This is a genomic window from Ancylobacter sonchi (assembly GCF_018390695.1).
GTDB classification, from domain to species: Bacteria; Pseudomonadota; Alphaproteobacteria; order Rhizobiales; family Xanthobacteraceae; genus Ancylobacter; species Ancylobacter sonchi.
Genome location: NZ_JAHBGF010000015.1, coordinates 1 through 56836, shown reverse-complemented (window position 1 = coordinate 56836; position 56836 = coordinate 1). Strand labels below are relative to the sequence as shown.

Below are 56836 nucleotides of genomic sequence, written 5' to 3'. Positions count from 1 at the left end.
GTCCTTCATGCCGGTGGCGCGCCAGAGGCCGCGCGCACCGGCCATGTTGCGGCCGTGGGTGGTGGTACGGGAACGGTAGGCGGGCATGGAATTTCTCCAAACTGTCGTGCCGCGCTTATGCGCTTCGCGCCGGGACGGCGCAACCGTTTCGCGGTCCGGGAGGCAGGATTGGAATCCCTGTAGGAAGCACGGGAATGAACGCTCGGCCGATGCTGCGCGGTCAGTGACGGCCACCCGTCCGCGCGGGCTGACGGAGCGGGTCCCGCTCCTGTCGGACGCTCGTTTCTTGATGCCGAGGGCCATCTGTTGTCGGAACGGCACGGCACCCGGCTGCGTATATTTCAGGATGATTTTGGGAATCGTTTCGCAGGCAAGGTGGCGACGGCCGGTGATAGTGCCATTGATCGCGGTGGGGAGACGTTTGTCGACAATGTCACGCAGATGACTTTCGACGATTGTCAGGAACGCCCCTCCGATCGATGCCGCCATGGTGGAACTGGACATGCCGCGCGTGTAATCGTGGCGGCAGATACTTCAACGTATTCACCAGACCATTCTGGAGAATGGCGGCAACATCCTCGACCTTCAGGGCGAAGGAAGGCGGCTTCTCCACAGCTAGGGCGCACTAGAGCCAGAGCGCAGTCTGCGCGGGACTTGCCTTGCCGCGCCGTTTTGCCGATCCGAAGGCAGACAGCCATGATCCTTGAATTCAGCGGGTGAGATCGAGGCTCGCTGTCCTGCCGTGGTGATGGACGACATCGAATGCTCGTGCGCACCGGAATGCGATCGCTCGAACGATGGGCGCAGCGGGACGTCTCCTTGGAACGCAACCGAAAAACGCCATCGCTATCAGCGATATCGGAAGGTAACGTTCCCCCCGACTCCATGTCGGGGTCATGGGGCGTGGCATGAAAATTCGGTCGGTTTCACACGGCGTGTCGCGGGCACGCGCGCAGGGGCTCGTTGCGTTCAGTCTGGGGGTTGGCGGCCTCGCGCAGGCGGCGCAGGCAGATATTCTCCTCCCCCCGACACCGACCACCTACCAGACGCTGAATTTTGGATCGTACGGCACCTTCCTCACCGGCATTCGCGGCGACAACATCGTCGGCAACTACACCATTCCCGGTGCCGGCGAGACCGGTGGCCTCTATTACAACATCGCGACGCAGACTTGGTCGGCGATGCCGGAGGCCAGCGCCAACGGCGCGAATTTTCCGGGCGCCATCGGCTCCTCGCCCTATGGCCCGAATTTCGGCAATCCGGGCGGCATCCTGCGCGTGGTCGGCAGCTACCAGACCGCCGCCTCGGCCCCCTATGACCTGAGCTATCTCTACGATGCCGCGCAGGCGCCGGGGCAGCAGATCACCACCTTGATCTATCCGGGTGAGGACACGCTCTACACCATCGCGCACAGCACCTTCGGCAACAGGGTGATCGGCAATTATGACACCAGGCTCGCGACCGGCAACGCCTTCATCTACGACATCGATACCGGCACCTACACCACCAACAATATTCCCGGCGCCATCAGCACCACCGCCTATGGCATCTATGGCGACAAGATCGCCGGCGGCTACGGGCAGATAAAAGTCGGCGACGGTATCCATGCCGAGCACGGCTACATCTACGATCTGGCCACCGGCACTTACACCACCTACGACCATCCCGGTGCGGTGGCGACGCATTTCGAGGGCATCACCAGCGGTGGCCGGTCCGGGGAATACAACCTCGTCGCCAACTGGGTGACCGCCGACGGCACGGTGCATCCGGCGGTGATGCATGTCGACGCGCTGGGCATCGCCACCTGGTACGAGATCGAGATCCCCGGCGCGGTGGTGTCTTCGAACTCCGCCTATGGCGATAATGTCGTCGGCATCTATGTCGACGAGAACGGCATCAACGGCTATCTCGCCACCATTCCCGGCATCTACAACCCGATCCGCAACACCGGCACGCTGACATCCAGCGCCGAGAACGACGCGGTGCTCTCCGGCCGCAAGGGCGACGACATCATCAACAGCGGCACCGTCGCGGTCACCGGCAATGGCGGCGTCGGCATGCGCGGCGAGACTTATGGCGTGCTGACCAACACCAGCACCGGCACGATCACCGCCAGCGGCATTGCCGGCGCGGCGGTGGAACTGCACGGGCTCTACGGCACCTTCGTCAATTACGGCACGCTGCACACCGCCTTCGTCGCCGACGCCCTGCGCACCGGGCTCGACGCCTACGGCACGCAGATCGTCAATATGGGCATCATCGACGGCCGTCTGGCCATGACAGGGGGTGCGGCCAAGCGGTTCGAGAACAGCGGTTGGCTCGGCGTCAGTGGCACCGGGCCGTCGATCACCCACCTGTTCAGCGGCACCTTCGTGCAGACATCGGCCGGCACCTATGCGGCGCGCGTGACCGACACCGGCACCGACGTGTTCGAGGTGACCGGCACGGCTCGGCTCGCCGGCACGCTGCAGGCCTCCTTCCAGACTACGAGCTTCGCGCCGACCACCACGCTGATCGCCGCGACGCAGGGCATCACCGGCACGTTCGACAACTTCGTTACCGACGGCCTGCCGGCGCTGTTCGACGTCAGCCTGAACTATCAGCCGAACACCGTGACGATGAGCGCGGCCGCCGATCTCGCCGGGCTGGCGAACATCACGCCGAACCAGCAGGCGGTGGGCTCTGCCATCGACGGCATCATCAACGCCACCACCAACGGCCTGCTGACCAGCCTGCCGGGTGCGCTGGCGCCGCTCTACGACCTCACCTCCGACCAACTGCCGGCGGCGCTGAGCGCCTTGTCCGGCGAGGCCTATGCCAGCGAAAGCTCGGTTCTGGTCGGCGACAGCCTCTACAGCCGGCAGGCCGTGCTCGGCCGTCTGCGACAGGGCGCCTATGCCGGCCAGTCCGGGCCGACTTCTGCGCTGGGCTATGGCGGGCCGGCTCTCGCCTACGCCGCGCCGACCGCCTCCGGCGTGCCGTTCCCGACCAAGGCGCCGGCGGCGATCCAGCCGAGCTTCAACGGCACCATCTGGGCGCAGGGCTTCGGCGGCTGGGCCGAATATGATGGCGGCGCCTCGACCTCCAATGTCGACGAGACTATCGGCGGCATCCTGTCCGGCGCCGACGTCAAGGTCGGCGACTGGTTGCTCGGCGCCGCGCTGGGCTACACGCATTCCAGCGCCGACGTCGATGCGCTCGCCAGCTCGTCGGACGCCGACAGCCTGGTGCTGGCGCTCTATGCCGGTACCCGCTCCGGCCCGTGGAACCTGCGCGTCGGGGCCAGCTACGCCTTCAACTGGATCGATACCGAGCGCACCATCGCCTATCCCGGCTATAGCGAGCAGGCGACGGCCGATTATGACGGCGGCACCACGCAGATCTTCGGCGAGATCGGCTACGGCTTCGCCGTCCAGAAGCTGGCGATCGAGCCGTTTGCCGGCCTCGCCTATGTCCATGTCTCGACCGACGACTTCATCGAGACCGGTGCGTCCGCCGGCCTGACGGGCTCCGCCGGCTCGATGGGCGTTGGCTATTCCTCGCTCGGCCTGCGGGTCGCGACGGCGATGGAGCTTTCCGCCGGCAAGGTGCTGGAGCCCCATGCCTCGGTCGCCTGGCAGTATGCCTTTGGCGATATCACGCCGGAGGCGCAGATGGCTTTCCTCAGCGCGCCCGGTGCCAATTTCACCGTGGCCGGCGTGCCGCTCGCCGAAAACACCGCGTTGGTCGAGATCGGTGCGGATCTGAGCCTCAGCGAACAGGCGCGGATCGGCCTGTCCTATGTCGGCCAGTTCGCCGACAACGTCACCGTCAACGCCGTGCAGGCGAACCTGACGTGGCGCTTCTGACCGGTCGAGGGCGACACTCGGGAACTGGCTTCCCGGTTGGTGACGATGTCGGCTTCCGGGACGACCCGGCACAGGCGATGCCGCCCACATTATGGGTTGATGTCGCGAGGTGGGTATTGATGGGCATGGCCTCTTTCCCGCGAGAGAAGCGATTCATGTCAGGCGGTCTCCAGGGGCTCCAGTCATGAGCGGCCGGGCAAAATCTGCTCGGCCCAGATCGCCTGCGTGAGCAGTCGGTCGTCGGCTCCCGACACCGCGCAGAGCTGGGTCGATAGTGGCAGTCCGTCCGGCGTCCATCCGGTCGGAAGAGCCACGCTTGGCATGTCCAGGAAGCTTGCGATCATCGTCAGCGCCAGGGTCGCCACATTCACCTCGGCGAAGCGCGCGGGATCGGCCTCCAACGGCGCCAGCGGCGGCGGTAGGTGCTTGACGGTCGGCAGGATCAGCACAGCGTCGCCGAGTTCCGTGCGCAGGCGCTGCATCTCCCGCGCGCGGATCGCGACGAGTTCGGCGGCCACCTCCGCGGATATGCGGGCAGCGCCGTCGAGACGGCTTGCCACCCGCGTGTCGATCAGTGCCCGCTGCGGGCCGGTCAGCACGTCGAGGTGCAGTTGCCGCGCCTCATAGGCGCCGAGCCAGCCAAGGGCAGCGATGGCGTCGCGGGCACGATGCCAGGCGTCGATCCGCTGGCGACGGATCGGAACATGGCGGGACAATCGCGCGAGCACTTCGTCAAAATGGGTGCGGACCGGCGCGGTGACGGCAGGGCCGTCCAGCAGGGCGTCGTCGACAATGAGTTCTGCCGGAGCGGGACGCGGCGTGGGTGCCGCAAGGCCGCGCATCGCGGCGTCCATCGTCATGCAATCGGCCATGGAGCCGGCGAGCGGACCGAGGCTGTCGAGGCTCCTCGCCAGAGGAAACACGCCCGCCATGTCATAGCGCGCCTGCGAGGACTTGTAGCCGACGCAGCCGGTGAAGGCGGCGGGCACCCGCACCGAGCCGGCCGTGTCGGTACCGATCGCCACGGGGACGATCCCGCGCTGGACCGCGACGGCCGAGCCGCAGGACGAACCACCCGGCATGCGTGGCTCGACCCCCGGAAAACCCGCTGTCGGCGTGCCGAAATGCGGATTGGCGCCGAGGCCGGAAAAGGCGAACTCGCTGAGATTGGTCTTGCCAATCGGAATGAAGCCGAGGCGCCGTGTCGCCGCGACCACCGGTGCGTCCACCTTCGCGGGCTCGGCCGCGTCGCGGGTACGCGAGCCGGCGCTGGTCCGGGTGCCGGCGATGTCGAACAGGTCCTTCCACGCGATCGGAATGCCGTCATGGCGACTGAGCGGTCGCCCGTCCGCCCATCGCCGGCGAGCGGCATGGGCTTCCGCGAGCGCCGATTCCGGCATGAGCATGATGAAAACGGCCTCGGAGGCCCGCGCCCGCTCGAGCGCGCCCTCGACCAGTCGGACGGAATCGGTCCGGCCGGCGGCCAGATCGGCGGCGAGGTCATCGAGGGTCTCGGGCATGGACGGCTCCGGTGGCTGGGAGGCGCTCGGCCGACGTCGTGCGCGCCGACCGAGGGCGGTCTTCTGTGTGTCAGACGTGACCGTACTTCGCCAGCGCATCGGCGAGCGAGAGGCCATTGGCCAGTTCGGCGCGGATGGCGACCTCGGTGCGGGTGAGACGCTCGGCCTCGACGAGCACGGCCTCGACCACACCGGCGGGGATGACGATCACGCCGTCCTCGTCGCCGAGCAGGAAGTCACCCGGTGTCACCTCGACGGTGCGGCTGGTGGCGCCGCGCATGACAACCGGCACCTGCCAGGCATTGACCTTCCAGCGGCCGATCGACTGGGTCGGCGTGCGGTAGCGCGCGAAGACCGGGAAACCATGCTCGCCGATCCAGCGAATGTCGCGGATGCCGCCATCGATCACCGCACCGACGCAGCCGCGTTCCTTCATGCCGAGCGCGATGAGCTCGCCGAAATAGCAGACGCCCTCGCCGTCGCCGCTCCACACGGTGATCTCGTCCGGGCCGACGCCGTGACAGGCCTTCATCTTCTCGGCGTCGCCGCCGAGCGGGTAGGGGGTCTTCTGGCCGCGGATCGTGTAGGCCCAGCCGGCGATGCGGTTCTTGTCGGCAGGATAGGGCACGAAGTCGGCGGCGAGGCTCTGGTTCATGAAGCCGAGCGTGTCGAGCACGTCGGCGACGTTCGATGTGTCGACGGCGAGATAGCGGCGGCGGATGTCGGCCTTCTGCTCCGGCGTGAAGGCCGGCGCGCTGTCCGTGGCGGTCATGAGGGTGTCTCCCTGAATCAGATGTTGGGCAGGTAGCCGCCGTCCACGCGGATCACCGAGCCGGTGATGTAGCTGGCACGGGCGCTGGCGAGAAAAGCGACGGCGTCGGCATATTCCTCGGGCGTGCCATAGCGCCCTGCGGGGATGGAGCTCGTGCTTTCGGCGATGACGGTCTCGACGGTCCGTCCCTCCCGCTTCGCCTTCTGCTCGTCGAGGAAAGCGATGCGGGCGGTGGCGATGCGCCCGGGCAGGATGACGTTGGCGGTGACGCCGTCGGCCGCCACTTCCCGCGCCAGCGTCTTGGACCAGCCGACCAGGGTGGAGCGCAGCGCGTTGGAAACGCCGAGATTGGGAATCGGCGCTACCACACCCGAGGAGGTGGAGGTGACGATCCGTCCCCATTTGCGCGCCCGCATGGCCGGCAGCACGCGATCGGTGAGATGGATCACCGACAGCACCATGGCGCGGAACTGCGCTTCCCAGATCGCCGGCGCAACGCCGTGGCCGGTGCTCGGCGGCGGCCCACCGGTATTGTTGACGAGGATATCTACCGGTCCCAGCGCCGCCTCGATCGCCGCGACGTGACCCTCGCATGCGTCTAGGTCGGCGAGGTTCCAGGTAAGCGGCAGTGTCGCCGCTCCCAGCGCGTCGAGTTCGGCCTGCGTGATCTTCAGCGCCTCAGCGTCGATGTCGGCAAGGGCGACCCTCGCACCTTCCGCCGCCAGCGTGCGGGCGATGGCGCGGCCGAGCCCGCCGCCGGCGCCGAGCACCAGCGCCGTGCGTCCGTTCAGTTCCAGATCCATGGGAGCGACTTTCTACGATCCGACCCGCAGCGGCGCGTTCAGCTTGCGCAGGTAGGAAATGACCGAGAGGGCGGTGATGCGCCCGGTCTTGGGGTTGTCGGTGGGGATGTTGGCTATCGACATCGAGAAGCTCGCCGAATCCGCGTCGACCTCGATGGTGTGGGTGTTGCGGGTGAGCGCGGGATCGGCCCAGATCTCCAGCCGGGTGCGGTCTGGCCCGATGCCGGCCAGCGCCAGCGCCACCGCGACATTGAGGTTGGCGGGAAAGCCGATGGCCGCCTCACGCGGGGTGCCGTCGAAGACGCGCAGCGGCTCGGTGATGTCGTCGATGGCGATGTCGCGCTCGACCAGATAGGGCGCGCCCACCAGCCCCTTGACCGGCTTGCGGGTGACCATGCGCACCGAGCGGATGTCTCCCTCCGCGGCCGCTGTCACGGCATCGAGCCCCAGCAGAGCACCCGTCGGCACCACGATCTGCCCGCCATGGATGCGGGCCAGCTCGACGAGTTCGTGATGCGCAAGGATCGCTCCGGAGGAGAGCACGATCACCGTCTTGCCGGCCCTGAGGAAAGGTTCGGCGATGGCGGGTAGCAATGCCGCTGGCGCGCATTCGACGACGATGTCGGCAAGGGCCTCCAGTTCCTCAACCGCGACCACGGGCACCGGGCGCCGCATATCCGCGAGGCGTTCGGCCGCGCGGGCGCGGTCATTGGCGGAGACAGCGACGAGCTCGCAGCCGGGCAGACCCTTGTCGAGGGCCCGCGCCACGCGCAGGCCGACGGCGCCGAGCCCGGCGATAGCGACGCGAAAGACGCCCCTGTGATGGGCCGGCGAGACCGGCGCGGGCGCCGGCTTGGAGGAGGGGGAACTCATGACTGCGTGCCTTGCGTGGAAAGATCGTCGGGTGCCGGGAACAGCGACGTGTAGTGCTGCGCACAGGCCCCGGCGGTGGTGAACCAGATGCGGTCGCGATGGCGGGCAAGCGCTTCCATCACCCGGCGGAACTGCCGGAGGCGGAAGGGCTGGCCGACGATGAAAGTGTGGATGGTGATGCCGTAGACGAGGGACTGGCCCTCGGACTGGGTCAACATCTCCTCCAGATTGTCGATCGCCATGTCGGCGAAGGCCGAGGCGGTGCCGTCGTGCAGCACCACCATCGGCACGTCGTTGACCTCGTGCGGATAGGGCATGGCGAGCAGCGGGCCGCCAGCGGTCTTCATCCATACCGGCTGGTCGTCGATCGGCCAGTCCAGCGTGTAGCCGTAGCCGGCCTGCGCCAGCAGGTCCTCGGTGCGCGCGCTGGGATGGGCGCCTGGGCTCATCCAGCCGGCGGGGGGCGTGCCTTCCTCCTTGCCGATGCGGGCCGTCACCTCGGCGATAAGTGCGCGCTCGGTCGCCTCGTCCATGCCGTTTTGATGCTCGGAATTCGTGCGGCCATGGGCGACGATCTCGTCGCCGCGTCGGCGATGAGCGGCGACGAGTTCCGGACAGTGATCGTAGCAGGCGCTGTTGAGCAACACGGTCAGCGGCAGGCCGTACTCCTCGAACAGCTCGATAAGCCGCCAGCCCCCGACGCGGTTGCCATATTCACGCCAGCCCCAATTGTAGGAATTGGGATGGCTGAGGCCCGGTGAATAGGCGAGACCGAGCCCGGAGCCGTAGGAAAAATGCTCCACGCACAGCGCGACATAGACGGCGAGGCGCTTGCCGCCCGGCCAGGAGAAGTCGGGCCGGGCAGTGATGGGCGAATAGGCGAAGCGGTTATGAGACGGCAGCATGGAGTTCTCCCGGGGGCGTCAGGGCCGGTAATCGGCCGGGGCGACGACAAGGCTGAGATCGATGCTGCCGACATTGTCCGGCGTGACAAGCACGGCGGGCGTCACCACCTTCGCTTCCACCTTGCCCTTCGTCGCGGCCGCCATCGCCTGGTCGAGTGCCGCCTTGCCCTGCGCGACGATCTGCTGGATCGAGGTGCAGGCGAGATCGCCGTCCTTGAGCATCTGCTGGGCCGTCGGCGACAGGTTGGACGCCGACACCTTCACGGATGTCTTGCCGGCGCTCTTGAGCGCCGAAGCCACGCCCGCCGCCATGTCGTCGGTGGCGCTGTAGACGCCGGCGAGGCCCGGGAAGCGCTGGATCCAGTCATCGGTCGTGGTCAGCGCCGCGTTGCGGTTGTCGGCGAGGCGCGACTCCGCGACGATCGTCACGCCGGGAGCCACCTTGGCGAGGGTGTCCCTGAAGCCCTGCGCGCGCAGGTCCGACCAGGCCTGGCCGCTGGGGCCGGCCATCATCGCCACTTCGCCCTTACCGCCGATGGCCTTCGCCAGGCACTCGGCCTGGAGTTTGCCCATGTCGTAATGGTCGGCGCTGACCACGGCGGCGAGCTTGCCGGTATTGGGCGGCGATGAGATGCCGACCACCGGAATGCCGGCGGCCACAGCCCGCTCGACGATCGCCTTCACCGCGTCGCCATTGGTGGCGCCGACGATTATGGCATCGACCTTGCGCTGAATCAGGTCCTGGATCTGCGAAATCTGCTGGCTCGAATTGGCATCGCCGCCGGCGCTGAGCGTGACGAGCTTCGCCTTGTCGGCCTTGGCGGCGGTGTCGACGCCGTACAGCACGGAAATCCAGAAGGACGAGCCGAGGTTCGGGACGGAGACCCCGATGACCGGTTCGGCGGCGACGGCCGGCGCGACGGTCGTGGAGAGGAGGAGGGTGGCGAAGGAGGCGGCACGGAACAGGTTCATCGGAACGTCCCTTTCGGTTGGCAGGTCCTGGAAAACCGGGAAAGCAGGAAGCGCAGGCCCGTATCCATCAGCCCGGAAGCGATGATCACGGCGCCGACGGCGATCTGGGCGAAGAAGGGCGAAACGCCGGACAGGTTGAGCCCGGTGAGCACCACCTGGACGAAGGCCGCGCCGGCCAGCACTGCCCACGCATTGGCGCGAGCGCCGGCCAGGGCGGTGCCGCCGATGACCGCCGCGGCGATGGACTGCAGCTCCATGCCCGCGCCTTCGGTCGGCAGGCCGGCGCCGGCGCGGGCTGCCATCAGCGCACCGGCAAGTCCGGCAAAGGCGCCGCAGAGCTGGTAGGCGCTCATCTCGATGCGCCAGGAGGCCCCACCCAGCAGCGCCAGCGCCTCGGGGTTCGAGCCGAGCATCAGGAGGCGTCGGCCAAGGGCCAGATGGCGCAGCACGACATGGGCGCCGCCGATGCAGGCGAGCGCGACCCAGCCCAGCAGCGGCAGGCCGAGCACCGCATCGAAGGCGAGACCCGCCGTCTCCGCCGCCTCGATGGGCACCGCCTGTCCGTCGCCGGTGACGAGAAGCGCGAGGCCCTTCACTGCCAGCAGCGTGCCCAGCGTGGCAATGATGGGTTGGAAACGGGCGTGGCCCACCAGCCATCCATTCACCGTTCCGCAGGCAAGGCCGACAGGCACGGCGAGAAGCAGCGCCGGCAGTCCGAAGGCGTTCGCCGCCATCGCCCCCACCGTCCCCGACAGCGCGGCGACCGCTCCGACCGAGATGTCGAAGCCGCGCACGGTGATGGCGAACATCTGTCCGACCGCCAGCAAGGCAAGGATCCAGATCTGGCCGGCGATGCTGAGCGCGTTGTCGAACGTCAGGAAGCCGGGCGTCGCGAGGCCGAACAGCACCACGGCCGCCAGGATCGAGGCCGGCGCAACGAGGAAGCGGGCGCCGCCTTCCGTGAGATGCCTCATCGCGCGGCCCTCCGGGCGAGGCGCTTCAGCACGGTCCAGTCCTTCTGCAGGCCGACGGCGACCAGCACGGCAAGGCCGAGCAGCACCAGTTGCCACGCCACTGGCAGGTTGAGCAGCACCACCGCATTGTTGAGCATGGCCACGGTGAGTACGCCGGACACGACCTGCAGGACGTGTCCACGCCCCCCCGACAGCGGCAGGCCGCCGATGGCGCAAGCCGCGATGGTCTCGAAGGGCAGGTTCGGTGCGAGAGCCGGCTGGCCGGAGGCCACGCGGCTGGTCAGGATGATGGCCCCGACGGCGCAGAAGGCACCGGCCGCCGCATAGCCGAGAAGGGTGACGCGGGCGACATCGATCCCCGCGAGCCGCGCGGCCAGCGGATTGGCGCCGACATGGTACCAGAGCCGGCCGATCCGCCCGTAGGCCAGCAGCACATGCAGCACGCCGCAGGCGAGCAGGGCTGCGAGGATCGGGACGGGGATGCCGAGGACGCGCCCGCGCGCCGGCCAGGAGAAGGCGGCGGAGGGCGGCGCATCCAGGGGCAGGCCGCCGACCAGCCAGGCGGCGATGCCGGAGGCCATCATCAGCGTGCCGAGGGTCACGATGACCGGCGGCAGCCCCATGCGTCCAACCAGCCAGCCATTCACCATGCCGATGCCGATGACGGTGGCGCCTCCCACCGCCAGACCGGCGACCGGCCCGGTGGCGGGCAGCACCATCACCGTCACCACGCTGGCCAGTGCGGCGGAGGCGCCAAACGAGAATTCGATGCCGCCGAGAATGATGACGATCGCCTGCCCGCAGGCGACGATGCAGAGGATCGCCGCGACGCGCAGGACGTTCTCCAGATTGCCGAAGCTGGCGAAACGCGGCACCAGCAGGCAGCACATCAGGAACAGGCCGAGGCAGACCACCGCCACCGTCGGCGGGCGAGACAGCCGCAGGGATGAGGGGAGGTCGAATAGACGCTTGGTCATCATGCCGCGAGGCTCCCGGACAGTGCCGACAGCAGCGCCGCGCGCGGGGCGTCGCCCGGCAGTTCTGCGGCGAGGAGATGGTCGCGCATCACCAGATAGCGATGGGCGAGCACCATGAGCTCGTCGAGGTCGCTGGTGGCGACCAGGACCGCCACGCCCGCCGCCGCGGCTTCGCGGATGGCATCGTGGATGATGCCGCGTGCGGCTAGATCGACGCCGCGCGTCGGCTCCAGGAGGACCATCGCCTTCAGGCCCGGCAGGGCGAGGCCGCGGCCGATGAGCAGTTTCTGCTGGTTGCCGCCGCTGAACGTCGCGGCTTCCGCGTCGGGCTGCGATGGATGCAGCTTGAGCCGGCGTATCAGAGGATCGATCCGTTCCGCCTCTTCGGATCTGCGCAGCCAGCCGAGACGCGCGAGCGTGCCGAGCGCGGAGACGGAGACGTTGCGGCGCGCCGACAGCGGGGCGAACAGGCCCTCGACGTGACGATCGGCCGGCACGTAGGCGATGCCGAGTGCGGCCGCGCGCTTGCGATCGCCGGACGCGAAGGCTTGCCCCGCCACGGAAAGCCCTCCAGCCCCGGACTGTGCGCCGGCCAGCCATGCGGCAAGGGCGAGCGCGCCGGAGCCGATCAGGCCGGCAAGCCCGACGACCTCGCCAGCGTGGACGGTGACGCTGATGTCGCTTCGTGCGTCGCGCCGGGCGGCGAAGCCGCGACCGACCAATACCGGATCAGTCCGTACGCACCTGCGCTCCGGCGGCGCCTCGACACCCGCGCCGAGCATGGCGTGGGTCAGTTCCTCACGGCTGTGACGGCCGATCGGCGCGGCGTCGATCACTGTGCGGCCGTCGCGCAAGACGGTGACATCGTCAGCGAGCGCCTCGATCTCGTCGAAGCGATGGGAGATGAACAAGGCCGCCGTACCCGTGGCGCAAAGCCGGCGAACCACGGTGAACAGCCGGTCGGCCTCGCTGGCGTTGAGGGTGGCGGTCGGCTCATCGAGTACCAGCACGCGGCAATCGAGGCTGAGCGCGCGCGCCACCTCGACCAGCTGGCGCTCGCCAAGCGACAGCGCCGCAAGCGGGGTTGTGAGGTCGACATTGAGGCCGACCTCGTCGAGCCAGGCCCGCGCCCGGGGGGGATCGACCAGACGCTTACGTGCCAGGAACCCGCCGCTGCCGGCAAGGGCGAAAGCCGAGAGGTTTTCGTGGACGCTAAGTTCCGGAAACAGGCTGAGATGCTGATGGATCGGCACGATGCCCGAGCGGAGCGCCTGCGTCACCGAGCCGAAGGTCGTCGGAACTCCGGCGAGCTCGACATGGCCGGCATCGGGCGTCACCGCGCCGACGAGGATCTTGACGAGCGTCGACTTGCCCGCGCCGTTCTCGCCGAGCAGGGCATGCACCCGGCCCTGTCTTAGGACGAGCCGTGCATCGCGCAACGCACAGGTCGCCCCATAGGTCTTGGCGATGCCGGTGGCGACGAGCGCTTCATCGGATAAAGGCATGGGAATCCTCGCCCGGACGCTGACGTTCGGGATGAGTGGACGACGGTGTTGAGCGGTGGAAATCAGATGCCGCTACGATGCCGAGCGGCAGGACCTGTCACAAACGATTTGTTCGGCACGCATGCATGATCTAGGCTCATGCATGACGGAGGTGGTGTATGAGAAAGAGGCGACTGCCACCTTTGAATGCGCTGAAGGGGTTCGAGGCCGCGGCGCGCCATCTCTCCTTCACCCGGGCGGCGGACGAGCTTCACCTCACTCAGGGGGCGGTCAGCCGGCAGGTGAAGGAACTCGAGATCGAGCTGGGCCAGGACCTGTTCGTCCGCCACACGCGGCGTATCGAGCTCACCGCCGAGGGCGAGCAGTTCTATCGCGTGGTCGAGGGAATCTTCGACGAGTTGGAGCGCGCCGCATTGCGGCTGACGCGCCGGCGCAGCGATCCCGCCATCACCATCAGCGCGCTGCCGACGATCGCCACGGTCTGGCTCATGCCCCGGCTGCATCTGCTGGTCGCCCGCCATCCCGAGATCGAGGCGCGTATCGTTTCCTCGATCGAAGCGGCGGATCTCCTTGCCCACGACGCCGATGTCGCTATCCGGGTCGGCCGCCTGCCGGGCCGGCGCTACGAGCGCTCCCAGCCGCGCATCGAGTTGCCGATGGTCACTCGCTGGGACGGCGTACACGCCGACGAATTGTTTCCTGACCGGCTCGTGCCGGTATGTGCGCCAGCGTTGCTGACGAATGAGGTGCGAGCGGCGGCCGACCTCCTCGCCTATCCGCTGATACACACCACCACGCGGCGCTATGCTTGGCCGGACTGGCTGCGGGCCAATGGTGTGCGCTACGAGGCGGAGGCCGATCCGCACCTGCAGTTCGGGCATTTCTTCATGGCGCTCGACGCGGCCCGGCAGGGGCGTGGGGTCGCGCTGGTGCCGGATATCCTGCTGGCGCAGGACGAGAGCGCGCGGGGGCTCTGCATTCCCTATTTGAGCGAGATCACGAGCGCGGGCGAATACTACCTGCTCATCCATGAGTCGCGGATGGACGATCCGCGTGTGCAGCTTGCTCGGTCATGGCTTCTCGACGAGGCGATAGCCTTGCGCAGGTACAACTTCATCGCCTCCGCCGAATGAGATGCTTAGCCGTCTTGCTTGCGCCCGCCGCAGCCGCGATCACGACCTGCGGCTTCCCGTCAAACAGCGGGCGCGGGAAAAACATGCGGGTTTTGCCAAGCGCCATAGTTCCATCTGCATATGGATCAATGCGTTGTGCGTCCGTTGCCTAAGCGCCTAAGCGCCTAAGCGCCTAGGGGCCGAGGTCGGGTAGCGTCAGTCGTGACGGATGACGTTTCGCATTCGGCTCACCCGTCACGTTCCTCTACGCATAAAATCTAGAGAAGCGCAGCTCCATCACGAGCCGGCCGTTTTCGTGGACAGCTGTACTCGATTGGGCTGGCCATAGGTTTGCGATCCCCGCTGGGCTTCGAGCAGTTCACGGGCCGTGGCGACGAGCACCAGCCAGGCGCCGGCGAGCAGGGCGACATCCTTTAGCACCAATCGTCCGGCCCCCGACAGATAGGGGAATCCATGCTCGGCATCGCCAAGGGCGGGGACCCAGGCTTCCGGCGTCGTCACCAGGAACGATAGCGTGATGAAGGGAGTACCGAAGGCGAGAAAAGTACCGACGAGGCCGATCTTCCGGTTCCAGAGGCCGATCAGCGTCATGCCGCCGATGAGCAGTTCGAGCGTGCCGAGCCCTCGCGCAAAGCCATAGCTATTGTTCGACACCTGCCAGGCCCGCTTCGCCGGATCGAGCTCGCCTTCGCGGGTGAGGTGCGACTTGTAGTCCTTCGGGTCGTCGTAGAAGAACGACATGAAGGGACTGTTCGCGACGAAGGGGGTGATGCTGTCCGCTTCGTAGGGCACGAATTTGAGCGCTCCTATCCAGAGGAAGATGATCGCGATCGCGATCTTCATGCCGGCGATACCGATCCTGAACGACAGGGGCGCCGCAACGATCCTGAGGCCGCGCAGATAGAGCTGTTCCATGTCCGCCTCTCAGATGTCGACGAGCGCCGCGAGGGCGTCGAGGGTGCGGGTGGAATAGACGAGCGCGGCGCCGGCATTCAGCGCGATGGCGACGCCAAGCGCTTCGGCGATCTCTTCGCGCGTCGCGCCGAGCTTGTGGGCCTGTTCGCTATGGACGGTTATGCAGCCGTCGCAGCGAAGGGTGACGGCGCACGCCAGCGCGATGAGTTCGCGCGTCTTGGCGTCCAGGTGGCCGGTCTTGCCGCCGGCGCCGCCGAGCTGGACATAGCCTCTCACCGTGTCGGGGCTCAGCTTTCCCATGTCGCCGACGCCCGCCAGCACCTGCTGACGGTAGTCGTTCCAGTCCATCATGCTCATGTCTCGTCTCCGGATTGCACTCATGACATGCGCGCAGCGCATCGAATATATTGTCGATGTTGCTTGTCGCGCGGCGAATGGCTTGTTGATGAAATAATTTTTCGGCGGTCTCTATAGAAAATTCGTCATCGAATATTCTCGATGTTGGAGAATTTCTATGTGACGAGATTGTGCGCGATCTATTCCTGCCGGAACAGTCATCCGGCGTGGCGAGATAACCTATACGATTGTATGGGTAGTGGATGGGCGCTACTCGCCGATGCCTTACGGTAACGCACGGCAGGAGGGGCGCGCGGCGGAGATCGCGTGGGGCGCTCTGTCGCGCTGGCGACCTATTCGGCCGCCAGCCCCTCCGCGTCATGCGCCTGCGCGGTCGGCAGCCGGACCTCGAAGACCGCGCCCCCCTTCTCGCCGTTTCGGCCCAGCAGCGAGCCCCCGCAGGCCTCGACGATGGTGCGGCAGATGGCGAGGCCGATGCCCATTCCTTCGCGCTTGGTCGTGAAGAAGGGATTGAACAGCTTCGAAAGATTTTCCGGGACGATGCCGCTGCCGTGGTCGCGCACCGACAGAAGCAGCAGGTCCTGCCCCTCGGCGCGGAGGCTTATCTCGAGCTGGCGCGCGTCTTCCGCGGTCTCGCCCATTGCGTGCATGCCATTGGTCATCAGATTGATGATCACCTGCTGCAGCTCCACGCGATCGGCAACGACCGCCGCATCGTCCGATCCGAGGTCGAGCCGCACCCGCGTGCCGGTCGCGAGCAGTTCGCGGTCGAGCAGGCTGACCGCTTCTTCGGCCACTTTCCGCAGATCGACCGGCTCGGGTTGCCGACGCGCTTGCCTCAGTTGCTCGCGGGTGCGCTGTATGATGTCGCTGGCCCGCACGCCGTCCTTCACCGCTCGTTCGGCGGCGCGGGTCGCGGCGTCCAGGTCGGGTGGGTCGCGCTGAAGCCAGCGGACACAGGCCTGCACGCTCATCACCATGGCGCCGATCGGCTGGTTCAGCTCATGCGCGATGGAGGCGGAGATCGCCCCGACGGTGGAGATGCGCCCGACCCGCGCCAGTTCCTGCTGGGCGGCGGCCAATGCCTCGCGCGCCGCCTCGCGTTCGGTGATGTCGAGCATGGCGCCGCTCACCCGGCGGAACGACGCATCGTCGTCCGGCAAGGTCATCACCAGCATGACCGTGAGTTCGCGCCCGTCGAGTGCGCGCAACCGGATCTGGGTCTCCACATGGCCCGATCGATTGCGGATCGCCGCCACGAGCGGCTCCAGCAGCATGTCGGAGTTGATCAGGAAGCGCTCGATGGGCCCGAGCACCGAAGCGCGGGTTGGGCTGGCCAGAAGCCGCGCCGTCGCTTCGTTCACATCGACAAGGTGCACGAGCTCGGCGAGTTTATCGAGGGACGTTCTCTCGCGAGGCATATCGCGCCCGCTGCCTGTGCGGCCGCTCGGCGCCTCCAGCGCCTCCTTCAGATCGGTGAGATCCATTTCGCAGAGCGAAACATGTGCCTGCTCGAACAGCGACCGGTATCGGCTCTCGCTCTGGGCCAGCGCCCCGAGTGTGCGCTTGCGCGCGCTGAAGTCGAACGCGATCAGGCTGAGGCCGCCGGTGATGGCGAGATAGAAGCCGACCGCGGCAAGCCCGCTTCCTTCCGCCAGCGCCTGCGAAATCAACGGCGAGAAGGCGCCGCCAATGATGCCGCCGAAATTGAACGCCACCGAGGTGCCGGAATAGCGGATCCGCGGAGGAAACAGCTCGGGTAGCCACGCGGCGAGAGGGCCGTTGACGAACCCCATGACGAATAATGAGAAGGACAGGAACAGGAAGACGATCGTGAGCGAGCCGCTGCCCATCATGGGCGACAGCAGGATGCCGGAGAGAATGGTCCCGGCGCAGCCGACGATCAGGATGTTCTCGGGACTGAAGCGATCCGATAGCCAGCTTGCCAGCACGATGCTGGCGCCCATGAAAAGAATGGCCCCGAGCTCGATGAGCAGGAAGGCCGAGCGCGGATAGCCGAGGACGGACGTACCGTAGCCGAGGGCGAAGGCGGTCGCCGTGTAGTAGAGCGAAAAACACGCGACGACGCCGAACGTGCCGGCAACGACCTGGTGCGGGTGGGTGCGCAGCAGTTCCAGAAGCGGGACGCGCGGGGGCGGCGCCTCGGCGAGAGCCGCGGCGAACTCCATGGTCTCCACCAGATTGAGCCTAACCCACAGGCCGATCCAGATCAGGGGGATGCTGGCGAGGAAGGGCACCCGCCAGCCCCAGTCGCGAAACTCCTCGACCGAGAGGACCAGGGTGAGGATGAGAAACAGCCCGTTGGCGATGATGAAGCCGATCGGGGCGCCAAGCGGTGCGAACATCGCGTAGCGGGCGCGCCAGCCGGGCGGGGCGTTCTCCAGGGCAAGCAGCGTCGCGCCCGTCCATTCGCCGCCGAGCGCCAACCCCTGGCCGAAACGCAGCAGGCACAGCAGCAGCGGCGCCAGCCATCCCACCAGTTCGTAGGTGGGCAGCAGGCCGATGGCGGCGGTCGAGCCGCCCATCAGCAGAAGCGAAGCCACCAATGTCGTCTTGCGGCCGATACGGTCGCCGAAATGGCCGAACACCGCGCCTCCGAGCGGCCGCGCGATGAACGCGATGCCGAAGCTCGCATAGGCGCCGATCAGTTCCATCGAGGGCACGGATGCCGGGAAGAACAGCGGTCCAAAGATCAGGCTCGCCGCCGTGGCATAGATGTAGAAGTCGTAGAACTCCACCGCCGTGCCGACCAAGCTGGCGAACAGCACGCGCGCCGACTTCTGGCGGGAGCCTCCCGGTCCGGCGCTGCTCATGCCGCGCCGATAGTGCTGGCGCGGAGCGGGATGCTCGTGTGCTTGCGAGGTACCGGTCCGTGGTCTCCGGTGGAGTGATCGAAACGCACGGCGGGAGGCTCCAGATCGCGCAGATATTCCGTTGTCTATCGGTATCGATCCACGACGTCTACTGATCATGTATTTTGGATATGTCTGAATTAGATGTCTATATGTCCGAAATTGAGCGCTTTGACCTTTATTTATTGCAGAAATGTCCTTGGCTTGATCTAAAATAAACATGGCGCGTTTTGTGGGGGCGGCGTAAGGGTGGCCGGTCACACTGGTCCCGCCCATGAAAAAGCCGACGACCCCAGCGCCCAACCAGACCCCTCTCGTTCTCGTCGTCGACGATGACGAGGGCATTCGCCATGGCCTTTCCGATATCTTCGACTCGGTGGGGCTGGAGGCGATGGCGTTCAGTTCCACGACTGAGCTGCTGGAGGCGCAACTGCCGGATCGTCCGGGCTGCCTCGTCCTCGATGTGCGCCTGCCGGGGGCGAGTGGCCTCGATCTTCAGACCAAGTTGAACGCGATGGGCAATCGCATGCCGATCATCTTCATGACCGGCTATGGGGACATCCCGATGTCCGTGCGGGCGATGAAGGCCGGCGCCACGGACTTTCTCACCAAGCCGTTCCGCGACCAGGAAATGCTGGACGCGGTGACGGTGGCCATCGAGCGGGACACCGCCCGGCGGGCCGAAAAGGCGGCGACCGTGGGGATCGTCGAGCTTTCGGCCACCCTCACGCCCCGTGAGGTGGAGGTGATGCGCCTCGTGGTGGCGGGCCTTCTCAACAAGCAGATCGCCCACGAACTCGGCGTGAGCGAAATCACCGTAAAAATTCACCGGGGCAATGTCATGCGAAAGATGAAGGCGACATCCGTGGCGGATCTCGTTCGCAAGGCGGAGCTCATCAGGGTGGCGTCAGACGCCTAGGCGGCACCCATGCACGCCCGCCTCGGGGAGTGTCCTGGTGAAGGTATTATTGTGCCGTAAACTATCGTATAGTTACCAGCTGTCGGCTGCTGCTCCATTTAGTGGGAGGAAATATTCTCAAGGCCCGGGAGCGTTGGCCGTGACGGTCAAACCGAGATCCGTAGCGATCGTCGATGACGACGAAGCATTCCTCGACGCTACGACGTCATTCCTTCAGTCTCTTGGCTACAAGACCCATTCCTACGCTTCGGCGGAGGCATTTCTGGAGTCCGCCCCGCAGGATGAAATCTCGCACCTGCTCACGGACGTGAACATGCCGGGGATGAGCGGACTGGAACTTCAGGCAATTATTCGCGTGCGTCACCCGACCATGCATATCATCGTTATGACGGCTCTCGGCGACGAGACGGTGCGCCGCCGTGCGATGGCCGGCGGTGCGGCCTGCCTGCTGCGCAAGCCGATCCTCGCCGAGGCACTGATACGCTGCCTGGGCGAGTAGGCCTGTCCGCTGGTCTCGATGCCGTGCGAATGTCGGTCGCTCGCCCCGAATGGGGGCTCATGGCGCGCTTTCAGGCGAAGCTGGTCTGGCGGTCCTGGACGATGCGGCGACGGACGACCTGCGGGGATTGGCCGAACGAGCGCACGAAGGCGCGGCGCATACGTTCGCGGTCGGCAAATCCGGTGATCTGCGCGATCTCGTCGAGTGGAAAGCGCCCTTCCTCCATGAGCAGGCGGGCCGCTTCGAGGCGGAGCGTCTCTATCACCTTTGCGGGCGTCTGCCCGGTCTCGTTGCGGAATAGCCGGCTGAACTGGCGGACGCTGAGATTGGCGCATTGCGCGAGTTCCTCGATCGAGAGGTCCTTCGCCAGATTTTCCTTCGCGTAGGCCAGCACCCGACGAATCCGGTCCGTCTTCGGCTCGACTTCCACCAGGGTCGAGAACTGGGACTGGCCGCCGGGACGACGGAGATAAAGCACCATGCGGCGCGCCGTCGTGCGCGCGATCTCCTGGCCGAAATCGTCCTCCACAAGTGCCAGCGCCATGTCCATGGCCGCACTCATGCCGGCGGAGGTCCAGAACCCGCCATCGTTGATGAAGATGCGGTCGGCATCGACCCGGATCGCGGGAAACTCGGCCTGAAGGCGGGCGGCATGCGCCCAGTGCGTGGTCGCCCGCCGTCCGTTCAGCAGGCCGGCTTCCGCCAGCGCGAAGGCGCCGGTACAGACGCCCGCGATCCGGCGGGAGCGTCCGACGGCCCGGTTCAGATAATCGAGATGCCCGGGCGATGTCGGTCCCATCGCCAGTGAGCCGATCGTCACCGTGGTGTCGTGGAAGCTTGCGGGAAACGGCTTGGTCTCGATCGCAAATCCGAGGGAGTTGCGTACCGGCCCGCCGTGCTCGGAGATGACGTGGACGTCGTAGCCGGGATATTCCAGCACGCGGTTGGCCATTTCGAACGCCGAGAGTGCCGCGAGCCCCATGACCTGGAACCCCTCGGCGACCAGCAGCCCGATACTGATAAGCTTACGCATGATTGCTTCGATCTGGTCCTCGGTCCGTACCGCTCCTTCGTTCCACGCGCCGCGGTGGAACGCAAATCCGTCGCAGAGGAGTGACCTGCGGGGACGGTCGAGCGCGGAGGGCACGACATGCCGAGGCATGGCGCGCCTTGTGGAGAGGGAGCCCTGCACGGCGGTCGCACCGTGCAGGGAGCCGTCAGAAGCCCTCGAGGACGATCTTGCCCTTGGCCCTGCCGCTTTCGAGCCATGCGTGGGCCTTCGCGAGGTTCTCGGCATTGATGGGGTGGAGGATCTCCGTCACCGTCGTACGGATATTCCCCTCGTCGACCAGCTGAGCCACCGCGTCGAGCAGCTTGCCCTGCTCGGCCATGTCGGCCGTCTGGAAAAGCGAGCGGGTGAACATGAACTCCCAATGCGTCGACACCGCCTTGCGCTTGAAAGACATGACATCGAGCGTCTCCGGGTCGTCGATCAGCCCGAACCGCCCCTGGGGCGCGATCAGCTCGACGATTTCCTTGAAGTGCCGGTGGGTTTCGGTCGTCGAGAACACAAAGGCCGGCGCGCCGATGCCGAGTGCCGCCACCTGCTCGGCGAGAGGCTTGCCGTGGTCGACGACGTGGTGAGCCCCGAGTTCCTTCACCCAGCTCTGGGTCTCCGGCCGCGACGCGGTGGCGATGACCGTCACGTCGGTCAGCGCCCGCACCAGCTGGATGGCGATCGAGCCGACGCCACCGGCGCCGCCGATGATGAGGATCGCGTTGGCGGCACCCGGCACCGGCCTGCGGATATCGAGGCGGTCGAACAGCATCTCCCAGGCGGTGATCGCCGTGAGTGGCAGCGCGGCGGCTTCGGCGTGGGACAATGAAGCCGGCTTGCGACCGACGATGCGTTCGTCGACGAGGTGGAACTGGCTGTTGGCGCCGGCGCGGGCGATGGAGCCGGCATAGTAGACCTCATCGCCCGGCTTGAAGGCGCTCACCGCCTCGCCGATTTCCGCCACGCGTCCGACGGCGTCCCAGCCGAGCACTTTCCACTCGCCGGCCGGCGCCGCGGCGCCGAGTCGTACCTTGGTGTCGACCGGATTGACCGAGATGGCCCGGACTTCGACCAGAAGGTCGCGTCCCGTTGCCTTCGGGCGTTCCAGCTCGATGTCGATCAGCGCGGACTCGCGATCGATGGGGCCGGGCTGCTGATAGCCGATTGCTTTCATCTTGATCTCCTGAGGATTGTGGATCGGCCGGAGGGCCGGGTTGCGCTCACGGCCGGGCGCCGAGCGGCAGGCGGAACAGCCTGATGGGCCAGCGAATCTGCGAAGTGCCGCCGTTGAACATGGCCGCGCGATCGATCTGCGGCACCGGCAGCCACAAGACGTGGTCGGTATCGATGAAAGGGGCATCGACCCAGTGCAGTTCCGGCGAGACGAGCAGCGTCGTCACCGTGCCGTCCGCCGCGCGTTTGCGAAGGGCATTGGCGGCGAGATCGGTGAAGTAGAGATCGCCGTTCGAATCCATCACCGTGCCGCCGACCGGCGGCAGGTTGGCCCAGGGCTCGACCTTTTCGGCGAGCTCGTCCGGCGATAGCGAGGCATCGTCCAGAAAGCGTGTCTCGATGCGCGACCACGGCCCCTCCAGCGGTCCGTAATGAAGCCATTTGCCGTCCGGCGAGACTTCAAGCGGATCGCTATGGACGTGAAGGGGCTTGCCGTCGGGACCCGTCAAGGGCTGGCCGTCGAGGAAGATGTCCCGGTCCGGGCGTGCCGTTACCGACCCGTGGCCCTCCAGAACCCGGCGCGTGGAGCCGTCACGCAGGTCGAGCACGATCAGCCCCGGCCTGCCGGCATCGGTGAGGTAGGCATGGTCGCCGTTGAAGCGGATGTCGTCGATATAGCTGCCGGCAAGCGCCGCCGTCGGCCCGAGCGGAATCACCCGGTCGACCGCATCGGTGGCGAGGTCGAGGCGGACCAGCTTGGCGGCGCCCGGCAGCGGGTCGCCGCCGAATTCCGGCGAGCCGGTATCTACCGCCCAGAGCCCACCCTTGCCGTCGAGATGTATGGCGTTCACGTTGACGAAGGTCGTGCCGTTGGCGACGCCCGGCGTCCAGCCGTTCCATTGCGGCGACGGATAGGGCCGGGCGATCCCATGCCCGTCGATGAGGGCGAGTGAGGGGCCTTTCGAGCCGGTCCAGCGCGGGCCCGCCACGAAGACGCGGCCATGGTCCACCGCGACGGCGTTCCAGATCATGTCGTGGCTTTCGGCGGCGATCTCGATGTCGATCGGGGCCGCCGCGGCTCCCGATATCGCCGTGCCGGAGGTAAGGATCATCGTGGCGGCCGAAAGCGTGGTTATCCAGTTCATCTCACGTGCCTTGAACGTCCTTGGATGCGGGGCCGCCTGGCGTCGGGCGGGGTAGGTCGACCGAGGAATTGGGGGCGACGGCCGATATCCCGGTAGAGAGGGAGGTCGGCGCGTCGAAGCCGCTGTGGCGGTGACGCCCCGCAAGGTTGGATAGCGAACACCAAGGGCGGGCGAGGGTCGGCACCTGCCGATGACGGCGATCACGATGTATGCGGTAGCAGCGGGATGCCTCGGTCCGACAGGACGTAGATGCCATCATTCCGGCCACGCGATTGCAGATGGGCCGTGGGCCCCCACATTCGCGGTGAGCCACTCCGGAGAGGAAGCATGAAAGTCGGTCTGGTCCTGTGCCCGGAGTTCCAACCGATCTGCTTCGGCGCGGTGGCGGCTTTCGACATCGCCAACAAGCAGGCGGGCCGGAAGCTGTACGACGTTCGGGTGCTGTCGGAGCAAGGTGGGCTGGTCGCCGCCTCGTCCGGCATGCAGGTGATGACGGATGCCTTCGACACCGGCGCCTATGACACGCTGCTCGTCGCGGCGGGGCTGGAGATACCGACCTCGTCGCCGGGGCTGATCCGGCTCCTGCGTGCCGCTGCCCGCGACACCCGGCGCGTCGCCGCCATCTGCCTCGGCTCGTTCGTGCTGGGCGATGCCGGCCTGCTGAATGGCCGGCGCGCCACCACCCATTGGCGCTATGCGCAGGCCCTGCGGGACCGCTTTCCCAGCTGCCGTGTCGACATGGACAAGATCTTCATCGCCGATGGTCCGATCTGGACGTCGGCCGGCATGACGGCCGGCACCGATCTCGTCGTCGGCATGATCGAACGTGACCATGGTGCCGAGGTGGCACGCTCGGTCGCCAAGGGCATGGTGATGTATCATCGCCGCTCGGGCGGGCAGTCCCAGCACTCCACCCTGCTGGATCTCAGCCCGCAGGAGGATCGGATCCAGGCGGCGCTCAACCATGCGCGTCAGAATCTCGCCAACGAGCTGACGATCGAGGATCTGGCCGATGTCGCCTGCCTGAGCCCGCGCCAATTCAGCCGCCTGTTCCGGACGGAGACCGGCACGACGCCGGCCAAGGCCGTCGAGGCGCTGCGGGTGGAGGCCGCGCGGCTGATGCTGGAGCAGAGTCGGCTGCCCATCGAGGTAATCGCCCGCGAAGTGGGCTTCGCGAACCGGGAACGCATGCGGCTGTCCTTCCTTCGGGTGCTCGGCGAGGTGCCGAGGGCGATCCGCAGCGAAGCCGGGCCTGTCGCCGCGCTCTAGGCCGCCCGGCTAGCCGAGGCGGATGTTGGACAGGTCGATCGAGACCACCAGCGGTTCCCGGCTGAAGCTGCCGTCGGGCTGCCGGGCGAAGATGCGCCTTCTGGTAGGGAACTTGATGCCGGACACCTCCTCATAGTCCGAGATGAGGTGAGCGCCGGGCGTGTTGCCGGCGATTTCGACATCGTAGTCGTGACGCTTGAGCAGCCCGTCGCCGTCGAAATAGAGCGTCTGCACCGCGCTGTGCGTCGCGATGTTCGCCGGGAACCGCACCGCGAGACGACGCCAGTCGCCCTCCTCGGTCTGCCAGGGCTCGAGTTCCTCGGTCTCCACGCCCGGCCACGCCAGCACGAACGGCATGTTGAGATAGGTCCACATGGCGCAGCCGGCGAAATAGGCGAGCTGCAGCTCGCTCCAGGGCGTCTGCAGCGTGTGCCCCGCAAAGCTTGCCCGGGGCTGGAGAAGTTCGTCGAGTACGGTGCCGTCGTCCGCCTCGAGAGCAACCCGGCCGGGAGTGAAGCGCGAACGCCGGCCAGCGCCCCCGAATGGTGCGTGCGACGCCCATTCGCCCTTGAGGCCAACCGTCACGGTGGTCCCCGCCAGAGTGTGGGGCTGTCCCTTCAGTGCCCACAGCACGCCGCCCTGGACGAGGTCGGCGGAAACCTTGTCGAACTGCCGCCAGCGCTGGAGGCCGCCATGTGCCTCGATAGCAAGGTCCTTAAGCCGGGTCATGCTGCTCTCCTGCTGGGCCCACGGAATGGCGGGCGGCGTGGAGGAAGCCTAGGCGGCGCCCGGGGCGGTACTGAACGACATAGATGCCTTGTTTCAGGCCGCGTTCGGTGCGGCTTGCATGGAACGCGGCTGCCGGGCCGCGTCATTCCCGGTCTTCTTCCTGGCTCGCCAAGTGAAGAAGGCAAAGAGGTTCAGAACTGGCGGGCGGAAGGGCCGAGGATCTTCTGAAAGGAGGTGGGACGCCCGGCGACTTGAACGATCGATTTCGGGAATGACCGCTTTTCAATCCGACCTGCATTCTCGACAGGATGGCCGGAAACATGGCTTTGCTGACCTTCGTCACGGCGCGGCGGTGATGTTCAATCGGACGTGTCAGGCGCCTCCGGTTTCCGATGGCACCTCATCGATCATCCCCCTGTTCGCAATCGCGGGAGCTCCCATGTCGAGCCAGTCGGACACCTACCTCGCCGTTCAGGCCGTCGCGCCGGGCCGGCTCGAATTGACGCGCAAGCCGCTCGCCGCCCCGGCAAGCGGGCAGGTACGGCTGCGCGTTCAGGCCTGCGGCGTCTGCCATTCCGACGCCGGGACGGTCGAGGGCGCGTTTCCGATCGACTGGCCGCGCGTGCCCGGCCATGAGGCGGTAGGCGTGATCGATGCGATCGGAGACCATGTCGAGGGCTGGACGCTCGGGCAGCGCGTCGGCGTTGGTTTTCTCGGCGGGAGCTGCGGCCATTGCGACGAGTGCCGCAGGGGCGACCTCGTCAATTGCCGGAACCAGGAGTTCACCGGTGTCCACCATGATGGCGGCTACGCGCAATACATGCTGGCGCGGGCCAGCGGCTTGGTATCGGTTCCCGACGGCCTCTCATCCGAGGATGCCGCGCCGCTGCTCTGCGCCGGTCTCACCACGTTCAGCGCCCCGCGCAATTCGCCGGCCCGAGCCGGCGATCTCGTCGCCATTATCGGCATTGGCGGGCTGGGGCACCTCGCGGTGCAGTTCGCGCGACGCATGGGCTTCGAGGTCGTCGCCATCGGCCGTGGGCCGGACAAGGGAGGGCTCGCGGAAAAGCTCGGCGCCCATCACTATGTCGACAGCTCGACTGTCGCGATCGCCGAGGCGCTGCAGAAGCTGGGCGGTGCCCATCTCGTGGTCGCGACGGCGTCCGGCGGCACGGTGGTCGCGGAGGCGGTGAAGGGGCTCCGGCCGCGCGGCCGGATTATCGCGCTGGGGGCGAGCCCCGAGCCGGTCGAGGTGTCGACGGCGGACCTGCTGTTCGGCGGGCGATCCATCGAGGGGGCGCTGACCGGCGACCCGGCGACGGCCGATGACACGCTGCGCTTCAGCTCGCTCGCCGGCGTCGCCGCCATGATCGAGACCATGCCGCTGGAACAGGCTCCTGAAGCCTATCGGAAGATGATGTCGGGCCAGGCCCGCTTCCGCATCGTCCTGACCATGTGACCCGCGCATACCTCCTAACCTGTCATCACGTCGAGCCATCCGGCTCGCGAAGGACCGATCATGTCACTTGAAACCGCAAAGACCGAATTCCTCGGCATCGACGATGTGCGCTTCGCGTTCCGACGCCTCGGGCCCGCGACCGGAACGCCGCTCGTCCTGCTCCAGCATTTCACCGGCACGATGGATGCTTGGGATCCGGCTGTGGTGAACGCTCTTGCACAGACCCGCCCGGTCGTCGTCTTCGACAATCTCGGCGTGGGTTCCTCGACCGGCCGGACGCCCGACACGGTGGAGCAGATGGCGGCCGATGCCGGGACCTTCATCCGGGGTCTCGGTCTCGCGCGGGTCGATCTGCTCGGCTTCTCCCTCGGCGGCATGCTGGCCCAGCTCCTCGCCGTGCAGCAGCCCGATCTGATCGGGAAGCTCATCATCGCCGGCGCGGCGCCTCGCGGTGGCGAGGAGCATCTGATGGCCGTCGTCGAGGACGCTTTCGCCCAAGGCGCGCCGGATGTGCGGCTGCCGCTGTTCTTCACACCCTCCGAGATGAGCCAGCGCGCCGGCCGCGCCTTCGTCGCCCGCGCAACGGCCCGTAAGCAGGAGCGCGATCCGGAGAGCGGCGACGACGTCAGCGAGCCGCAGGCGAAGGCGATCATCGGATGGTGCGCGCGCGAGGAAGAGGACGAGGCGACGCTGCGCTCCATCCGGCAGCCCGCGCTGATCGTGCATGGCAGCGACGACACCATGTTTCCCAGCATCAACGCCTACAACATGTTCAAGGCGATACCGAACGCCGAGCTCATCCTCTACCCCGACTCCGGTCATGGTGCGCTGTTCCAGTACCCGGAGAGGTTCGTCGCCCATTGCCGCATCTTCCTGGACGCGTGAGGGACCGACACATGCACGATCTCCAACAGCAGGTGATCGAGGCCCATGGCGGCCTCGAACGCTTCCGCCGGTTTTCCGTCCTGACGGCCCGGCTTCACCAGTTCGGCATTCTCTGGGACCTGAAGGGCAAGCCCGACGTCCTCGCCCATGCCAATGTCCGGGTGGACCTCCGCAAGGAGGAGGTGTCGCACTGGCCCTTCCATCCAACGGCGAACCGTTCGCGTTTCACGCCGGATGAGGTGAGCATCGAGACGCCTGACGGTGCCGTCGTCGAGAGGCTGGAGCAGCCGCGCGCGAGCTTCGCCGGCTTCGCGATGGAGACCCATTGGAGCAACCCGCAGCTCGCCTATTTCGCGGGCTATACGATGTGGACCTATCTGACCTCGCCCTTCATCCTCGCCCAGCCGGGCGTGGTAGCCGAGGAGATTGCGCCCTGGTCGGAAAAGGGGGAGGTCTGGCGGCGGCTGCGCGTGAGCTTCCCCGCGACCATCGCGACCCATAGCCGGGAGCAGACCCTCTATGTCGGACCGGACGGCCTGATCCGTCGCCACGACTACGAGGTGGAGATCCAGGGCAACAACGCGGCGGCGCGCTATCTCCTGCCTCACGTCGACGTCGAAGGCATCCTGTTGCCTTCCGGCTTCAGAGTCTTCCCAAGGCAACCGGACAACACGCCGGCGCCGGAGCCGCTGATCGTCGGCGTCGATATCACCGATTACCGCCTCGCGTGAGGAAGGGTCGCGCGCCATGAACGGGCGCGCGACGCGGCCAACCTGCAGGAAGGAGCCACTGATGACACTCCCCCGAACCACGTCGCGGCAGATCGCCGTCGAACATGTCCGCATCGCCTGCGCGCGGCCATTCGCCGAGGTGCGCGCGGCGCTGGCAGCGGCCGTGCCGGAGCTGGATGCGAACATCGTCGCCTTGCTGAGCCGCGGCGACCGGGCCGCCATCGACGAGCATGAGGCGCATGGTCCCAAGCTTTTCATCTTCCTCGAACGCGACCACGGAGCGCTGCTCGCGATCGCGGGAGGCAGGAAGAACGCGGTCCAGTACGAGATCGGTAATCCGATCACCGCTTCGAAAATGACCCGCCACCACCTCGGCGCGGCTCTCTACGCGCCGCTGCGCGTCGCGCTGTATGAGACAGAAGGCGGCGAGGTGCTCTTCGAATATGATCGGCCGTCATCACTGTTTGGCCAGTTCGGGAACGATGACGTCCTGCAGGTCGGCCTCTCTCTCGATCGGGAACTCGAGGCGGTGCTGCTCGCAGCGGCCGGCACATCGGCGCCAAATGAGGAAGCGGCCTTGTAGCGCGTTCGCGCCAGGAGCTGATGTCAGCACTCTGCCGGAAAACAGACATTCCCGGCCCTTACGGCGAATGTCGGCTTCCGCGATCCCCTCATGGGTTTGGGTCAGTGAAACTGAGGCTTCCCCATAGGCCGTAGTAGATTGGGGAACCAAGTCAACTATTTAGCCGTCGTTTTAGGAAAGCGTTGTTCGGCCGATTGACGACCCGACACTATGGTATCGGGTCGTCAGGGCAATTCACTTTAACCTGTACTCGATGGTGATCAGGCGGGAGCGCCCGGAAATATGGGCCAACGCGTCTTCCCCCGAAGCCTTCCCGGCATCGGAGCCGAACGCCGCCTGCATCGCCGCCTCGTCGGCGAAATACAGTTCGTTGACAGAATCGAAGGGGTTGTCGGGCGAGTCGGTCTTGGCGATGTTGACGATGAATTTGTCGAGGCCGGGTATCGCCTGCGACAGCTTCGAATGCTCCTCGGTGAGCCAATGCCGGAATTCGTCGAGGCTCATTCCTTCTTTGCGCTTCATCATCGACAATACTTTGATCATTCCTCATTCCTTTCGCGCGATGGGTCGCCTAAGCTTCAATGGCAGCACGGATCCATGTGCGCCGACATGCAGCCGCCAGCCGCCAGCCGCCAGCCGCCTGCCGGGCTCGGCCGGTCAACGGATGCAACTTACCGGCTTGCGGCCCGGTCGCTTATCGTCACGTCTGATTAACAGGCTTCAGGTGGACGACAGTGACCGTCGACTGTTAGTCGATGCGCGAAGACGCGGTATCTGTTCTACGGTAGTTGTTCAGAGAGACGCGTCATGTCCAGGATAGATATTATCGATGCCCATCATCATGTCTGGAGACGAGCGGACCAGCCCTGGCTGAATGGACCGATGGTTCCGAGAATATTCGGCGAATACGAGCCGATACGTCGGGACTACCTGATCGGCGAGTATCTCGACGACATCCGCGACGCCGGCATCGTCGCCTCGGTCTATGTGCAGACCAATTGGGATCCGGCGCGGGCCGTGGAGGAGGTCGAGTGGGTCCAGTCGATCACGCACACCCATGGCTGGCCGCACGCCATCGTCGGCTTCGCGGACATGACGGATGCAAGCCTGCCAGCGAAGCTGGACGCCATGCAGGACAGTCCGGCGCTACGCGGCATACGCCAGCAGGTGCACTGGCATGAAAACCCGCAATACCGGTTCGCTGCCCGTCCAGATCTGATCGCCGAGCCGGCCTGGCGGCAGGGATTGGCCGGCCTGGCGCCGAGAGGGCTGCTGTTCGAGTTGCAGATCTTCACGTCGCAAATGGCGGATGGCGCGGCGCTCGCCAGGGCGTTCCCCTCGACGACCTTCGTGCTCGAACATGCAGGCATGCCGGAAGATGCGAGCGAGCAGGGCCGCGACGCCTGGCGCCGGGGCATGCGGCAGCTGGCCGACAATCCGAATGTCTATGTGAAGCTGTCCGGGCTCGGGACCTTCATCCATCGCGCGACGCTCGGTGATATCCAGCCGATCGTCAGCGACACGGTCGACCTTTTCGGGGCAGAGCGCTGCGTCTGGGGCTCGAATTTCCCCATTGAGAAGCTCTGGAGCGACTACGGCACGCTGGCCGAGAACATCCGGCGCGCCGTCGCGCATCTGCCGCTCCGAGACCAGCAGGGTATCCTGTTCGACACCGCCGCGCGGCTATACCGTCTGGAAGGCTGAATCCGCGCATCCCGCCCAATGCCGTCCCCGGGCGTGCCGGATTTCCGGCCCGCCGGGCAGCGCCCCCCGGTAGTCACTGGGCGTCACGCCGGTGTGCTGGCGGAAGAACCGCGTGAAGTTGCATTGCGCGGTGAAGCCGAGGCTGCTGGCGATCGACGTCAGATTGTCTTCGGATGCCCGCATCTGGTTGACGGCCTCCTCCAGGCGCAGCGAATTCCAGAACACCCCCGGCGTGAGGTCGAGCTGGTCGCGGAACAGCGAGAACAGATGCGGGCGCGAGAGGCCAGCGGCGCGCGCCACCTCCTCCATGTCGAGGCCACGCGACATGTTCTCGCGCATCAGGGCGACGGCCTTGCGCAGCCGGAAGTCCTTCGCCCGGCGCTCCCGGATCGCGGCCTCGGCGTCCTCGACCTGACAGGCTGCGAGGGCTCTCTTCAGGAACACCAGAATGGCGCAGTCGATCTCGTAGGGGTCGCAGCTCTCGTTGATCAGCATGTCGGCCAGCGCCTGCAGTTCATCGCGCAGGGCCGGCGAGATCGGCAGCTTCAGGTCGGTGAAGCCGGCGGGCGTGCCGGCCGGCAGATGGTGGGCGAGCCAGTCGGGGTCGAGATAGAACGACAGGGTATGCGTCTGGGCGGCGCTCTCGACCTTCAGGCAGTGCGGCACGAAGGCATTAATGACGGCGGCGGTCTCCGCGTCATGTCCGATCGCCCGGCCATTGAGGCTCAGCGGAGCCGGGGCCCCCGCCAGCCAGAAGCTGAGATTCACGCTGGAATGCACGTGGGGCACCAGCTCTCCCGTCAGCTCCAGCACGGACACGGAGCCGAAATCCCCATCATGAACACGATGAAGCTTGGACATCATTTCCTCCTCGGCTGGCGGCTTTGCCGCTCTTTATGCGCATTCGAAGCTAGCACGGACGGACGGCGCGCCGGCAGGACGGGAATGTCCGGCGCCTCCAAAAGTAGATCGGGCGATAAGCAGACCCACTCGATCTCCGCAAGAATAGCGTTGCGGTCGAGTGCCGCCCGACCCGGGCGGTCAAAAGAACAGGCCAAGAGGAATGTTCATGGGTCTTTCCTACAGGAGATTTGAGAAGGTATCCGCCGCCACATCGTTCCTGACGGAGGAGGCTGGAGCGTGTGTTGTCGGCGGGGGGACGCTTCTCGTGCGTCGCGTCAACGAGGGAGATGCTGCGGTCACGACCTATGTTCGTGTCTGCGATCCGGAAATGAAGCGGATCGACGAGGCGGATGGGCGAATTCGTCTTGGCGCGCTGGTCACCATGGCGCAGCTTCTCGGGCATCCCGGCCTGCAATGGCTCGCCCCTGCGGCGAGGATTGTCGGCGGACCGGCCATCCGCTCCGCTGCCACGGTGGGCGGCAACCTGTTCGCGGCCAGCCCCTATGGCGATTTCGGCGTCGCGCTGCTCGCGCTGGGTGCCGTCGTCACCGTTCACGGTGCCGTTGGGGTGGAGGAATGGCCATTGGCGGAGTTCTTCGCCCGGCGCGACAGCCTCCCCGCAGGCCTGATCGTGACATCGGTCGCCTTCACCCGGCCCGAAGCGGGCACATTCAGATTTGTGAAGGCCAGCCGGGTGAAGCCGAAGGGCGCGGCCATTGTCTCCATCGCCGCCGTCATCGCGCGTGACGCCGGGCGGGTCGGCGCGGCCCGGATCGCGTTCGGCGCGATGGCCGGCACGCCGATCCGTGCGAGCTCGTTCGAGCGGGCGCTGATTGGCGAGCAACTCATCACCGCCACCCTGGACCGGCTCGAGCCCCACGTGACGGAAGGTACCACGCCGCCGAGCGATGCCATCGCCAGCGCCTGGTACCGGCAAGCCGTGCTGCCGGTGCATCTGCGCCGCCTGCTCCTGCCTGAAATCGACGGGTGAACCATGGCGAAAATTCCACTGCACTTCATTCTGAACGGCGAGGAGCGGGCCGAGTTCGTCGACAGCGGCGCCACGCTGCTGCGGCTCCTGCGTGACAAGACGGGCGACCTGACGGCCAAGTCCGGCTGCCTGCAGGGCACCTGCGGCACCTGCACGGTGCTGGTGGACGGGGCTCCCCGCCTGTCCTGCATCACGCTGGCCGAGGACTGCGACGGGGCGGACGTCGAGACCGTGGCCGGGCTGGCGGCCCATGGCCAGCTGCATCCCTTGCAGCACGCCGTTATGGAGCATTTCGCGGCGCAGTGCGGCTTTTGCACGCCGGGCATGCTGATGGCCGCCAAGGCCCTGTTCCTGACCAATCCACGTCCCAGCCGTGAGGATGTGGTCGAGGCCCTGAGCGGCAATATCTGCCGCTGCACGGGCTATGAGCCGATCATCCAGGCCGTGCTGTCGGCGGCCCAGGTGATGAGCGCGAGCGGACCGGGAGCCGCCTGATGGAAATCCGCAAGAAGTACTTCGCTGATGAGCGCAATGACGATCTCAAGGAGATCGGGCAGAGCCGCCAGCGCTCCGATGCGCTCGGCCATGTGAAGGGCATCACGCCGTTCTATGCGGATCGCGCGATCCCCGGACTGCTGCATATCCGCATGGTCCGCAGCCCGCATCACCATGCGCGCATTCTCGGCATCGATGCCAGCCGGGCGGAACGCCACCCCGGCGTTCGCCGGGTGATCACCGCCAGGGACGTGCCGCACAACGTCTACACCGTGCTCAGCTTGATCAATATCGGCCCGGAGGACGAGCCGGTGCTGGCCTTCGACAAGGTGCGCTGGCAGGGCGAGCCGATCGTCTGCATCGTGGCGGACAGCGAGCGCGCGGCCTATGAGGCGGCCCAGCTGGTGCAGATCGCCTATGAAGAGTTGCCGGCGGTGTTCGACGTCGAGGAGGCGCTCAAGCCGGGCGCTCCACTGGTCAACGAGTATCACGGGCAGAACTATTATCGCTACGACAGCGGCGAGAGCCGCAAGGTCATCCTTGGCGATGTCGAGAAGGGTTTTGCCGAGGCGGACTTCATTCTGGAGCAGCGTTATCAGGCCTCGCCGATCGAGCAGGCGCCGACCGAGACCACCGGCTGCGTCGTCGTGCCCGACCAGAACAACCGCTTCACCTGCTACACCGGCACGCAGGCGGTCTTCTTCACGCTCGACAACAGCTCGGTGATCCTGCAGGTCCCCGGCCAGCAGCTGCATTTCGTGGGTGGCACGGCGGGCGGTGGCTTCGGCGGCAAGGTGGACTGCACCACCGAGCCGATCGCCATTCTGGCGTCGATGCTCACCGGCCGGCCAGTCTCCTACATCTACAACCGCTACGAGGAGATGCAGATCTCCTCGCCGCGCGCCGCGGAACGGATCTATCTCAAGGACGGGGTGATGAAGGACGGCCGGATCGTCGCCCGTCAGGTGCGCTGCTACGTCGATTCCGGCGCCTATTCACGGCACACGCCCTACGGAACCCAGAAGGCTGCCGCCCATTTTCCCGGCCCCTATACCATCCCGAACGTGCGCATCGACTGCTACTGCGTCTACACCAACCGGACCCCGTCCAGCGCCATGCGCGGCTTCGGCGTGACGATCGGCGATTTCGCGCTCGAAGTGCAGATGGACAAGCTGGCCCGGCTGATCGGCATGGATCCGTTGGAGTTCCGCTTCGTCAACGCCTATCGCGACGGCGACATGAAGGCCCATCACCAACCCACCGAAGGCGCGGCGCTGATCGAATGTATGCAGGAGGCGGCTGAGTGGGCCGATTGGCCGGTCGATCCCCGCTGCATGGCGATGTCGTCGCGCGAACCGAGGAGGCAGCCTTGACCAGGAAGCGCGGGCGGGGCGTGGCCGCCGTCAACTATCCCACCGGCATGAATCTCGGCGGCGACCCCACACAGGCGCTGGTTCATTCGACGCCGACCGGCAATTTCATGGTGACGGTGTCGAGCGTCGATCTCGGCCAGGGCATGAAGCAGATCTTGCGGCAGATCTGCGCCGAGACACTCGGCGTGCCCTCCGAGCGCGTCGTGGTCGACACGGCCGATTCCGACACCGGACCCCATTGCATGGGCACGTTCGCCTCGCGGGGAACCCATCGCGCCGGCAATGCGGTGATTGCCGCCGCCAGGGAGGCGCGCGGCGTGATGCTCGAGGTGGCGGCCGAGATGCTGGAGGTCAGCACCGACGATCTGGAGACCGATGGCGCCGGCAACATCCATGTGGTGGGCGCCCCGGCGAAGGCGGTCTCCGTCACCGATACCGCGCTCGCCGCGCATTTCCAGAAGGGGCGGTCGATTTCCGGTCGCGGCATGTTCCTGGTGCCGCGTTCATATCCCTCGCCGGTCGACGGTGCGATGAAGCCGGCCACCTGCTACGCCCATGCCTGCACGGTCGCGGAAGTGGAGGTGGACGTGGAAACCGGCGAGGTCGACGTGATCTCGCTGAAGAACGTCTATGAGATCGGCCGCGCGCTCAATCCCCGAATGGTCGAGCAGCAACTGGTCGGCGGCGCGTGGATGGGGATCAGCCATGCGATCTACGAGACCACGGAGCCCTATTACCCGCAGCGCGACCACAGGGGCGTCGACTTCAACGAATACCTGATGCCGGGTCCCGGAAACCTGCCGAGGACGGAAGTGGTGGTGCTGGAACGCCCCGCCCCCGATGGCCCCTATGGGGGCAAGGGGCCCGGCGAAATGTGCGCCAATGCGCCGATACCGGCCATCGCCAATGCGATTTTCGACGCGGTGGGCGTGCGGATCGACACCATGCCTTTCACCCCCGAGAAGATCCTGCGCGCCCTGCGCGGGCTCGAAGCCTGACGCAGGGCGATGGAAAGCTATCCCAGCCTCTCCTCGCCCGCTCTCGTCGAGGCGCGCTTCGCCGAGACCGGCTATCTGTCCGATGAGGGGCTGGCGATCGCCATCTTCCTCAGCCTGCAGCTCGGCAAGCCGTTGCTGCTGGAGGGGGCGCCGGGCGTCGGCAAGACCGAAGCCGCCAAGACGCTGGCGACGCTGCTCGGGCGTCCGCTGGTTCGCCTGCAATGCTATGAGGGCATCGACGCGGCCCACGCGCTCTACGAATGGAACTACCCACGGCAATTGCTGGCGCTGCGGGAAGCCGAAGGACATGCGCCGGATCTCTATAGCGAGACCTATCTCATCGAGCGACCGCTGCTCAAGGCGATCCGCGCGCCGCAGAGCTGCGTGCTGCTGATCGACGAGATCGACCGCTCGGACCATGAGTTCGAGGCGTTTCTGCTCGAGTTCCTGTCGGACTTCCAGATCTCGATCCCGGAAGTGGGCACTATCGCCGCCCGAGAGAAGCCCCCGGTCATTCTGACGTCGAACCGGACGCGGTCGCTGCACGAAGCGCTGCGCCGCCGCTGCCTGTATCACTGGATCCCCTATCCCGAGCCGGAGCGGGAGGCGGCGATCATCCGGGCGCGGGCGGGGGACGTCAGTCGGGCGGTGGCGAGGGCCGTCGCGCGTTCGGTGGCGGCGCTGCGCCGCCGGCCGCTGGCCAAGCCACCGGGCATTGCCGAAGCGGTCGAATGGGCGCGCGCGGCCACGCTGCTCGAGAATGGCAGTGGCGACTGGCCGCTGGCTTTCCGGCGGGCGGTGGGCGCGGCGATCAAGGATGAGGAGGACCTCTCGGACCTGCGCGACGATCTCGACGGCCTGCTGGCCGAGGCGTGTGCGTGATGCCGATCGGCGGCCTGCCACCGATCGCCGTCATGATGGTGGCCTTTGGCCGGATGCTGCGCGACAACGGCTTCGCCGTCGCTCCCGAGCAGACCGAGACCTTCCTCCGGAGCCTTGTCCTGCTGGGCCCGGGGGGGATCCGCGACGTCTATCAGGCCGCCGTCGCGTCGTTTTCGCCGCATCCTGAGCGTCGCGCCGACTTCGACGAGTTGTTCCGCGCCTTCTTTCACGGTTCCGGCGCGGTAACCGCGAGCGGGGAGACCGAGCGGGAAGAGGAAGGTGAGACGGAGGCGTCGGCGCCGGAGCGCGACGAGGAGGACGTTGCCGGCGATCGGGCCTCGGCGGCGGATCTGCTGCAGGAGAAGACCATCGCCCCGCTCGCTCCCGACGAGGAGCTGCGCCGGTTCGGCGGCCGGCTTGCCGGGCGTCTCCCGCTGCGGAAGTCGTTCCGGCTGAGGCCCTCGTCGAAGGGCTCTGCCGTTCATCTCCGGCGCTCCCTGCGGCAGATCCTGCGCCATGACGGCGACATTCCCCATCCGCTGATGGCGCTCGCGCCGGCGCGGCCCCGGCGGCTGCTCCTGCTGATCGATGTGTCCGGCTCGATGAGGACCGCGAGCGACGACTATCTCCGGCTGGCTCACATCATCGTGCAGCGGGCGCCGGAGGCTGAGGTCTTCACCTTCGCCACCCGTCTCAGCCGGATCACGTCGAACCTGCGGTGCCGCGACGAGGCGGTGGCGCTCGCGAATGCCGCCGCCGCTGTGGCGGATTGGGAGGGCGGAACGCAGATCGGTCCCTGCCTGGCGCGCTTCCTGTCGGTGCCGCGCTTCGCCGGCCTCGCCAGGGGCGCCGCGATCCTCGTGGTCTCCGATGGCCTGGAACGGGGAGATCCCGCCGTCTTCGTCCAGGCAGTCGCGCGGCTGTCGCGCCTCGCCTGGCGTTTCAGCTGGGCCAGCCCGCTGGTGGCCGATCCCCGCTACCGACCGCGCACCCGGGCCATGCAGGCTGTGCTGCCTTTCCTCGACGATCTGGTCGACGGCTCGTCCGGCTCGGTGCTGATGCCGTTCCTCCTGAACTGGCGGGTTCCCGCCGAACGTGCCTCGAAGATCTGGGGACGGGAGAAGTCGGCCGAGAAATGTACGCATGCATGATCTGTGTAATATAATTCACTAATATAATGCGTAATAATCATTGTTCTTATCGGAATGTCTGAAACATTGTGGCTCTATATTGCCAATCATCCCAGTAAATATTCTGATGTGAACAATCATAATATTTGGTGGGAGGAAGTGATGAACAGACGGGACTTCATGTCTCTTGTCGCGGCCGGGGCGGCTTCGTCGGCCATCGGGAATGTCGCCGTGCCGGCGGCCCACGCGAAAGGCGGGGATGCCACGATCGGCTTCTCGATCGGGTACTTCGCTCATGACTGGCGCCGGCAGATGATCTCCGGCGCGCAGGAGCAGTTCGGCACTTACAAGGCCGAGGGGCTGGCCAAGGATCTGGTCGTCCAGCAGGCGGGCGGCGATGTCGGCCAGCAGATCCAGGATCTGCGCAACATGATCCGGGCCAAGGTCGCGGTGATCACGGTGAACGCGAATTCCGCCACCGCGCTGAACGGCGCCATCAACGAGGCGAAGCGGGCCGAGATACCCGTGGTGTCGTTCGATCAGCGTGTGACCAATCCCTACGCCATCAACGTCACCGTCGATCACTACGCCTTCGGCCAGGCCTATGCCCAGTGGATCGCCAAGACGCTGGGCGGCAAGGGCAAGGTGGTGGTGGTGAACGGTATCGCCGGCCACCCGGCGGCGGAGGCCCGGCGGCAGGCGGCGCTGGATACCTTCAAGCAATATCCCGGCATCGAGGTGGTGTGGAGCGGCTACGGCGATTGGGACCATGCCAAGGCGCAGAGCGTCATGGCGACGGTGATCGCGGCGCAGCCCCAGATCGACGGGGCCTTCGTCGAGGATTCGATGGGGCTCGGCGTGTTGCGGGCGTTCCAGAACGCCCGCCGGCCGATTCCGGTCATGACCGCGGAGGCGCAGAAGGCTTTCCTGCTGGCCTGGAAGCAGGAGCTCGACGGCGGCACCGACATGAAGGCGTTCGCCCGGCCGAACCCGCCGGACATCAGCCGCAACGCCATCGGCATCGCCGTGAGGCTCGCCAATGGCCGCAAGCTGAAGGCGGTCCCCGAGAACACGATCTTCTATCCGATCAAGCTCGAGGTCACGCGCGACAACCTCGTCACGATCCTCGACAGCATGAAGGACCGGCCGGACAGCTATTATCTCTCGGAATGGTTTTCCGAGCCCCAGCTCGACGCGTTTTTCGAGTAGCCCGTGGCGCTCTCGATGACGTCAGCCGAGCGCATTGCCGGGGTCGAGGAGGGGGTGGCGTCAGTGCCCATCCTCGACCTCAAGGGGGTCGGCAAGCGGTTCGCCGGCATCGTCGCCCTCGAAGGCATCGACCTCGAATTGCGGTCCGGCGAGGTTCTCGGTCTGCTCGGCGCCAACGGGTCGGGCAAGTCGACCCTGTCGCGCATCATTGCCGGCGAGACGCGGGCCGATCAGGGGCGCGTGCTCATCGCCGGGCGGGCCTTGACCCGGGCGTCGCCACGCGTCGCCGCCGGACTGGGCGTGGTGATCGCCCATCAGCACCCCAGCCTCCCGCCGCATCTGCCGGTGTGGGAAAGCCTGTTCCTGGGGGCGGAGATCTGCACGACAGGCGGCTTCATCGACCGCCGCCGGGCCCGTCGCGACGCCATCGACATCCTGTCGTGGCTCGGCGCCCGCGTCGATCCCGACGCCCTGGCCGGCAGCCTCACGGCTGCCGGCCAGCAATGGGTGGAGATCGCCCGCGCGGTGTCGCGCAAGCCCCGCCTGCTCATACTCGACGAGCCGTCGGCCGCGATGACCGGGCCGGAGGTCGCCGCCCTGTTCACGTCGGTGCGCCGCCTCACCGCGGAGGGTGTCGGCATCATCTTCATCTCGCACCGGCTGCATGAGGTCGAGGAGCTCTGCGGCCGCATCGTCGTGCTGCGGAACGGCCACCATGCCGGCTCCTGGTCGACCCGCGGCCGCCTCGACGTGCCGCGCATCCTGCAACTGATGTCCGGCGACCGGGAGGTGCGCGAGCGAACGGCGCCGGGCCAGACCCTCGGGGAATCTGCCGTCGGGGACCCGGTCGTCGGGGAGGCGCTCCTGGAGGTGTCGGGGCTGACGAGCGGGACGGCTGTCCGTGGCGCCAGCCTGACGCTACGCCGGGGCGAGGTGCTCGGGATCGCCGGCCTGCAGGGACAGGGGCAGGAGGAGCTCCTCGAGGCGATCGCGGCGTGCCGCCCCTTCGAGCAGGGGACGCTCCGCGTCGGCGGCACCGAGGTCAGGCCGCGCTGCCCGCGCGACATGATCCGCCGGGGAATCTGTCTGGTGCCGAACGACCGGCATCGGCAGGGCCTGTTCGTCGACGGCGATGTGGGTTCGAATCTCGGCTATGTCGCCGTTGCGGCCGACCGCCGGCCCTGGCGGCTGCCGCCGCGAGCCCTGGCGGCTTTCGTGCGGACGACCATCGAGCGTCTCTCCATCAAGACCCGGGGGCCCCGGCAGGCGGTCGATACGCTGTCTGGCGGCAACCAGCAGAAGATCGTCGTCGGCAAATGGCTGTCGATTCCCTTCGACGTCATCCTGCTCAGCGACCCGACCAAGGGCGTCGACATCCATGCGCGGACGGAAATCTACGAACTGGTGCAGGATCTCGTGGCGGCGGACCGGGCGGCGATCGTCTACGCCTCGGACGTGCACGAGCTGCTGCTGCACTGCAGCCGCATTCTCGTCATGTATGAGGGGAGGATTACTGCAGATCTTGCGGGCGCTGCGATGAACGAGGACCGCATCGCCGCGGCCTCCTTCGGCCAGCCCGCCATGGACGTCGTGTCATGACGCCCGCGACCTCGTTGAAGCAGAACGGCCTCGTTCCCGTGCTCGGCATGTCGGCCGTCATCGTCGCGGTCAATGCCTGGCTCCAGCCCAGCTTTTTCGACGCGTCGTCGATCGCCAGCAATCTCGCCTCGCTCGCCCCGCTCATCCTGGTGTCGGTCGCGCAGGCCATCGTGATCCTGAACCGGGAGCTCGACCTGTCGATGGGGGCGGGCGTGTCGCTGTTGAACTGCCTGCTCGCCAGCTTCGCGCCGTACAGCCTCGGCGGCGTGCCCGGCCAGCTGGCCGCCACGCTGGGTGTGGCGCTCCTGCTCGGCGCGACCAATGGCGTGCTGGTCGCGGTGCTCGGGCTTCCCTCGCTCATCGCCACCTTCGCGACCAGCGCGCTGTGGTTCGGCGGCGCGCTGGCGATCATGCCCCAGCCCGGCGGCGCCGTCGGCGAGGCCATCGGCGACGCCTATTACGCAACGGTGGCCGGGGTGCCCGTCCCGCTGCTGGTCATTGCCGGCGCCATGGCCCTGTGGATGCTGGTCAGCCGGCATCGCGTCGGGCGTTGGATCGTCGTGACGGGATCTAGTCCGGCTGCCGTCTTCCAGGCCGGCATCTCGCTCATCCGGGTCCGGCTCGGCGCCTATCTCCTGGCCTGGTTCTTCGTCTTCCTCTCGGCGGTCGCGATTTCCGCGCAGACCCTGTCGGGGGATGCGCGGCTGGCGCAGAGCTACACCCTGGGCTCGATCGCCGCCTGCGTCATCGGCGGCATATCGCTGCGAGGCGGGAAAGGGTCGCCCTGGGGCGCGCTTCTGGGCGCCGTCGTGCTCGGGGTGATCGGCAATGTCATCTATTTCGCCGGGATTCCCAGTTCCTGGCAGGAATTCACCAAGGGTCTGATCGTCGTCGGCGCGCTCGGCTTCATCGTCTTCGAGCAGCGCACGGCCCGTTGAGGTCGCGGCCTGCTGCCATATGGGACAACCCTATGAAATCGACGGTACGGATTCCCATGCTGATCGGCGTGCTGCTGGCGCTCTTCGCCATCGGCCAGATGGTCCTGCCGGGCTTCATCGGCTCCGCCCAGATCGCCAACCAGCTGAAAATCGCGGCTTTCCTCGGCCTGTTCGGCCTGTGCCAGACCGTGGTGATCGCAACCGGCGGACAGGGGCTGGATCTCTCGGTCGGTGCGGTGGCCACGCTGGGCGCCTTCGTCGGCACGTCGACGCTGGCGCTGACCGACGGCAATACGGCGGCGGCCATCCTCGTCGCCACCGCCGCGGGGCTGCTTGCCGGCTCCTTGAATGGTCTCGGCATCGCCGGGCTCGGCGTCCCGCCGCTGGTGGCGACGCTGGCCAGTGCGAGCGTGATCGATGGCGGCCTCGTTCTCGCGGTGTCGCAGCTGCATCCGGCGATCGCCGCGAGCCCCGCCCTTGTCAGCATCGCCGCGCTGACGAGTGCCGGCGTGCCGAACATCCTGATCGTCTGGGGCGCGCTGACGGTGGCGGCGCTGTGGTTCCTGCACTCGTTCTGGGGGGTGCGCCTGCGCGCGACGGGTTCCAATCCCGTGACGGCCTATCTCAGCGGCACGAATACGCGCTTCTTCCGGGGGCTGGCCTATGCGCTCAGCGGAGGCATCGCCGGCCTGTCGGGAGCGCTGCTCACCGGCTATGTCAGCCAGGCCTTCCTCGGGCTGGGCAACGCCTATGTCCTGACCAGCGTGGTGGTCGCCGCCATTGGCGGCGTGGCTCTCGAAGGTGGGCGGGCGCCCTATCTCGGCGTGGTCTGCGCCGCGGTGATCATGACGGTGCTCATCAGCCTGCTGACGGCGCTGCAGATGGCCGAGGCCGGCCGGCAGATCATTCTGGGCTCGACGCTGCTCGCCTTCCTGCTGCTCGACCGCATTCTGAAATGGGTATGACGCTCCGGCCTCGGCCGGAAACGTCATCGGGCTACGCGGGCGGTGGCGGCCCCCGGGGAGCCGTGTTCATGCCGCCTGTCGTGAGAAGCCATCCATGAAACTCGTGCGTTTCGGAGACGCCGGCCAGGAGAGGCCGGGTCTCTACGAGGCCGCCGGTAAGATCCGTGATCTCGGCGGGATCGTGCCCGATCTGGCCGGCGACGCGCTGCTGCCGGCCTCCCTGGCCCGCATCGCCGCCATTCCGGTCGAGGAACTGCCTCTGGTGCCCGGCACGCCGCGCCTGGGCGCGCCGGTCGGCCGCCCCGGCAACTTCATCGCGATCGGCCTGAACTATGCCGATCACGCGGCCGAGACCGGCGCGGAAATCCCGTCCGAGCCGGTGATCTTCAGCAAGGCGCCCAATTGCATCGTCGGGCCGGATGACGACGTGATGCTGCCGCGCGGCTCGACCAAGCTCGACTGGGAGGTCGAGATCGCCATCGTGATCGGCGCCGGCGGTTCCTGCATAGCCCGGTCCGAGGCCCTGCGGCATGTCGCGGGCTTCTGCATCTGCAACGATGTATCCGAGCGCGAATTCCAGATCGAGCGCAATGGCCAGTGGGTGAAGGGCAAGAGCGCCCCGACCTTCGGGCCGCTCGGTCCCTGGCTGGTGACCCCGGAGGAGATTGGCGATGTCCAGAAGCTGTCCATGTGGCTCGACGTCAATGGCCGTCGCCGGCAGACGGGCTCCACTTCCACCATGATCTTCGATATCGCGACGGTCATCGCCTATGTGTCGGAGTTCATTCGGCTCGATCCGGGCGACATCATCACTACCGGCACGCCGCCCGGCGTCGCGCTGGGTATGAAGCCTCCCGTCTATTTGAAGGAGGGGGATGTGATGACCCTCGGCATCGAGGGCCTCGGCGAGCAGCGACAGAGCGTGGTGGGGTGGAGGAAGGCGGGTTGAGGTAGCCGGCCTGTCCGTCACGCAGCAGGTTTGGGGATCCCGGAGCCTTCACCGTCTTGGGACTGCTGCTCACGGAAATCGGGTGCCGATAAGTCTCCCTACGTGCTGCCCAGGGAAAGGCTCATCAGGCAGCGGCGGCCGCGATACGCCGTCCTGTTCTTGCTGCTGCCGAACCTCGGATCAACCGATGCCGGGACTGAACAGGTAGTGACCGAAGCCGGCCATTTGTTATGGGCGGGCTCTGCGGCCGATTGTGCCGCTCGCCCGAATCGTCAGCAGAATGGCGGGGGGACTTGTCAGCCGAGCTCAAGGCTCGGGGTCTCCACCCGTCCTTCTGCGTGCTGCGCTCGGCCTGTCCTACGGCGACCATTTGGGAGACGAAGGCCGGCGGGATTGAGCTGGGGCCGATCGTACGTGGAAGGGTGAGGGCGTCCTCGTGGTGCGCCCTCGCTCGACCGTCGATGTGTATCGGCTTCGCTCCGGCGACGTGGCGTTTCTCTTCGCGTGGTCGCAAGGCACGCCATTGGGCGAAGCCGCGCTTGCCGCGGTCGCCGACGCCGAGAGCTTTGATCTCGATAGTATCCCGCACGACCTGACTGCACGGATCGCCCGCATCTCCATCGCCGCCGTCTTCTGGCCGTCCGGTCGGGGGCGGGCGGCCGAACAGGCGCGAGAGGCCGCTGCCCGCTCTCACGCTGCCGGTCATTCAAGACCTCTCCCATTGCACCATTCCGAAGGTTCAGACCTATGTAATAGGTGTGCCTCGCTCGAACAGCACAGTCCGGGGGTAGACCGCATGCGCCGAGACCCGAACAACCATGCGCGGGAGCTCCCCTTGAATCGTCGCGAAATGCCGATCGATCCGCTTTCCGCCCTCTTTGAACCGCTTCGGCAGCATCGGGCATCGCCGTTCGTCATTGCCCAGTTGGGGCAATCGCTCGACGGGCGGATTGCCACGCCGACGGGGAAATCGCGGGACATCAACGGTTGCTCCGGCATGGATCATCTGCATCGATTGCGCGCGCTTGCCGACGTGGTTGTCGTCGGCGTCGGCACGATCATCGCCGACGACCCGCAACTCACCACGCGGCGGGTTCCGGGGCGCAGTCCGGCGCGGGCCGTGATCGATCGCACGGGTCGTTCCTCGCGCGGGTCCAAATGGCTGCGGGCGGATGGTTGTGACCGCATCGTGTTTTCGGAGAACATGCAGGGATGGCCGGACGAGGTTGAACGCATCGGCACCGACCATGACCCCGACATTTTCGAGCCGGCCCGTCTGATTGCGGCACTAGCTGCGCGCGGTCATCGGATCATCCTGATCGAAGGCGGCTCCTCGACGATCTCGCGGTTCATCGATGCCAGGCTGGTGAACCGGATACATATTTGCCTCGCTCCGATCATTCTGGGATCGGGGCGGCCGGGCCTAAACCTCAAGCCCATCGACGAACTCGATGAAGCACTGAGACCGCGCGCTCAGAGTTATCTTCTCGATGACGGCAATATTCTCTACGATTGCGACCTGCATACGTGATCGAGGGGGGAAGGACGGATGTCGTTCTCTGAGAGGGGCGGCGCGCCACCCGCCGAACTCGCCCGCTACAGCTTTGCCGCGCGGATGCTGCACTGGGTCATCGCAGGCTTTGTCGTGTGTCAGATTCCGCTGGGGCTGTACATGGTCGCGCGTGGCGAGGCGACCAATTTCGACGCTGAGACAGGCTCGCTCTACAGCCTGCACAAATTGCTCGGCTTTTTCGTGCTTTGGCTGATCTTGCTGCGTGTGCTGGTGAGACTTCGGCGCGGCGCGCCGCCGCCGGTGGCGACTCTCACGGCGCTGGAGCGCATCGTCTCGCACGCAGTCCATGTCGTGCTCTATATGCTGCTGCTTGTCGTACCGCTGCTGGGCTGGGCTGGAATCTCGGCCTATCCCGCGCTTGATGTCTTCGGGTTGTTCGATCTCCCATCCATCCTTCCGGCCGATCAGGCGCTGGCGAACCGCATTCTGGGCGTTCATGGCCTGCTGGCGCAGACCTTGGGACTTCTCGCGGCGGTTCATATCGCTGCGGCGCTCTACCATCGCTTCATCCGGCGTGACGGCGTCCTGCGGCGGATGTGGCCGCTGCGTTGAAGGCGGCGTAACCGCGTGATCAGGCCGTCGCGAAGACGTCCTGGTGTCCGATCGTCGCTGCCGCGGCCTTGCTTCGTGCCACAGCCCATTGCGCAAAGGCGTCCCGCGCTTCCGGTTCGATCTCGGCAGCAGCCCGGGCAAAGCCGTCGGCAAGGGCAGCAATCAGGCCAGCTTCTCGTGTCGCAAGCTGCCAGGGGCTGTCGCCTCTGCATGTGGAATAACCGTGCTGCGACAGCAGTTTTGCCAGCGCTTCGCTGGCCGTCGGTCCCAGCGCCGGCCCGAATCCCTTGTCCGTGCGCTGGTGGCGGTTGAACGCCGCGACCACGCACATGTCGAGGGGCGCCTCGGGCTGCCATCGGGCCGCGCCGTCATAATTCAGCACGGAGTAGAGGGGGACGCCCCGTCTTGCCAAACCGGCGACGAGCCGCTGCAGCCAATCGCGCGACACGAGGTCGAACAGCGCCGCCGCCGTCACCAGTTCGCCGCCGATATCGCTGAACTCAAGATCGCGAATGTTGAGGTCGGCGCATTCGAAGCTGACGTCGATCCGGCGTCCGTCCTTGTGCAACCGGACGCCCTCGGCGGCCGGGCTGGCACTGTCGGCCCAGCCGGCGAGACGGTCTCGTGCCTGCGTCAGCAGGCCGGAATCGCCGTCGATCAGATGCCAGTGCTGAAGGGATGGTAGCGAGGGTGCCAGTGCGCGCAGGTTCGAGCCTGTGCCGCACCCGAGATCGACGACGGTGAGGGACGAGCGCCCCGCGAAATGGTCGCGGACCTTTGCGGCGAGTTCGCTATTCCGGGACGCATGGTCGACCGGCTCGCGCATCGCCAGCCAGTCAGCATCGAAGCTGCTCATCGGGCGATCTCCTGCATGGTGGCCATGATGGTCGTGGCGGTCCGTGGCCAGCGCGGCAGCGTCTCCGCCCGCCGCCAGGCGGCCTCAGCCATCGCGTGTCGCCGATCCGGATCATGCAGAAGGCGTATGCCCTCGGCGAGGCCTGCCGCATCGTTGGGAGGAGCCAGCAGCGACGCTTCAGGCGGCACCGTCTCCGGGATCGCGCCGGTGCGGGTCGCCACGATGGGGAGCCCGCGTGCGAGTGCTTCGGTCAGGCTCATGCCGTAGCCTTCGAAGAGCGAGGCCGAGACGAAAAGATCGGCAGCGTCGAATTCCAGCGCGAGTGCCCCTTCGGAGACCGCGCCCGTCAGCGTGATGCGGCCTTCAAGCCCGTGCGTTTCGATCCGGCGACGCAGTGCATGCACCTCGTCCGCGTCACGGTCGGTGGAACCGACAATGCGGCAGCTCCAGTCGAGTGCCGCCAGCCGGGCGAGTGCGTCGACGAGTATGCCATGGGCCTTGCGAGGGATCACCGCGCCGACGCTCAGCAGGCGCATCGGGGCGCCGGTTCCGCGGGCACGCGGACAGGGGTCGTTGCCCGGCACCGCGACGACGATCCGGTCGCGTCCGATACCGAGGTCCCGCTCCAGCAGGCGGGCGGTTGCCGGGCTGGTGACGATGACGACCGATGCGATCGAGAGCGCTGCGCGTTCGCTGGTCATGAGCCGTGCCTGCTGTCCGTTGTCGAGGCCGGTCTCGAGGGCTAGCGGATGGTGGACGAGTGCCGCGATCGGACGATCGAGCCCCCGCAGCAGCGACGCCGGCAGCGCCCCCATCGCCAGCCCGTCGATCAGCAGTGGCTGCCCCGCCGGGAGAGCCTTCAGCCGTTCCTCGCTCCGCGCGAGGTCCTCCGGGGACGGAAAAGGAAATGTGTCCGGCAAGGCGAGATGCGTCACAGTGCATCCTGCGCGGCCGCACTCGGCGATCACCCGCCGGTCATAGCCATAGCCGCCGGTGGCGAGGTCGATGTCGCCCGGAATGGCGAAGGCGAAACCGCTCACGCGCCGCTCCTCAACCGGGGCTGCCTTCGTAGCTGGCGCGCGCGAGATCGGTCTCGTGGAGCGTGACCCGGATCTTCGAGAGTCCGCGTCGATCCTCGCCCAGCGCACCCGAGCGGGCGGCTTTGGCCACCGTATCGAAGATGTACCGGGCGAGGAATTCGGTCGTGGTGAGCCGCCCCGCGAAATCCGGCAGCGTGTCCAGGTTCTGATAGGCGAGCGGCTTCAGCGTCGTGCGAAGGACGTCGAGAGCGGCGCCGATGTCCACGACGACGTTCTTGTCGGTCAGATCCTCGCGAAAGAAAGCGACATCGACCACGAAGGTCGCGCCATGCAGGCCCTGAGCCGGACCGAAGAACGGATCGGGCAGAGAATGAGCGATCATGATGCGATCGCGGACCTCAACGCAGTACATGGTGTCCCTTCATCGATAATCGAGCAGGATTGCCAAGGCGTCCTCCCCTTCGGCCAGCAGTTGCGGCAGCCGCGCCGGTGCCTGCGCGAACGGAACGACATGCGTGACCAGTTGGTCGAAGCGCGCATCATCCAGCAGGGCGAGAGCCTTGGCGAGCCGTCGTGCGGACGACCAGCGCGGCCGCCGCAAGGGAGATACGGAACCGACCTGCGAGCCGATCAGCTGGAGGCGGCGGCTGTGAAAACTCTCTCCCAGAGGAACCGGTGGAGCTTGGTCGCCATACCAGCTCACTTCGACGATCTTCGCCTCGAAACCGCCCGCAGCAAGCGCCGTCTTCAGGCCGGCAGCGCTTGCGCTGGCATGGAAGACGAGGTCGGCGTCGTCGCCGACGGCGCCGGGCCGGGCGAACGCCGCACCGAAGCTTTTGGCGAGTTCCGCCCGATCCGGTCGCACATCCACCAGAGTGACATCCGCGCCCGGCAGGGCCGCGGCGAGGGCCGTCAGCAACAGGCCGACGACCCCGCCGCCGACGATCGTGATGCGGTCGCCGGGGCCGGCGCCGGCATCCCACATCGCATTGAGTGCGGTCTCCATGTTGGCCGCCAGCGTCGCGCGCTCGGGAGGCACGCCGTCAGGCACCGGCAGTGCCGACGAGATTGGCAGGAGATAGCGATCCTGATGCGGATGAAGGGCGAAGACGGCGCGGCCCAGCCATTCGTCGGGGCCGGCCTCCACTATTCCCACGCTCTGGTAGCCATACTGCACCGGAAAGGGAAACTCGCCCTTCTGCAACGGCGCGCGCATGCGCTGATGCTCGCTCACGGGAACGGAGCCGTTCAGCACCAGACGCTCCGTGCCGCGGCTGATGCAGGAGGCGATCGCCCGCACGGCCAGCATGTCGGCATGCCGCTTGCCGAGCGGGGCATGCCTTAATTCGTAGCACTTCGGCGCCACGCACCAGAGTTGCCGAGTGGATTCCTGAGGCTGGTTCGACATGTTCGAGGCATTTCTCGTCGCTTCACGATTTCCTTAACAGCATCGAGCTGCTCTTTGATCCAAAAAGCGTGAACCGCTCAGCTCAGGCTGCGACAAGCCGAGGTGTGCGTCACGGAGCGCGTGGGCGGCACGGGGTAGGGCAACGCCATGGGACTGGACGAAACGACCGCACAGGGCATCCTCGCGACCGCCGACCCCGTGGAAGGGCGAACCCCGACGGGCGTGCAGTCGCTGCGCCAGTTGCGCCGCCGCCGGGTGCTGGTCCTGATGCTCAATGTCGGGACCTATGCGGGGCTGGTCGCGCTGTTCGCCTATCTTCTCGCGCATGGCGGCTTCACATTTCTGGACGGATTGCTGCTTCTGGCCTTCTGCCTCTCGACGCCATGGGCCATCCTCGGATTCTGGAACGCAGTGATCGGCCTGTGGCTGCTCCATGGACCGGGCGACGCCCGACGATCGGTCTATCCCTATGCGGGAAAAGCCCCCGACACCGCCCCGATCGTCACGCGGGTGGCGGTGGTGATGGTGTTGCGCAACGAGGATCCCGAACGGGCCTTCGCCCGCCTGCGGGCCATGTACGCGGATCTTGAACCCACCGGCATGGGCGATCACTTCCGTTGGTTCGTGCTGTCCGATACCACCGAGGCTGACATTGCCTTGGCCGAGGAAGTCGTCTTCCAGGCGTGGCGCGGCGAGCTCGGCCTCTCGGCGAGGATCCATTATCGCCGCCGGAACGACAATGTCGGGTTCAAGGCCGGCAATATCCGCGATTTCCTCGACCGTTGGGGCGATGACCACGATCTGATGCTGGTGCTCGACGCCGATAGTTTTCTCGGCGCGGCGAGCCTGCTGCGCATGGTGCGTATCATGCAGGCGAACCCCATGCTCGGCATCCTGCAGAGCTTGGTGGTCGGCATGCCGGCTGCTTCGCCGTTCGCGCGCATTTTCCAGTTCGGCATGCGCCACGGCATGCGATCCTACACTATGGGTGCTTCGTGGTGGGCAGGGGATTGCGGTCCCTATTGGGGGCACAATGCGGTGATCCGCATCGCGCCGTTCAAGGCCTTCTGCGAGCTTCCCACATTGCCGGGCAAGGGCCCGCTCGCCGGCCATGTGCTCTCTCACGACCAGATCGAGGCGGTGTTGATGCGCCGCGCCGGCTATGAGGTTCGCGTGCTGCCGGAGGAGACCGACAGCTACGAGGAGAACCCGCCGCATCTGGCCGAGTTCACACGGCGCGACCTGCGCTGGTGCCAGGGCAACATGCAGTACTGGCGCCTGCTCGCCATGCCTGGCCTCAAGCCGATGAGCCGCATTCAGATCGCCTGGGCGATCCTGATGTATGTCGGTGCGTTCGCCTGGGCCCTGTTCATGATCCTTGCGACACTGAAGGTATTCGACCCCGAGTCGACCGACGTGCCGTTCCCCACCGGGCTTGGGCTGACGCTGTTCATTCTCACCTTCCTCATGAGCCTTGCCCCGAAAATCGCCGGCCTTCTCGACGTGCTGCTGCGCCCCGGGGAACGGCAGCGCTATGGCGGTACGGGCAGGCTGATTGGCGGAGCATTGCTCGAGTTTCTGTTTTCCGTGCTGCTCGGCCCCGTGATCGCCTTCAGGATCGCGATCTTCATGGTCGGCATTGTCTTCGGCCGGACGGTGAAATGGGAGGCTCAGGCGCGTGACGCCAAGCGGTTGTCGTGGCGCACCGCCTTCGGCGGGTTGTGGCCACAACTCCTGTCGGGAGTGCTGATCGGCGGTGTCCTCTACGCCTTCGCGCCACTCGCACTCATCTGGGCCTGGCCATTGCTGGTCAGTCTCCTCGGCGCGGTGCCCTTCGCAGTACTGACCTCCGAACAAGCCGTTGGGCGTCGACTGAGCTGGTGGGGTTTGTGTTCAACGCCGGAAGAGGTCCTGCCTACATCGAGCCTGGTCTTGCTCGATGCCCAGCGTTACGCATTCGCAATGGGCGGTCCTCCGAAGAACCTGGCGCCGTAGAAGTTAAAAATTCTGGAGGATGCGCTGGCGTTGAATTTTGAAAATTTATGAATTGGATCTATATAGATCCAATTCATCATTGCTTTAAGTTATTATTTTTTTCTTTGTCTATGCGGAGCATTGAAATTATATCATTCTCATATCGATGGATTTCGTGAAGGTTCGCTGATGGGCGTGCAAAATCCGGTAGATTCATCCATGCTTGTGATGTCGCCCGCGTGAGATATCCCAGTTTGACGCGCGTCCTGGTCCATTGAGAGGACTGGGCCACAAGGCGCGGTCGCTTCACGGAAAAGCAGATCGTCGCGGTGGGCGGTTACCTGCTCGCGCCGGTATTTCTCGCCATCAGGCGCAGCGCGCGCTCATGAAAGCCGAACCGGCGGGCGATGCCGCCGGGGCTGATGAGCGCGTGGGCGACGTTCATCGCGGGCGCCGATACTCCGCGGAATTCCTCACTTCAGCGACAAAGCAAGTCCGCTCAAATCAAGGCTGACGATTACGCCCTTTTGCTCGCCGCTTAGCTCCAAAACGGCGCCGTTCTGGTTCGTTAGGATGACGACTTGCGCCCCCTTTCCGAGCGCGGCGCCAGCACCGCCCTGGGCATAGACCCCAGAAACGTCAGACGGACGTCGAATATTTTTGACCCGTCCATGAAGTCGTGTCTCTGAAGCGCCGAAGGTGAAGCCATAACTCAGCCCCCCGACGGAGAGCGGATACTTGCGGCCCTGAAACGTCAGCACGCCGTCTCCGGCTGATCCGCCGACCACGAACCCGGCCTTCAAGATACGGATGCTGATTGAGCCGTCAGCGGCGCTCGCCATCGATACGGCGCCGATGAGCGCTGCCAATGCGAGGAGCCCAACCCTTAGTACCGACAAGATTTTCATCGACGATACCTTCCAAATTTGAGCGATGTGCCATGTTGCCCATCGTTAGACAACGCTCACCTTGGCGATTCGTTGCTCGACAATCAACCGCGAGACTGAACGCCTTTTCGTTGCGCCAAGGCTAATGCAGCGTGTGCGCCTCCTACACCGGCGGCTCGTCGGGCGTGGGTAAACCGGCATGCCGCGCATGCCAACCCATGAGGAACGGACCTAGCCGACATCTGCAATGGGTCACCTGCGGACAAGAGCTCTTGCGGACACCTGTCGGAAATTGATGTGCACCAGTCACGATGAGAGTTGCCTCCGTGCGCAGCGCTAGATGGATTGGCTATGTCTCAAGCCGGAATGCTTTCGCCAGGAATGGCTCCGGAGCGTTCCCGAATCCCGCAGGAACGCGTCCGGCGTCCCTTTTCCGTCGCGCATACAAAGCGAGGCATTGCTTCCGCGGGCAGAGGTCACTGAGATTCGGAAGGGGTGTGTAACCGCTTAATATATTGATTTCATTAGGAAATTTGGCGCACCCGGCACGATTCGAACGTGCGACCTTTGCCTTCGGAGGATTTCGGTCGGGAAATTTCCCGTCATCGCCGGAGATTTCTTCGCAGATATAAGCTCATGAAAATAAACGATTTTCATTCTTTGTTCTGATCGCCCGAAATGGCGAGCATATTCCCGAGATGGGCATTTCGTGGTGAGTATTTGGTGAGTTTTTTCTGTAAGGCAAAGGTCGCCACGTGCCTAAGCTCACCAAATCCATCGTCGATACCGCGGCGCCTCGCGAGCGTCAGTTCACCCTCTGGTGCAGCGATCTGCCTGGCTTCGGGGTCTATATTCATCCCACCGGCCGGCGGACATACTTCGTCGATTATCGGAACGCCGACGGTGTCCGGCGACGGATGACGATCGGCCGGCACGGCAAGATCACCACGGAGGAGGCCCGCAAGCTCGCTATTGCCACCATGGGCGAGACCGTACGGGGCGAAGATCCGGCACTTGAGCACACGACACGTCGCAATTCGCTCACCGTCTCGGAGCTTTGTGACAACTATCTCGCGGCTGCCGAGCGCGGGCTGATCATGGGAAAGCGGGGGCGGGCAAAGAAGGCGACTACCCTCTACGTTGATCGCGGCAGGATCGCTGCTCACATCACGCCGCTACTCGGCAAGAAGCTGGTCCGCGATTTGTCGAAGTCCGACATCGCTAAATTCATCCGCGACGTTGCGGCCGGAAAGACCGCCGTGGATCAGAAGACCGGCAGAGCGCGCAGCAGGATCATTGTAGAGGGGGGCGCCGGCACGGCCGCCAGGACGGCCGGCCTGCTCGGCGGTATCCTCAGCTACGCCCTGTCGGAAGGGGTAATTGACACCAATCCCGCCACTGGCGTGAAGCGCCCGGCCGACAAGAGGCGGGAGCGACGCCTGACGCCCACAGAATACGGCAAGCTCGGAGAGGCGCTGCGCCAGGCCGCGAGCGAGACGGAAATCGAACAGGCGATCGCTGGTGTCAAGCTGCTCGCGCTGACGGGCTGCCGCATCGGAGAGATTGCCAAGCTCAAATGGTCTGAGGTCGATGAGGCTGGGCAATGCCTGCGGCTGGAGGACACCAAGGAAGGTGCTAGCGTGCGGCCCACCGGCCGAGCCGTATTCGATATGCTGGCGGACATGACAAAGCGGCCGGGTTGCCCCTATGTCCTGCCGGCGGCACGCGGCGGTGCGGAGTTCTATGGCGCCCTTCCGGCCGGCCTCGCCCGCATCGTTGAACGGGCGGGCCTCGCGGGTGTCACGGCTCACACCCTTCGGCACAGCTATGCTTCCACAGCTGGCGACCTGGGGTTCTCGGAAAGCACCATCGCCGCGCTGCTCGGTCATGCCGCCGCGACCGTCACCAGTCGATACGTCCACCATCTCGATAGCGTTCTGGTCGCCGCTGCCGACAAGGTGTCTGACGCCATCCTCGCGCATATGGCGCGCGCGGGAGAATGATTTTCGTTCTCGGCTACATCGTTTCGGTGGGGAACGTGGGGAACAAGGGGAACAGGTTCGCCAAACCGTTCTGTATCAACGATTTTCGGTGTTCCCCGGCTTGTTCCCCAAGTCAGAGTAGGCTGGGGAACAAGGGGAACAAACTGGTCTGGCATGCTGAAAACGCGCTATTTGTCGGTCGGACGTGTCCGACCGAAGGCGTTGAATACCAACTCGAATGTTGACTTCAAGGCCGTGGTCGCGTCGACATTCATGTCCTCAATCTCGACAATGGGGAGAATTAATTCGGGGCGATGGACCGATGGTACTGCGCGCTGCTCGTCCCAGTGATGAACGTAAAGGGAATAATTGGTGGTTCCCATAAAGCTGAGTGAAAGATATACCGGGCCACCTATTTCGCATTCCTTAGATATTTTGGCGTACATACGAAGGCACCGTTCAATGTTCTCTTCAGTATATGATGCATCAATTACCATGCGTCCGTTCTGAGATTCCGATCCCACGACTTCCACGGCTTCTAGTATTCCGGATCGAAAGGCCAGAGAGTACGAAAATATTGATTCACTGTGACCTTCTGCGCCTCCATAGCATGCTAAGCCATCGATGGTCGGACGTGAGTTGAAGCCGGTTGTCCTCGTTGGTGGAAAAAGATGCCGGCTGGCTTTCTTCAGATCTATCTGGGTTGGTAGCCCAAAAGCTGATAGTGGCAGAAAATGGCACACCATCTTTGCCCCCGATCTCATCGGTACCACCGCGATATTGTCAGCGACGAGGCGCCGCCGCTGCTCACAGAAGCGTTGCATGCGTTCGCTAATCGCCTCGGAGGTGGCGAAAGCTAATCGAAGCTCACTGACATCCATGGCGTACTTTCCTGCTCCGTGCCGAGCGTAGAACTTGGCATGATCGCTGACCGTGACCCGGTGGGGAGCCAGGAAGCTGCGCCCAACGCGCAGCACCAAGAATATGGTAGAGCCCTCTCCTTCGATCCAACGATGCTCGAATTGCGGTAACTTGGGCTCCAAGCCACCTCGTACAATCTGCTCTATCTGTAACGACTTGGCATCTCTATCCGCGACGTCGAGGCTCGCAAGTTCTATCGCTTCTCCATCTATCTCAGTTATTCCGTATATTATGTCTCCGCCGTTCGTGTTAGCAAAGGACGAAATGTCGGCAAGAAACTCTTTTTTATCGCTATCTTTCGCTATAGATAGTTCGCGTTTGAATTCAAGTGTTCTGCTTTCACGTGCTTTCTGTTCGACTAATTCTTTAATATCCGAAAATTTCACGTCTGACAGGCGCATCGCAATCATCGAAAGTTGGATCCTGTTTGGAGACAGTTAAGGTCTCAACCAATTATCGAGGGCAATGGCGCCGAATTGATTCCAGAAGCTCGCGTGATGTTGAAGCGAATTCGGTGCTACGACGCGCCACCGCGAGATTATAAAGGCGGATTTCACGGTCAGGAAGCTGCACGACGGCTTGCCGATCCCTTGTGCCAGCGAAGGCCATAACGATCTTCGGGTGGATTGGCAGCCAAGCCTCAACCTTCGGATCATTTAACTCGTTTGATGCACCCCATGGGATCACTTTCAATACGGGGTGACTAGCGATGATAAAAGATTTCCTCGGTGGCGCCAGGCCGAAGACGAGTCCCTTATCGAACAGAACATCAACCGTCCTCTTGCTTGCGGAGCCCAACGAGTTAACACGCGCACGCTGCCGGAAATGTCTAGTCGCTTCTGCATTTAGGAGCGTTTCACGTTCGGCAGGAGAAAGTGGCCGGTAGTCGACTTCAAACTGGGAGATGGCATCTCTAATGGCAGCAACGCAACCATCCATGCCCATGATCTCATCATGAAAGTCGGGAACCCGCCGCCACTGCTGATAGAAGAACAGGCACAAGGCTTCGCGCGCATTTTGATTCAGCTTCGGGTATTGGCCCGTCAGGATGGGCGCTTGGAGTTCATCGAGAAGAGGTGCGACAATGCTTTCCAGTTCCGCAAACTGCCTTTCAAGAGTGACGTCACGTTCTCCATCGACCGGTGGCATTGCATACAGGTGGTTGCGGAAGAAAGCCGAAGAAATATGTACCTGACATACCTCTGGCCTGTGCCGGGTATAGTGGAAGAGCCGTTCGTCGCTATCCGCGAACCGTCGCAGCAGCATCTGGGGAACAAAATGATGCTTTTTTGGGTCGCCAACAGCCACGGATCAGGTGCTTCCGGAGAGTGTGAAGCGCCCAAGAAAGCGGCGCTTCGCCGACGCGGTTAAGTGTTATCTTCGGCCGTCTTTGCTGCCTCAATCCCGCGTTCAATCCTAGCTGTCAGGACGAAAAGGAAGTTGCCGAGGGCTTCGGCAAAATCAACAGATTGCTGCGCTTCTGCGGCGGAGACATGCGGTTTTTCAGCGTCAGCATGTCTCGGACGATTTGAGCCGAGACGCACGCTATGTGCCCAATCGGCCATTCCTTTTGTAAGGACATTGTCCTGAAGTGCCCTATCAATGCGAGTATATAGAGAGCCGTCGGTGAAACCTTTTGCCTTTAGCATTGCATCGACAGCACTTCCTGCCATCACTGCGGCGGCATCGGGTGCGTGAAGTGTATCGTATGCTTGCTGAAGAAATGTTCTTGCTATCAGTGGTATGTCTTCGTGAGCCAATTTCGAAATAGGAAATACGTCTAGGATAATAAATTCGTTAGGAAGTTTTTCGGAATAAGCAGAGACGATGCTTCCGCAAGAAGTGCATTTATAGCAACCCCAGTACCAGCTGCGCTGACCATCCGCGCGAGCGGTTCGCCCGTCACTCGACCAAACCTTGACGAAGTAGGGGTTGGCAATGCCGCAATGCGGGCAGCGGCCAATTCCGACCAACTGTGGTCCCATCGTGGGACCAGAACCAGCAGTAACAATTGTCGTGGATATGGGCATATTGATTCCCTAGGCTGCTCTTATGATGCTGAAAGAGGTGGGCGTCGCCTAGGGGGGACGGGGCAGAGTGATCATCTGAGTAATTTGGCGGTTCACAGGATAGCTCCATCGTCATCACGCGTCGCGCGCAGGCCGGCGCTCTCGATATCGAGGCGCAAGCGAAATGGCGGCTCGCCGACGAATACGACGCCGCGCAGGAGCGGGGCGAGATTGCGAGCCAGAGCGATGGCCGCCGCCCTGCGATAGGCGTTTTAGACGGGAGCGCCAAGCCTACTGCTTCCGACCTCGGCCTGACCCGCAAGGCGATCCACGAGGCCCGGCAGGTCCGCGACGCTGAAGCCGCCGATCCCGGCATCGTCCGGCGGACGCTTGACGAGAAGTTTGAGCGTGGAGAGGAACCCACCCGCGCGGCCCGGAACGTTGCCATCATCCGCGACGGCGAGCGACCAGGCCATTATCCTATCACTAGGATTCTTCGATTTTCTGATGCTGACGTGCTCCCCTGCATTTCTGCCACGGATAAGTTGGGTCCTTCGATCAGGAGAAGGGCCATGCGGCGCAGCCGTTTCAGCGAGGAGCAGATCATCTCGGTGCTGAAGGA

At 65.5% G+C, this 56836-nt stretch carries 53 protein-coding genes (1 of these 53 cut by a window edge); 25 read left to right on the top strand and 28 right to left on the bottom strand.

Annotated features, from left to right (window positions below; all coding sequences use genetic code 11):
* A protein-coding gene (gene ilvD / locus KHC28_RS07290; protein WP_214007683.1) for a dihydroxy-acid dehydratase crosses the window boundary here: on the bottom strand, window positions 1-87 show its 5' end (the start). The gene continues 1746 nt to the left of window position 1, outside the view; the window shows 87 of its 1833 coding nt (coding positions 1-87); the start codon lies at window positions 85-87; its stop codon lies beyond the left edge, outside the window.
* 848 nt (window positions 88-935) lie between these two features.
* On the opposite strand from ilvD, the gene KHC28_RS07285 reads away from it, so the two are divergent.
* Window positions 936-3848: an autotransporter outer membrane beta-barrel domain-containing protein gene (locus KHC28_RS07285; protein WP_312893122.1), complete on the top strand. Its 2913-nt coding sequence runs from the start codon at window positions 936-938 to the stop codon at window positions 3846-3848.
* Window positions 3849-4030: 182 nt separating this feature from the next.
* On the opposite strand, the gene KHC28_RS07280 is transcribed toward KHC28_RS07285, so the two are convergent.
* Genes KHC28_RS07280 through KHC28_RS07240 form a run of 9 tightly spaced genes read right to left on the bottom strand, consistent with a single transcriptional unit; the run spans window position 4031 to window position 13149 of the window.
* Window positions 4031-5485 carry an amidase family protein gene (locus KHC28_RS07280; RefSeq protein WP_246564473.1) on the bottom strand — a complete coding sequence of 485 codons (1455 nt, stop codon included), beginning with the start codon at window positions 5483-5485 and terminating at the stop codon, window positions 4031-4033.
* The gene (locus tag KHC28_RS07275) at window positions 5439-6140 is read right to left on the bottom strand and encodes an RraA family protein (protein ID WP_214007681.1); all 702 of its coding nucleotides are present in this window, start codon (window positions 6138-6140) and stop codon (window positions 5439-5441) included. Before KHC28_RS07275 ends, KHC28_RS07280 begins: the two co-directional genes overlap by 47 nt.
* A 17-nt stretch (window positions 6141-6157) precedes the next feature.
* Window positions 6158-6943 (bottom strand): SDR family oxidoreductase, encoded by a 786-nt coding sequence (locus KHC28_RS07270; RefSeq protein ID WP_214007680.1) that lies wholly within the window; start codon window positions 6941-6943, stop codon window positions 6158-6160.
* 12 nt (window positions 6944-6955) lie between these two features.
* Window positions 6956-7816 carry an aspartate dehydrogenase gene (locus KHC28_RS07265; protein WP_214007679.1) on the bottom strand — a complete coding sequence of 287 codons (861 nt, stop codon included), beginning with the start codon at window positions 7814-7816 and terminating at the stop codon, window positions 6956-6958.
* Window positions 7813-8721 carry a polysaccharide deacetylase family protein gene (locus KHC28_RS07260; protein WP_214007678.1) on the bottom strand — a complete coding sequence of 303 codons (909 nt, stop codon included), beginning with the start codon at window positions 8719-8721 and terminating at the stop codon, window positions 7813-7815. The genes KHC28_RS07265 and KHC28_RS07260 overlap by 4 nt, the downstream gene beginning before the upstream one ends.
* 18 nt (window positions 8722-8739) lie before the next feature.
* Window positions 8740-9693, bottom strand: a complete 954-nt coding sequence (locus tag KHC28_RS07255; protein WP_214007677.1) for a substrate-binding domain-containing protein — start codon at window positions 9691-9693, stop codon at window positions 8740-8742.
* Window positions 9690-10667 carry an ABC transporter permease gene (locus KHC28_RS07250; protein WP_214007676.1) on the bottom strand — a complete coding sequence of 326 codons (978 nt, stop codon included), beginning with the start codon at window positions 10665-10667 and terminating at the stop codon, window positions 9690-9692. The genes KHC28_RS07255 and KHC28_RS07250 overlap by 4 nt, the downstream gene beginning before the upstream one ends.
* On the bottom strand, window positions 10664-11647 hold the full coding sequence (locus KHC28_RS07245) for an ABC transporter permease (protein ID WP_214007675.1): 984 nt from the start codon (window positions 11645-11647) through the stop codon (window positions 10664-10666). Before KHC28_RS07245 ends, KHC28_RS07250 begins: the two co-directional genes overlap by 4 nt.
* A complete protein-coding gene (locus tag KHC28_RS07240) occupies window positions 11644-13149 on the bottom strand; it encodes a sugar ABC transporter ATP-binding protein (protein ID WP_214007674.1) in 1506 nt (501 codons plus the stop codon). The genes KHC28_RS07245 and KHC28_RS07240 overlap by 4 nt, the downstream gene beginning before the upstream one ends.
* Window positions 13150-13307: 158 nt before the next feature.
* Between KHC28_RS07240 and KHC28_RS07235 the strand changes: the two genes are divergently transcribed.
* Window positions 13308-14282: a LysR substrate-binding domain-containing protein gene (locus KHC28_RS07235; RefSeq protein ID WP_214007673.1), complete on the top strand. Its 975-nt coding sequence runs from the start codon at window positions 13308-13310 to the stop codon at window positions 14280-14282.
* A 276-nt stretch (window positions 14283-14558) separates the two neighbouring features.
* Here the strand turns inward: KHC28_RS07235 and rclC are convergent, their stop codons facing one another.
* From rclC to KHC28_RS07220, 3 genes are all read right to left on the bottom strand, one after another.
* Entirely contained in the window at window positions 14559-15197 is a 639-nt protein-coding gene (gene rclC, locus KHC28_RS07230) for a reactive chlorine resistance membrane protein RclC (protein ID WP_214007672.1), read from the bottom strand.
* A gap of 9 nt (window positions 15198-15206) precedes the next feature.
* Complete coding sequence (locus KHC28_RS07225; protein WP_214007671.1) at window positions 15207-15554, bottom strand: carboxymuconolactone decarboxylase family protein; 348 nt, start codon at window positions 15552-15554, stop codon at window positions 15207-15209.
* A 332-nt stretch (window positions 15555-15886) separates the two neighbouring features.
* A complete protein-coding gene (locus KHC28_RS07220; protein WP_246564470.1) occupies window positions 15887-18649 on the bottom strand; it encodes an MFS transporter in 2763 nt (920 codons plus the stop codon).
* A gap of 52 nt (window positions 18650-18701) precedes the next feature.
* Between KHC28_RS07220 and KHC28_RS07215 the strand changes: the two genes are divergently transcribed.
* Entirely contained in the window at window positions 18702-19346 is a 645-nt protein-coding gene (locus KHC28_RS07215) for a response regulator transcription factor (RefSeq protein WP_214007670.1), read from the top strand.
* A 139-nt stretch (window positions 19347-19485) separates the two neighbouring features.
* Entirely contained in the window at window positions 19486-19845 is a 360-nt protein-coding gene (locus KHC28_RS07210; protein WP_214007669.1) for a response regulator transcription factor, read from the top strand.
* Window positions 19846-19915: 70 nt separating this feature from the next.
* Here the strand turns inward: KHC28_RS07210 and KHC28_RS07205 are convergent, their stop codons facing one another.
* The 3 genes from KHC28_RS07205 to KHC28_RS07195 form a co-directional block, all read right to left on the bottom strand.
* Window positions 19916-20878, bottom strand: coding sequence for a GlxA family transcriptional regulator (locus tag KHC28_RS07205; protein ID WP_214007698.1), 963 nt, complete (start codon window positions 20876-20878; stop codon window positions 19916-19918).
* Between the two features lie 184 nt (window positions 20879-21062).
* The gene (locus KHC28_RS07200; protein ID WP_214007668.1) at window positions 21063-22076 is read right to left on the bottom strand and encodes a zinc-binding alcohol dehydrogenase family protein; all 1014 of its coding nucleotides are present in this window, start codon (window positions 22074-22076) and stop codon (window positions 21063-21065) included.
* Between the two features lie 46 nt (window positions 22077-22122).
* A complete protein-coding gene (locus tag KHC28_RS07195) occupies window positions 22123-23220 on the bottom strand; it encodes an L-dopachrome tautomerase-related protein (RefSeq protein WP_214007667.1) in 1098 nt (365 codons plus the stop codon).
* Window positions 23221-23547: 327 nt separating this feature from the next.
* Here KHC28_RS07195 and KHC28_RS07190 point away from each other — a divergent pair, with 327 nt between their 5' ends.
* Entirely contained in the window at window positions 23548-24489 is a 942-nt protein-coding gene (locus KHC28_RS07190; RefSeq protein WP_214007666.1) for a GlxA family transcriptional regulator, read from the top strand.
* Window positions 24490-24498: 9 nt separating this feature from the next.
* On the opposite strand, the gene KHC28_RS07185 is transcribed toward KHC28_RS07190, so the two are convergent.
* Window positions 24499-25218, bottom strand: coding sequence for a hypothetical protein (locus tag KHC28_RS07185; protein ID WP_214007665.1), 720 nt, complete (start codon window positions 25216-25218; stop codon window positions 24499-24501).
* 439 nt (window positions 25219-25657) lie between these two features.
* Between KHC28_RS07185 and KHC28_RS07180 the strand changes: the two genes are divergently transcribed.
* From KHC28_RS07180 to KHC28_RS07165, 4 genes are all read left to right on the top strand, one after another.
* The gene (locus tag KHC28_RS07180) at window positions 25658-26677 is read left to right on the top strand and encodes an alcohol dehydrogenase (RefSeq protein WP_214007664.1); all 1020 of its coding nucleotides are present in this window, start codon (window positions 25658-25660) and stop codon (window positions 26675-26677) included.
* Window positions 26678-26737: 60 nt separating this feature from the next.
* Window positions 26738-27562 (top strand): alpha/beta fold hydrolase, encoded by an 825-nt coding sequence (locus tag KHC28_RS07175; RefSeq protein ID WP_214007663.1) that lies wholly within the window; start codon window positions 26738-26740, stop codon window positions 27560-27562.
* A gap of 11 nt (window positions 27563-27573) precedes the next feature.
* Window positions 27574-28293 carry a hypothetical protein gene (locus tag KHC28_RS07170; RefSeq protein ID WP_214007662.1) on the top strand — a complete coding sequence of 240 codons (720 nt, stop codon included), beginning with the start codon at window positions 27574-27576 and terminating at the stop codon, window positions 28291-28293.
* A 61-nt stretch (window positions 28294-28354) separates the two neighbouring features.
* Window positions 28355-28876, top strand: a complete 522-nt coding sequence (locus KHC28_RS07165; protein WP_214007661.1) for a DUF302 domain-containing protein — start codon at window positions 28355-28357, stop codon at window positions 28874-28876.
* 234 nt (window positions 28877-29110) lie between these two features.
* On the opposite strand, the gene KHC28_RS07160 is transcribed toward KHC28_RS07165, so the two are convergent.
* Complete coding sequence (locus KHC28_RS07160; protein WP_214007660.1) at window positions 29111-29419, bottom strand: EthD domain-containing protein; 309 nt, start codon at window positions 29417-29419, stop codon at window positions 29111-29113.
* 264 nt (window positions 29420-29683) lie between these two features.
* Here KHC28_RS07160 and KHC28_RS07155 point away from each other — a divergent pair, with 264 nt between their 5' ends.
* Window positions 29684-30580 (top strand): amidohydrolase family protein, encoded by an 897-nt coding sequence (locus KHC28_RS07155; protein ID WP_214007659.1) that lies wholly within the window; start codon window positions 29684-29686, stop codon window positions 30578-30580.
* Here the strand turns inward: KHC28_RS07155 and KHC28_RS07150 are convergent.
* Window positions 30560-31441, bottom strand: coding sequence for an AraC family transcriptional regulator (locus tag KHC28_RS07150; protein WP_214007658.1), 882 nt, complete (start codon window positions 31439-31441; stop codon window positions 30560-30562). The genes KHC28_RS07155 and KHC28_RS07150 overlap by 21 nt on opposite strands.
* 208 nt (window positions 31442-31649) lie before the next feature.
* Here KHC28_RS07150 and KHC28_RS07145 point away from each other — a divergent pair, with 208 nt between their 5' ends.
* From KHC28_RS07145 to KHC28_RS07085, 13 genes are all read left to right on the top strand, one after another.
* Window positions 31650-32474, top strand: coding sequence for an FAD binding domain-containing protein (locus KHC28_RS07145; RefSeq protein WP_214007657.1), 825 nt, complete (start codon window positions 31650-31652; stop codon window positions 32472-32474).
* Between the two features lie 3 nt (window positions 32475-32477).
* Window positions 32478-32969 carry a (2Fe-2S)-binding protein gene (locus KHC28_RS07140; protein WP_214007656.1) on the top strand — a complete coding sequence of 164 codons (492 nt, stop codon included), beginning with the start codon at window positions 32478-32480 and terminating at the stop codon, window positions 32967-32969.
* Complete coding sequence (locus KHC28_RS27700) at window positions 32969-34342, top strand: xanthine dehydrogenase family protein molybdopterin-binding subunit (RefSeq protein WP_214007655.1); 1374 nt, start codon at window positions 32969-32971, stop codon at window positions 34340-34342. The genes KHC28_RS07140 and KHC28_RS27700 overlap by 1 nt, the downstream gene beginning before the upstream one ends.
* On the top strand, window positions 34339-35340 hold the full coding sequence (locus tag KHC28_RS27695; protein WP_214007654.1) for a xanthine dehydrogenase family protein molybdopterin-binding subunit: 1002 nt from the start codon (window positions 34339-34341) through the stop codon (window positions 35338-35340). The genes KHC28_RS27700 and KHC28_RS27695 overlap by 4 nt, the downstream gene beginning before the upstream one ends.
* 9 nt (window positions 35341-35349) lie before the next feature.
* Window positions 35350-36222, top strand: a complete 873-nt coding sequence (locus KHC28_RS07125; protein WP_214007653.1) for an AAA family ATPase — start codon at window positions 35350-35352, stop codon at window positions 36220-36222.
* A complete protein-coding gene (locus KHC28_RS07120) occupies window positions 36222-37373 on the top strand; it encodes a vWA domain-containing protein (RefSeq protein ID WP_246564486.1) in 1152 nt (383 codons plus the stop codon). The genes KHC28_RS07125 and KHC28_RS07120 overlap by 1 nt, the downstream gene beginning before the upstream one ends.
* Before the next feature lie 141 nt (window positions 37374-37514).
* Window positions 37515-38561, top strand: coding sequence for a substrate-binding domain-containing protein (locus KHC28_RS07115; protein WP_214007697.1), 1047 nt, complete (start codon window positions 37515-37517; stop codon window positions 38559-38561).
* Between the two features lie 15 nt (window positions 38562-38576).
* Window positions 38577-40160, top strand: a complete 1584-nt coding sequence (locus tag KHC28_RS07110) for a sugar ABC transporter ATP-binding protein (protein ID WP_214007651.1) — start codon at window positions 38577-38579, stop codon at window positions 40158-40160.
* Window positions 40157-41098, top strand: coding sequence for an ABC transporter permease (locus KHC28_RS07105; protein WP_214007650.1), 942 nt, complete (start codon window positions 40157-40159; stop codon window positions 41096-41098). The genes KHC28_RS07110 and KHC28_RS07105 overlap by 4 nt, the downstream gene beginning before the upstream one ends.
* A 32-nt stretch (window positions 41099-41130) precedes the next feature.
* Entirely contained in the window at window positions 41131-42063 is a 933-nt protein-coding gene (locus tag KHC28_RS07100) for an ABC transporter permease (protein ID WP_214007649.1), read from the top strand.
* Between the two features lie 94 nt (window positions 42064-42157).
* A complete protein-coding gene (locus KHC28_RS07095) occupies window positions 42158-43012 on the top strand; it encodes a fumarylacetoacetate hydrolase family protein (RefSeq protein WP_214007648.1) in 855 nt (284 codons plus the stop codon).
* Window positions 43013-43448: 436 nt separating this feature from the next.
* Window positions 43449-44543 carry a RibD family protein gene (locus tag KHC28_RS27840; protein ID WP_312893121.1) on the top strand — a complete coding sequence of 365 codons (1095 nt, stop codon included), beginning with the start codon at window positions 43449-43451 and terminating at the stop codon, window positions 44541-44543.
* Between the two features lie 18 nt (window positions 44544-44561).
* Window positions 44562-45137, top strand: a complete 576-nt coding sequence (locus tag KHC28_RS07085; protein ID WP_214007647.1) for a cytochrome b — start codon at window positions 44562-44564, stop codon at window positions 45135-45137.
* Between the two features lie 19 nt (window positions 45138-45156).
* Here the strand turns inward: KHC28_RS07085 and KHC28_RS07080 are convergent, their stop codons facing one another.
* Genes KHC28_RS07080 through KHC28_RS07065 form a run of 4 tightly spaced genes read right to left on the bottom strand, consistent with a single transcriptional unit; the run spans window position 45157 to window position 48441 of the window.
* Window positions 45157-45993, bottom strand: coding sequence for a class I SAM-dependent methyltransferase (locus KHC28_RS07080; protein WP_214007646.1), 837 nt, complete (start codon window positions 45991-45993; stop codon window positions 45157-45159).
* Window positions 45990-47033 (bottom strand): glycosyltransferase family 4 protein, encoded by a 1044-nt coding sequence (locus tag KHC28_RS27835; protein WP_214007645.1) that lies wholly within the window; start codon window positions 47031-47033, stop codon window positions 45990-45992. The genes KHC28_RS07080 and KHC28_RS27835 overlap by 4 nt, the downstream gene beginning before the upstream one ends.
* 10 nt (window positions 47034-47043) lie before the next feature.
* On the bottom strand, window positions 47044-47445 hold the full coding sequence (locus KHC28_RS07070) for a 6-pyruvoyl trahydropterin synthase family protein (protein ID WP_214007644.1): 402 nt from the start codon (window positions 47443-47445) through the stop codon (window positions 47044-47046).
* A gap of 9 nt (window positions 47446-47454) precedes the next feature.
* Window positions 47455-48441 carry a zinc-dependent alcohol dehydrogenase gene (locus KHC28_RS07065; protein ID WP_214007643.1) on the bottom strand — a complete coding sequence of 329 codons (987 nt, stop codon included), beginning with the start codon at window positions 48439-48441 and terminating at the stop codon, window positions 47455-47457.
* Between the two features lie 147 nt (window positions 48442-48588).
* Here KHC28_RS07065 and mdoH point away from each other — a divergent pair, with 147 nt between their 5' ends.
* On the top strand, window positions 48589-50436 hold the full coding sequence (gene mdoH / locus KHC28_RS07060) for a glucans biosynthesis glucosyltransferase MdoH (RefSeq protein ID WP_214007642.1): 1848 nt from the start codon (window positions 48589-48591) through the stop codon (window positions 50434-50436).
* A gap of 452 nt (window positions 50437-50888) precedes the next feature.
* On the opposite strand, the gene KHC28_RS07055 is transcribed toward mdoH, so the two are convergent.
* Complete coding sequence (locus KHC28_RS07055; RefSeq protein ID WP_214007641.1) at window positions 50889-51323, bottom strand: lipid-binding SYLF domain-containing protein; 435 nt, start codon at window positions 51321-51323, stop codon at window positions 50889-50891.
* A gap of 734 nt (window positions 51324-52057) precedes the next feature.
* On the opposite strand from KHC28_RS07055, the gene KHC28_RS07050 reads away from it, so the two are divergent.
* A complete protein-coding gene (locus KHC28_RS07050; RefSeq protein ID WP_214007640.1) occupies window positions 52058-53305 on the top strand; it encodes a site-specific integrase in 1248 nt (415 codons plus the stop codon).
* Between the two features lie 167 nt (window positions 53306-53472).
* Here KHC28_RS07050 and KHC28_RS07045 read toward each other — a convergent pair whose 3' ends face one another.
* From KHC28_RS07045 to KHC28_RS07030, 4 genes are all read right to left on the bottom strand, one after another.
* On the bottom strand, window positions 53473-54615 hold the full coding sequence (locus KHC28_RS07045) for an AlbA family DNA-binding domain-containing protein (RefSeq protein WP_214007639.1): 1143 nt from the start codon (window positions 54613-54615) through the stop codon (window positions 53473-53475).
* 43 nt (window positions 54616-54658) lie between these two features.
* On the bottom strand, window positions 54659-55513 hold the full coding sequence (locus KHC28_RS07040) for a DUF4238 domain-containing protein (protein ID WP_214007638.1): 855 nt from the start codon (window positions 55511-55513) through the stop codon (window positions 54659-54661).
* A 59-nt stretch (window positions 55514-55572) separates the two neighbouring features.
* Window positions 55573-56235: a DUF4145 domain-containing protein gene (locus KHC28_RS07035; protein WP_214007637.1), complete on the bottom strand. Its 663-nt coding sequence runs from the start codon at window positions 56233-56235 to the stop codon at window positions 55573-55575.
* A gap of 251 nt (window positions 56236-56486) precedes the next feature.
* Window positions 56487-56836 (bottom strand): hypothetical protein (locus KHC28_RS07030; protein WP_214007636.1); only part of this gene is annotated, 350 nt, incomplete at its 5' end.

Excerpts from the sequence above, each read along its gene's own strand:
- KHC28_RS07200 (WP_214007668.1), bottom strand. The coding sequence starts at position 22,076 with ATGAAAGCAATCGGCTATCAGCAGCCCGGCCCCATCGATCGCGAGTCC.
- KHC28_RS07260 (WP_214007678.1), bottom strand. The coding sequence starts at position 8,721 with ATGCTGCCGTCTCATAACCGCTTCGCCTATTCGCCCATCACTGCCCGG.
- KHC28_RS07250 (WP_214007676.1), bottom strand. The coding sequence starts at position 10,667 with ATGAGGCATCTCACGGAAGGCGGCGCCCGCTTCCTCGTTGCGCCGGCC.
- rclC (WP_214007672.1), bottom strand. The coding sequence starts at position 15,197 with ATGGAACAGCTCTATCTGCGCGGCCTCAGGATCGTTGCGGCGCCCCTG.
- KHC28_RS07160 (WP_214007660.1), bottom strand. The coding sequence starts at position 29,419 with ATGATCAAAGTATTGTCGATGATGAAGCGCAAAGAAGGAATGAGCCTC.
- KHC28_RS07225 (WP_214007671.1), bottom strand. The coding sequence starts at position 15,554 with ATGAGCATGATGGACTGGAACGACTACCGTCAGCAGGTGCTGGCGGGC.
- KHC28_RS07235 (WP_214007673.1), top strand. The coding sequence starts at position 13,308 with ATGAGAAAGAGGCGACTGCCACCTTTGAATGCGCTGAAGGGGTTCGAG.
- KHC28_RS07240 (WP_214007674.1), bottom strand. The coding sequence starts at position 13,149 with ATGCCTTTATCCGATGAAGCGCTCGTCGCCACCGGCATCGCCAAGACC.
- KHC28_RS07085 (WP_214007647.1), top strand. The coding sequence starts at position 44,562 with ATGTCGTTCTCTGAGAGGGGCGGCGCGCCACCCGCCGAACTCGCCCGC.
- KHC28_RS07140 (WP_214007656.1), top strand. The coding sequence starts at position 32,478 with ATGGCGAAAATTCCACTGCACTTCATTCTGAACGGCGAGGAGCGGGCC.
- KHC28_RS07035 (WP_214007637.1), bottom strand. The coding sequence starts at position 56,235 with ATGCCCATATCCACGACAATTGTTACTGCTGGTTCTGGTCCCACGATG.
- KHC28_RS07070 (WP_214007644.1), bottom strand. The coding sequence starts at position 47,445 with ATGTACTGCGTTGAGGTCCGCGATCGCATCATGATCGCTCATTCTCTG.
- KHC28_RS07170 (WP_214007662.1), top strand. The coding sequence starts at position 27,574 with ATGCACGATCTCCAACAGCAGGTGATCGAGGCCCATGGCGGCCTCGAA.
- KHC28_RS07110 (WP_214007651.1), top strand. The coding sequence starts at position 38,577 with ATGACGTCAGCCGAGCGCATTGCCGGGGTCGAGGAGGGGGTGGCGTCA.
- KHC28_RS07115 (WP_214007697.1), top strand. The coding sequence starts at position 37,515 with ATGAACAGACGGGACTTCATGTCTCTTGTCGCGGCCGGGGCGGCTTCG.
- KHC28_RS07270 (WP_214007680.1), bottom strand. The coding sequence starts at position 6,943 with ATGGATCTGGAACTGAACGGACGCACGGCGCTGGTGCTCGGCGCCGGC.
- KHC28_RS07190 (WP_214007666.1), top strand. The coding sequence starts at position 23,548 with ATGAAAGTCGGTCTGGTCCTGTGCCCGGAGTTCCAACCGATCTGCTTC.
- KHC28_RS07105 (WP_214007650.1), top strand. The coding sequence starts at position 40,157 with ATGACGCCCGCGACCTCGTTGAAGCAGAACGGCCTCGTTCCCGTGCTC.
- KHC28_RS07095 (WP_214007648.1), top strand. The coding sequence starts at position 42,158 with ATGAAACTCGTGCGTTTCGGAGACGCCGGCCAGGAGAGGCCGGGTCTC.
- KHC28_RS07150 (WP_214007658.1), bottom strand. The coding sequence starts at position 31,441 with ATGTCCAAGCTTCATCGTGTTCATGATGGGGATTTCGGCTCCGTGTCC.
- KHC28_RS07220 (WP_246564470.1), bottom strand. The coding sequence starts at position 18,649 with ATGTTTATTTTAGATCAAGCCAAGGACATTTCTGCAATAAATAAAGGT.
- KHC28_RS07045 (WP_214007639.1), bottom strand. The coding sequence starts at position 54,615 with ATGATTGCGATGCGCCTGTCAGACGTGAAATTTTCGGATATTAAAGAA.
- KHC28_RS07080 (WP_214007646.1), bottom strand. The coding sequence starts at position 45,993 with ATGAGCAGCTTCGATGCTGACTGGCTGGCGATGCGCGAGCCGGTCGAC.
- KHC28_RS07280 (WP_246564473.1), bottom strand. The coding sequence starts at position 5,485 with ATGGCCTCTCGCTCGCCGATGCGCTGGCGAAGTACGGTCACGTCTGAC.
- KHC28_RS07155 (WP_214007659.1), top strand. The coding sequence starts at position 29,684 with ATGTCCAGGATAGATATTATCGATGCCCATCATCATGTCTGGAGACGA.
- KHC28_RS07255 (WP_214007677.1), bottom strand. The coding sequence starts at position 9,693 with ATGAACCTGTTCCGTGCCGCCTCCTTCGCCACCCTCCTCCTCTCCACG.
- KHC28_RS07195 (WP_214007667.1), bottom strand. The coding sequence starts at position 23,220 with ATGAACTGGATAACCACGCTTTCGGCCGCCACGATGATCCTTACCTCC.
- KHC28_RS07120 (WP_246564486.1), top strand. The coding sequence starts at position 36,222 with ATGCCGATCGGCGGCCTGCCACCGATCGCCGTCATGATGGTGGCCTTT.
- KHC28_RS07055 (WP_214007641.1), bottom strand. The coding sequence starts at position 51,323 with ATGAAAATCTTGTCGGTACTAAGGGTTGGGCTCCTCGCATTGGCAGCG.
- KHC28_RS07100 (WP_214007649.1), top strand. The coding sequence starts at position 41,131 with ATGAAATCGACGGTACGGATTCCCATGCTGATCGGCGTGCTGCTGGCG.
- KHC28_RS07245 (WP_214007675.1), bottom strand. The coding sequence starts at position 11,647 with ATGATGACCAAGCGTCTATTCGACCTCCCCTCATCCCTGCGGCTGTCT.
- KHC28_RS07215 (WP_214007670.1), top strand. The coding sequence starts at position 18,702 with ATGAAAAAGCCGACGACCCCAGCGCCCAACCAGACCCCTCTCGTTCTC.
- KHC28_RS07165 (WP_214007661.1), top strand. The coding sequence starts at position 28,355 with ATGACACTCCCCCGAACCACGTCGCGGCAGATCGCCGTCGAACATGTC.
- KHC28_RS07205 (WP_214007698.1), bottom strand. The coding sequence starts at position 20,878 with ATGCGTAAGCTTATCAGTATCGGGCTGCTGGTCGCCGAGGGGTTCCAG.
- KHC28_RS07180 (WP_214007664.1), top strand. The coding sequence starts at position 25,658 with ATGTCGAGCCAGTCGGACACCTACCTCGCCGTTCAGGCCGTCGCGCCG.
- KHC28_RS07185 (WP_214007665.1), bottom strand. The coding sequence starts at position 25,218 with ATGACCCGGCTTAAGGACCTTGCTATCGAGGCACATGGCGGCCTCCAG.
- KHC28_RS27700 (WP_214007655.1), top strand. The coding sequence starts at position 32,969 with ATGGAAATCCGCAAGAAGTACTTCGCTGATGAGCGCAATGACGATCTC.
- KHC28_RS07125 (WP_214007653.1), top strand. The coding sequence starts at position 35,350 with ATGGAAAGCTATCCCAGCCTCTCCTCGCCCGCTCTCGTCGAGGCGCGC.
- KHC28_RS07275 (WP_214007681.1), bottom strand. The coding sequence starts at position 6,140 with ATGACCGCCACGGACAGCGCGCCGGCCTTCACGCCGGAGCAGAAGGCC.
- KHC28_RS07175 (WP_214007663.1), top strand. The coding sequence starts at position 26,738 with ATGTCACTTGAAACCGCAAAGACCGAATTCCTCGGCATCGACGATGTG.
- KHC28_RS07145 (WP_214007657.1), top strand. The coding sequence starts at position 31,650 with ATGGGTCTTTCCTACAGGAGATTTGAGAAGGTATCCGCCGCCACATCG.
- mdoH (WP_214007642.1), top strand. The coding sequence starts at position 48,589 with ATGGGACTGGACGAAACGACCGCACAGGGCATCCTCGCGACCGCCGAC.
- KHC28_RS07065 (WP_214007643.1), bottom strand. The coding sequence starts at position 48,441 with ATGTCGAACCAGCCTCAGGAATCCACTCGGCAACTCTGGTGCGTGGCG.
- KHC28_RS07265 (WP_214007679.1), bottom strand. The coding sequence starts at position 7,816 with ATGAGTTCCCCCTCCTCCAAGCCGGCGCCCGCGCCGGTCTCGCCGGCC.